Annotated in this window: 54 protein-coding genes and 1 pseudogene (1 of these 55 cut by a window edge); 31 read left to right on the top strand and 24 right to left on the bottom strand. The window is 72.0% G+C overall.

The genetic code is table 11. The features are described from left to right. Positions 1 to 93: 93 nt before the first annotated feature. The gene (rpsT, locus tag FL583_RS32850) at positions 94 to 354 is read right to left on the bottom strand and encodes a 30S ribosomal protein S20 (protein WP_142708778.1); all 261 of its coding nucleotides are present in this window, start codon (positions 352 to 354) and stop codon (positions 94 to 96) included. Between the two features lie 298 nt (positions 355 to 652). Between rpsT and lepA the strand changes: the two genes are divergently transcribed. Further along, the gene (lepA, locus tag FL583_RS32855; RefSeq protein ID WP_142708779.1) at positions 653 to 2,497 is read left to right on the top strand and encodes a translation elongation factor 4; all 1,845 of its coding nucleotides are present in this window, start codon (positions 653 to 655) and stop codon (positions 2,495 to 2,497) included. Positions 2,498 to 2,557: 60 nt separating this feature from the next. On the opposite strand, the gene FL583_RS32860 is transcribed toward lepA, so the two are convergent. Then, positions 2,558 to 4,924 (bottom strand): ABC transporter permease, encoded by a 2,367-nt coding sequence (locus FL583_RS32860; protein ID WP_142708780.1) that lies wholly within the window; start codon positions 4,922 to 4,924, stop codon positions 2,558 to 2,560. After that, positions 4,924 to 5,643: an ABC transporter ATP-binding protein gene (locus tag FL583_RS32865; protein ID WP_142708781.1), complete on the bottom strand. Its 720-nt coding sequence runs from the start codon at positions 5,641 to 5,643 to the stop codon at positions 4,924 to 4,926. The genes FL583_RS32860 and FL583_RS32865 overlap by 1 nt, the downstream gene beginning before the upstream one ends. Before the next feature lie 110 nt (positions 5,644 to 5,753). On the opposite strand from FL583_RS32865, the gene ung reads away from it, so the two are divergent. The 4 genes from ung to FL583_RS32885 are packed head-to-tail and all read left to right on the top strand — an operon-like array spanning position 5,754 to position 9,014. Beyond that, on the top strand, positions 5,754 to 6,425 hold the full coding sequence (gene ung / locus FL583_RS32870) for a uracil-DNA glycosylase (protein ID WP_142708782.1): 672 nt from the start codon (positions 5,754 to 5,756) through the stop codon (positions 6,423 to 6,425). 47 nt (positions 6,426 to 6,472) lie between these two features. Next, on the top strand, positions 6,473 to 7,729 hold the full coding sequence (locus tag FL583_RS32875) for a sensor histidine kinase (protein ID WP_205752682.1): 1,257 nt from the start codon (positions 6,473 to 6,475) through the stop codon (positions 7,727 to 7,729). Further along, positions 7,726 to 8,376 (top strand): response regulator transcription factor, encoded by a 651-nt coding sequence (locus FL583_RS32880; RefSeq protein ID WP_142708783.1) that lies wholly within the window; start codon positions 7,726 to 7,728, stop codon positions 8,374 to 8,376. The genes FL583_RS32875 and FL583_RS32880 overlap by 4 nt, the downstream gene beginning before the upstream one ends. After that, a complete protein-coding gene (locus tag FL583_RS32885; RefSeq protein ID WP_142708784.1) occupies positions 8,373 to 9,014 on the top strand; it encodes an MOSC domain-containing protein in 642 nt (213 codons plus the stop codon). Before FL583_RS32880 ends, FL583_RS32885 begins: the two co-directional genes overlap by 4 nt. On the opposite strand, the gene FL583_RS32890 is transcribed toward FL583_RS32885, so the two are convergent. After that, entirely contained in the window at positions 9,003 to 9,242 is a 240-nt protein-coding gene (locus FL583_RS32890; RefSeq protein WP_170323990.1) for a transposase, read from the bottom strand. The genes FL583_RS32885 and FL583_RS32890 overlap by 12 nt on opposite strands. Positions 9,243 to 9,820: 578 nt before the next feature. Then, positions 9,821 to 10,681, bottom strand: a complete 861-nt coding sequence (locus tag FL583_RS32895) for a hypothetical protein (protein WP_142708786.1) — start codon at positions 10,679 to 10,681, stop codon at positions 9,821 to 9,823. Positions 10,682 to 10,823: 142 nt separating this feature from the next. On the opposite strand from FL583_RS32895, the gene hemW reads away from it, so the two are divergent. Further along, positions 10,824 to 12,050: a radical SAM family heme chaperone HemW gene (hemW, locus tag FL583_RS32900; RefSeq protein WP_142708787.1), complete on the top strand. Its 1,227-nt coding sequence runs from the start codon at positions 10,824 to 10,826 to the stop codon at positions 12,048 to 12,050. Here hemW and FL583_RS32905 read toward each other — a convergent pair. Beyond that, a complete protein-coding gene (locus FL583_RS32905) occupies positions 12,043 to 12,558 on the bottom strand; it encodes a DUF4870 domain-containing protein (protein WP_205752683.1) in 516 nt (171 codons plus the stop codon). The two genes, hemW and FL583_RS32905, sit on opposite strands and share 8 nt — an antisense overlap. A 114-nt stretch (positions 12,559 to 12,672) precedes the next feature. Here FL583_RS32905 and FL583_RS32910 point away from each other — a divergent pair, with 114 nt between their 5' ends. From FL583_RS32910 to FL583_RS32950, 9 genes are all read left to right on the top strand, one after another. Then, a complete protein-coding gene (locus FL583_RS32910) occupies positions 12,673 to 13,182 on the top strand; it encodes a MarR family winged helix-turn-helix transcriptional regulator (RefSeq protein ID WP_142708788.1) in 510 nt (169 codons plus the stop codon). Between the two features lie 100 nt (positions 13,183 to 13,282). Continuing rightward, complete coding sequence (hrcA, locus tag FL583_RS32915; protein WP_142708789.1) at positions 13,283 to 14,305, top strand: heat-inducible transcriptional repressor HrcA; 1,023 nt, start codon at positions 13,283 to 13,285, stop codon at positions 14,303 to 14,305. Positions 14,306 to 14,350: 45 nt separating this feature from the next. After that, entirely contained in the window at positions 14,351 to 15,487 is a 1,137-nt protein-coding gene (gene dnaJ / locus FL583_RS32920; protein ID WP_142708790.1) for a molecular chaperone DnaJ, read from the top strand. A 79-nt stretch (positions 15,488 to 15,566) separates the two neighbouring features. Next, positions 15,567 to 16,301 carry a 16S rRNA (uracil(1498)-N(3))-methyltransferase gene (locus FL583_RS32925; RefSeq protein WP_142708791.1) on the top strand — a complete coding sequence of 245 codons (735 nt, stop codon included), beginning with the start codon at positions 15,567 to 15,569 and terminating at the stop codon, positions 16,299 to 16,301. A gap of 61 nt (positions 16,302 to 16,362) precedes the next feature. Further along, the gene (locus FL583_RS32930) at positions 16,363 to 17,697 is read left to right on the top strand and encodes a serine hydrolase domain-containing protein (protein WP_142708792.1); all 1,335 of its coding nucleotides are present in this window, start codon (positions 16,363 to 16,365) and stop codon (positions 17,695 to 17,697) included. Between the two features lie 222 nt (positions 17,698 to 17,919). Continuing rightward, the gene (locus FL583_RS32935; RefSeq protein WP_142708793.1) at positions 17,920 to 18,945 is read left to right on the top strand and encodes a PhoH family protein; all 1,026 of its coding nucleotides are present in this window, start codon (positions 17,920 to 17,922) and stop codon (positions 18,943 to 18,945) included. Between the two features lie 20 nt (positions 18,946 to 18,965). Continuing rightward, the gene (ybeY, locus tag FL583_RS32940; protein ID WP_142708794.1) at positions 18,966 to 19,475 is read left to right on the top strand and encodes an rRNA maturation RNase YbeY; all 510 of its coding nucleotides are present in this window, start codon (positions 18,966 to 18,968) and stop codon (positions 19,473 to 19,475) included. Continuing rightward, positions 19,475 to 20,791 carry a hemolysin family protein gene (locus FL583_RS32945; protein ID WP_142708795.1) on the top strand — a complete coding sequence of 439 codons (1,317 nt, stop codon included), beginning with the start codon at positions 19,475 to 19,477 and terminating at the stop codon, positions 20,789 to 20,791. The genes ybeY and FL583_RS32945 overlap by 1 nt, the downstream gene beginning before the upstream one ends. Further along, positions 20,784 to 21,119 carry a cytidine deaminase gene (locus tag FL583_RS32950; RefSeq protein ID WP_142708796.1) on the top strand — a complete coding sequence of 112 codons (336 nt, stop codon included), beginning with the start codon at positions 20,784 to 20,786 and terminating at the stop codon, positions 21,117 to 21,119. Before FL583_RS32945 ends, FL583_RS32950 begins: the two co-directional genes overlap by 8 nt. Positions 21,120 to 21,127: 8 nt before the next feature. On the opposite strand, the gene FL583_RS32955 is transcribed toward FL583_RS32950, so the two are convergent. Next, on the bottom strand, positions 21,128 to 21,892 hold the full coding sequence (locus FL583_RS32955; RefSeq protein ID WP_205752685.1) for an SDR family oxidoreductase: 765 nt from the start codon (positions 21,890 to 21,892) through the stop codon (positions 21,128 to 21,130). A gap of 103 nt (positions 21,893 to 21,995) precedes the next feature. Between FL583_RS32955 and FL583_RS32960 the strand changes: the two genes are divergently transcribed. From FL583_RS32960 to FL583_RS32975, 4 genes are read left to right on the top strand one after another with little or no spacing between them, the layout of a single operon-like run. Next, positions 21,996 to 22,868 carry a helix-turn-helix transcriptional regulator gene (locus tag FL583_RS32960; RefSeq protein WP_142708797.1) on the top strand — a complete coding sequence of 291 codons (873 nt, stop codon included), beginning with the start codon at positions 21,996 to 21,998 and terminating at the stop codon, positions 22,866 to 22,868. Positions 22,869 to 22,872: 4 nt separating this feature from the next. Further along, positions 22,873 to 23,766 carry a GTPase Era gene (era, locus tag FL583_RS32965; RefSeq protein ID WP_142708798.1) on the top strand — a complete coding sequence of 298 codons (894 nt, stop codon included), beginning with the start codon at positions 22,873 to 22,875 and terminating at the stop codon, positions 23,764 to 23,766. A gap of 3 nt (positions 23,767 to 23,769) precedes the next feature. Next, positions 23,770 to 24,513 carry a DNA repair protein RecO gene (gene recO / locus FL583_RS32970; RefSeq protein ID WP_142708799.1) on the top strand — a complete coding sequence of 248 codons (744 nt, stop codon included), beginning with the start codon at positions 23,770 to 23,772 and terminating at the stop codon, positions 24,511 to 24,513. After that, entirely contained in the window at positions 24,510 to 25,304 is a 795-nt protein-coding gene (locus tag FL583_RS32975) for an isoprenyl transferase (protein WP_142708800.1), read from the top strand. The genes recO and FL583_RS32975 overlap by 4 nt, the downstream gene beginning before the upstream one ends. Before the next feature lie 723 nt (positions 25,305 to 26,027). On the opposite strand, the gene FL583_RS32980 is transcribed toward FL583_RS32975, so the two are convergent. Next, on the bottom strand, positions 26,028 to 26,681 hold the full coding sequence (locus FL583_RS32980; RefSeq protein ID WP_142708801.1) for a TetR/AcrR family transcriptional regulator: 654 nt from the start codon (positions 26,679 to 26,681) through the stop codon (positions 26,028 to 26,030). A 79-nt stretch (positions 26,682 to 26,760) separates the two neighbouring features. Between FL583_RS32980 and FL583_RS32985 the strand changes: the two genes are divergently transcribed. Then, a complete protein-coding gene (locus FL583_RS32985) occupies positions 26,761 to 27,795 on the top strand; it encodes a zinc-binding dehydrogenase (RefSeq protein WP_142708802.1) in 1,035 nt (344 codons plus the stop codon). Here FL583_RS32985 and FL583_RS32990 read toward each other — a convergent pair. The 6 genes from FL583_RS32990 to FL583_RS43190 form a co-directional block, all read right to left on the bottom strand. Next, positions 27,742 to 28,140 carry a Fur family transcriptional regulator gene (locus FL583_RS32990; protein WP_170323991.1) on the bottom strand — a complete coding sequence of 133 codons (399 nt, stop codon included), beginning with the start codon at positions 28,138 to 28,140 and terminating at the stop codon, positions 27,742 to 27,744. The two genes, FL583_RS32985 and FL583_RS32990, sit on opposite strands and share 54 nt — an antisense overlap. 31 nt (positions 28,141 to 28,171) lie before the next feature. Continuing rightward, positions 28,172 to 28,507, bottom strand: a complete 336-nt coding sequence (locus tag FL583_RS32995) for an ArsR/SmtB family transcription factor (protein ID WP_142708804.1) — start codon at positions 28,505 to 28,507, stop codon at positions 28,172 to 28,174. Then, the gene (locus FL583_RS33000) at positions 28,504 to 29,364 is read right to left on the bottom strand and encodes a metal ABC transporter permease (RefSeq protein WP_142708805.1); all 861 of its coding nucleotides are present in this window, start codon (positions 29,362 to 29,364) and stop codon (positions 28,504 to 28,506) included. Before FL583_RS33000 ends, FL583_RS32995 begins: the two co-directional genes overlap by 4 nt. Continuing rightward, positions 29,361 to 30,146, bottom strand: coding sequence for a metal ABC transporter ATP-binding protein (locus FL583_RS33005; RefSeq protein WP_205752686.1), 786 nt, complete (start codon positions 30,144 to 30,146; stop codon positions 29,361 to 29,363). The genes FL583_RS33000 and FL583_RS33005 overlap by 4 nt, the downstream gene beginning before the upstream one ends. Next, positions 30,143 to 31,060, bottom strand: a complete 918-nt coding sequence (locus FL583_RS33010; RefSeq protein ID WP_170323992.1) for a metal ABC transporter substrate-binding protein — start codon at positions 31,058 to 31,060, stop codon at positions 30,143 to 30,145. Before FL583_RS33010 ends, FL583_RS33005 begins: the two co-directional genes overlap by 4 nt. A 1,459-nt stretch (positions 31,061 to 32,519) precedes the next feature. After that, a complete protein-coding gene (locus FL583_RS43190) occupies positions 32,520 to 32,831 on the bottom strand; it encodes a DUF6703 family protein (RefSeq protein WP_420843227.1) in 312 nt (103 codons plus the stop codon). A gap of 18 nt (positions 32,832 to 32,849) precedes the next feature. On the opposite strand from FL583_RS43190, the gene FL583_RS33020 reads away from it, so the two are divergent. The 3 genes from FL583_RS33020 (at position 32,850) to FL583_RS33030 (ending at position 35,343) form a co-directional block, all read left to right on the top strand. Next, positions 32,850 to 33,212 carry an antibiotic biosynthesis monooxygenase family protein gene (locus FL583_RS33020; RefSeq protein WP_142708807.1) on the top strand — a complete coding sequence of 121 codons (363 nt, stop codon included), beginning with the start codon at positions 32,850 to 32,852 and terminating at the stop codon, positions 33,210 to 33,212. A 49-nt stretch (positions 33,213 to 33,261) separates the two neighbouring features. Then, on the top strand, positions 33,262 to 33,870 hold the full coding sequence (locus FL583_RS33025; protein ID WP_142708808.1) for a hypothetical protein: 609 nt from the start codon (positions 33,262 to 33,264) through the stop codon (positions 33,868 to 33,870). A 105-nt stretch (positions 33,871 to 33,975) separates the two neighbouring features. Then, positions 33,976 to 35,343: a glycine--tRNA ligase gene (locus FL583_RS33030; RefSeq protein ID WP_205752688.1), complete on the top strand. Its 1,368-nt coding sequence runs from the start codon at positions 33,976 to 33,978 to the stop codon at positions 35,341 to 35,343. Here the strand turns inward: FL583_RS33030 and FL583_RS33035 are convergent. After that, positions 35,322 to 36,371, bottom strand: a complete 1,050-nt coding sequence (locus FL583_RS33035) for a TolB family protein (RefSeq protein WP_170323993.1) — start codon at positions 36,369 to 36,371, stop codon at positions 35,322 to 35,324. The genes FL583_RS33030 and FL583_RS33035 overlap by 22 nt on opposite strands. A 55-nt stretch (positions 36,372 to 36,426) precedes the next feature. Here FL583_RS33035 and FL583_RS33040 point away from each other — a divergent pair, with 55 nt between their 5' ends. Both FL583_RS33040 and dusB read left to right on the top strand, forming a co-directional pair. Further along, positions 36,427 to 37,350, top strand: a complete 924-nt coding sequence (locus FL583_RS33040; RefSeq protein WP_142708811.1) for an XdhC family protein — start codon at positions 36,427 to 36,429, stop codon at positions 37,348 to 37,350. A gap of 17 nt (positions 37,351 to 37,367) precedes the next feature. Further along, a complete protein-coding gene (gene dusB / locus FL583_RS33045) occupies positions 37,368 to 38,510 on the top strand; it encodes a tRNA dihydrouridine synthase DusB (protein WP_240746890.1) in 1,143 nt (380 codons plus the stop codon). Positions 38,511 to 38,522: 12 nt separating this feature from the next. On the opposite strand, the gene FL583_RS33050 is transcribed toward dusB, so the two are convergent. Together FL583_RS33050 and FL583_RS33055 are read right to left on the bottom strand one after the other, a co-directional pair. After that, a complete protein-coding gene (locus tag FL583_RS33050; RefSeq protein WP_142708812.1) occupies positions 38,523 to 38,825 on the bottom strand; it encodes a DUF952 domain-containing protein in 303 nt (100 codons plus the stop codon). A gap of 12 nt (positions 38,826 to 38,837) precedes the next feature. After that, on the bottom strand, positions 38,838 to 41,555 hold the full coding sequence (locus FL583_RS33055) for an ABC transporter substrate-binding protein (protein WP_142708813.1): 2,718 nt from the start codon (positions 41,553 to 41,555) through the stop codon (positions 38,838 to 38,840). A 183-nt stretch (positions 41,556 to 41,738) separates the two neighbouring features. Between FL583_RS33055 and ppdK the strand changes: the two genes are divergently transcribed. Further along, positions 41,739 to 44,432, top strand: a complete 2,694-nt coding sequence (ppdK, locus tag FL583_RS33060; protein ID WP_142708814.1) for a pyruvate, phosphate dikinase — start codon at positions 41,739 to 41,741, stop codon at positions 44,430 to 44,432. A 10-nt stretch (positions 44,433 to 44,442) separates the two neighbouring features. Here ppdK and FL583_RS41235 read toward each other — a convergent pair whose 3' ends face one another. The 4 genes from FL583_RS41235 to FL583_RS33080 form a co-directional block, all read right to left on the bottom strand. After that, complete coding sequence (locus FL583_RS41235; protein ID WP_205752687.1) at positions 44,443 to 45,153, bottom strand: E3 binding domain-containing protein; 711 nt, start codon at positions 45,151 to 45,153, stop codon at positions 44,443 to 44,445. Beyond that, a complete protein-coding gene (locus FL583_RS33070; protein WP_142708815.1) occupies positions 45,153 to 46,154 on the bottom strand; it encodes a LacI family DNA-binding transcriptional regulator in 1,002 nt (333 codons plus the stop codon). Before FL583_RS33070 ends, FL583_RS41235 begins: the two co-directional genes overlap by 1 nt. Before the next feature lie 23 nt (positions 46,155 to 46,177). Then, on the bottom strand, positions 46,178 to 47,263 hold the full coding sequence (locus FL583_RS33075; protein WP_142708816.1) for a Gfo/Idh/MocA family protein: 1,086 nt from the start codon (positions 47,261 to 47,263) through the stop codon (positions 46,178 to 46,180). A 69-nt stretch (positions 47,264 to 47,332) separates the two neighbouring features. Beyond that, a complete protein-coding gene (locus tag FL583_RS33080) occupies positions 47,333 to 48,163 on the bottom strand; it encodes an amidohydrolase family protein (RefSeq protein ID WP_142708817.1) in 831 nt (276 codons plus the stop codon). A gap of 75 nt (positions 48,164 to 48,238) precedes the next feature. Between FL583_RS33080 and FL583_RS33085 the strand changes: the two genes are divergently transcribed. Next, positions 48,239 to 49,375, top strand: coding sequence for an ABC transporter substrate-binding protein (locus tag FL583_RS33085; RefSeq protein ID WP_170323994.1), 1,137 nt, complete (start codon positions 48,239 to 48,241; stop codon positions 49,373 to 49,375). On the opposite strand, the gene FL583_RS33090 is transcribed toward FL583_RS33085, so the two are convergent. Genes FL583_RS33090 through FL583_RS33100 form a run of 3 tightly spaced genes read right to left on the bottom strand, consistent with a single transcriptional unit; the run spans position 49,376 to position 52,460 of the window. Then, positions 49,376 to 50,347 carry an aldo/keto reductase gene (locus FL583_RS33090; RefSeq protein ID WP_142708819.1) on the bottom strand — a complete coding sequence of 324 codons (972 nt, stop codon included), beginning with the start codon at positions 50,345 to 50,347 and terminating at the stop codon, positions 49,376 to 49,378. Further along, complete coding sequence (locus tag FL583_RS33095) at positions 50,344 to 51,552, bottom strand: deoxyguanosinetriphosphate triphosphohydrolase (protein WP_142708820.1); 1,209 nt, start codon at positions 51,550 to 51,552, stop codon at positions 50,344 to 50,346. Before FL583_RS33095 ends, FL583_RS33090 begins: the two co-directional genes overlap by 4 nt. Further along, positions 51,549 to 52,460, bottom strand: coding sequence for a diacylglycerol/lipid kinase family protein (locus FL583_RS33100; RefSeq protein WP_142708821.1), 912 nt, complete (start codon positions 52,458 to 52,460; stop codon positions 51,549 to 51,551). The genes FL583_RS33095 and FL583_RS33100 overlap by 4 nt, the downstream gene beginning before the upstream one ends. A gap of 83 nt (positions 52,461 to 52,543) precedes the next feature. Here FL583_RS33100 and FL583_RS33105 point away from each other — a divergent pair, with 83 nt between their 5' ends. The 4 genes and pseudogenes from FL583_RS33105 to FL583_RS33125 form a co-directional block, all read left to right on the top strand. Next, positions 52,544 to 53,275 (top strand): DUF2786 domain-containing protein, encoded by a 732-nt coding sequence (locus tag FL583_RS33105; RefSeq protein WP_142708822.1) that lies wholly within the window; start codon positions 52,544 to 52,546, stop codon positions 53,273 to 53,275. Positions 53,276 to 54,940: 1,665 nt separating this feature from the next. Further along, a pseudogene (locus tag FL583_RS43195) lies at positions 54,941 to 55,096 on the top strand (SDR family NAD(P)-dependent oxidoreductase); the annotation flags it as partial. Positions 55,097 to 55,372: 276 nt separating this feature from the next. Continuing rightward, on the top strand, positions 55,373 to 55,975 hold the full coding sequence (locus FL583_RS42040; RefSeq protein WP_240746891.1) for an SDR family NAD(P)-dependent oxidoreductase: 603 nt from the start codon (positions 55,373 to 55,375) through the stop codon (positions 55,973 to 55,975). Then, positions 55,975 to 56,668 carry the 5' portion of a class-II fumarase/aspartase family protein gene (locus FL583_RS33125; protein WP_142708826.1) on the top strand. It continues 842 nt past the right edge of the window, so only the first 694 of its 1,536 coding nucleotides appear in the window; it begins with the start codon at positions 55,975 to 55,977; the stop codon falls past the right edge of the window. The genes FL583_RS42040 and FL583_RS33125 overlap by 1 nt, the downstream gene beginning before the upstream one ends.

The raw sequence follows: 56,668 nt of genomic DNA on the forward strand, positions 1-56,668 counted from the left end.
AGCCGCGCCGCCCGGCGGCCCGGGCCGGCCCGGGCCGAAACGACGAAGGCGCCGCTCCCCGACAGGGGCGGCGCCTTTCGTGTGAGCGACGGCTCAGAGAGCGGCAGCGCGCTTCGCCATGGCCGACTTCTTGTTCGCGGCCTGGTTCTTGTGGATGACGCCCTTGCTCTGCGCCTTGTCGAGCGCGCGAGAAGCGTTGCGCAGCTCGGTGAGAGCCACGTCGCGGTCGCCGGCGTCGGCCGCCGTGCGGAACTTCCGGATCGCCGTCTTGAGCGACGACTTGACGGCCTTGTTGCGCAGGCGCGCCTTCTCGTTCGTCTTGATGCGCTTGATCTGGGACTTGATGTTCGCCACGCGTAAGCCTCGGGTCTGGTCGTGTGTGTGCTGGCAAGTTACCGGCGATGGCGGGGTGCTCTCTGCAGAGCAGCGCACATCGCACCCACCGCGCGAAGAACCAGGCTACCAGGGTCCGCGTCCCGCCGACAAAACGCTGCCGCCCGCGCCCGGCGCTCTCCGGTCGTCGGCGCGCGTGGGAGAATGGAAGGGCCGCAATCTCTGCGGTGCCGCCGGAAGACGCGCGCGGCGCGATGGCGGGGCCGCCGGAGCGCGCCCGTCACCAGCCAACTTCGCCAGGAGAGAGAGGGACACCCGCGTGCCCCCGACGCCGAGGCCGGGCTCCACCGACCCGAGCCTGATCCGCAACTTCTGCATCATCGCGCACATCGACCACGGCAAGTCGACGTTGGCCGACCGCATGCTGCAGAAGACCGGCGTGGTCAACGAGCGGCAGATGCGCGCCCAGTACCTCGACCGGATGGACATCGAGCGCGAGCGCGGCATCACGATCAAGTCCCAGGCCGTGCGCCTGCCGTGGGAAGTGGACAACACCACCCACATCCTCAACATGATCGACACCCCCGGGCACGTCGACTTCACCTACGAGGTGTCGCGGAGCCTGGCGGCCTGCGAGGGTGCCGTCCTCCTCGTCGACGCCGCCCAGGGCATCGAGGCGCAGACGCTCGCCAACCTCTACCTGGCGCTCGAGAACGACCTGCACATCATCCCGGTGCTCAACAAGATCGACCTGCCGGCCGCGCAGCCGGAGAAGTACGCCGAGGAGCTGGCGAAGCTCATCGGCTGCGAGCCCGAAGACTGCCTGAAGGTCTCCGGCAAGACCGGCGAGGGCGTCGAACACCTGCTCGACGAGATCGTCCGCCAGTTCCCGGCCCCCCAGGGTGACGCGAACGCGCCGGCCCGGGCGATGATCTTCGACTCGGTCTACGACACCTACCGCGGCGTCGTCACCTACGTCCGGGTCGTCGACGGGCAGCTCAGCAGCCGTGAGCGCATCAAGATGATGTCGACCGCGGCCACCCACGAGCTGCTCGAGCTCGGCGTCATCTCGCCCGAGCCGGTGCCGTCGGACGCGCTCGGCGTCGGCGAGGTCGGCTACCTGATCACCGGCGTGAAGGACGTCCGCCAGTCGAAGGTCGGTGACACGGTCACCAACAACGCGAAGCCGGCGAGCGAGGCCCTGACCGGCTACGCGGAAGCCAAGCCGATGGTGTTCTCCGGCCTCTACCCGATCGACGGCTCGGACTACCCGCTCCTCCGCGAAGCCCTCGACAAGCTGCAGCTCAACGACGCCGCGCTGGCCTACGAGCCGGAGACCTCGGCCGCGCTGGGCTTCGGCTTCCGGGTCGGGTTCCTCGGCCTGCTGCACCTGGAGATCGTCCGCGAGCGGCTCGAGCGGGAGTTCGGCCTCGACCTGATCGCGACCGCCCCGAACGTCGTCTACCGCGTGATCATGGACGACAAGTCCGAGCACATCGTCACGAACCCGTCGGAGTTCCCGCACGGCAAGATCGACGAGGTGTACGAGCCGGTCGTCCGGGCCACCGTCCTCGCTCCCAGCGACTACATCGGCGCGATCATGGAGCTCTGCCAGTCCCGCCGCGGCACGCTCCAGGGCATGGACTACCTGTCCGAGGACCGCGTCGAGCTGCGCTACTCGCTGCCGCTGGCCGAGATCATCTTCGACTTCTTCGACCAGCTGAAGTCGCGCACCAAGGGCTACGCCAGCCTCGACTACGAGCCCACCGGCGAGCAGGCGGCCGACCTGGTCAAGGTCGACATCCTGCTCCAGGGCGAACAGGTCGACGCGTTCAGCGCGATCGTGCACAAGGACAAGGCCTACAACTACGGCACGACGATGGCCCAGAAGCTGCGCGAGCTGATCCCGCGGCAGCAGTTCGAGGTGCCGATCCAGGCCGCGATCGGGGCCCGGATCATCGCCCGCGAGAACATCCGGGCGATCCGCAAGGACGTGCTCGCGAAGTGCTACGGCGGTGACATCAGCCGGAAGCGCAAGCTGCTGGAGAAGCAGAAGGAGGGCAAGAAGCGGATGAAGATGGTCGGCCGCGTCGAGGTCCCCCAGGAGGCGTTCATCGCCGCCCTCTCCACCGGCGACGCCAAGGAATCCGCCAAGAAGAGCTGACCCCCGAGGCGCTGTGCGTTTCGGCGACCCAGAGGCCGCCGAAACGCACAACGCCTCGGTTCACTCGGCGCCCACGGCCGGGCGGGCCAGCAGGGCCCGGGCCGGCAGCGCGGTCGCCACCACGGCCAGCACCAGACACACCGCCGCCGCCACCCCGATCGGCAGCCACGGGATCGACGGCCCCGCCGACGCGACCATCCGCCCCAGCGCCTGGGCCAGCCCGATCAGGCTCAGCACGGTCGCCGCGACCGCCAGACCGGTCCCGACCAGCACCACCAGCGCCGCCTCGCCGACCACCACCCGCAGCCCCTGCCGGGGCGTCGCGCCGGAGAGCCGCAGCAGCGCCAGCTCCCTCCGCCGGTCGAACGTCGCCATCAGCAGCGTGTTGACGATCGCCAGCCCGGTGTAGAGCAGCGCGACCCCGAGCAGCGCCACCAGCGCGAGCTGGTTCCCCTCGTCGGTCTGCGCGCGGACCGAGTCCGCATACGTCCGCCGGTCGACCGCCCGCGCGCCCAGTGGCGCCACCGCCGCCCGCACGGCCACGGCCGGAGCACCGTGCACGTACACCGAGGGTGCGGTGGCCGTCGGATCGTGGGCGCGGACCGTCGCGATCGGCAGCAGCACGCTCGTGGACTGCAGCGAGGCCACGACCGCCACCACCCGCAACCGCTGGGTCGTCCCGTCCGCGAACAGCACCGGGGTGGTGTCTCCGACGTGCAGGTCGGAGATGTCGGAGACCGTCATCGTGCCCGGCCGCAGGTCGTCGAGCGACCCGGAGACCACCGCCACGTCGAGCGTCCGGCGCAGCGTCGCCGGGTCGACGCCCAGGGCGTCCCCGGTGATCTCGTGCGTCGAGTCCTCGGACGGCGAGGCCTCCCAGATCGTCGTCGCCAGCGGCGCCGACACGACCGCCCCGGGGACGGCGGCCGCGATCGCCTCCGGCGCCCCGTCGGTGGTGCCGCTGCCGGGCAGTACGATCACGTCCGCGATCAGGCGGTCCCGCAGGTCCGCGTCGGTCGTGTCCGCGACCGTCGCTATCGCTCCGATCATCGATCCCGCGACGCCGACGGTCACCAGCACCGGAGCCGCGGTGGACGCTACGCGGCGAACCGCGGTCAGCGCCCCTTGACGCACGAGCATCGGCTCGGCCCCGCGCAGCCGGGCCAGCGGCCACGACACGAGCCGGATCACCGGCGGGATCAACGCCGGCGCCAGCAGCGCGAACGCGACCACGAACAACTCACCGACGAACACGGTCATCGCGACCGCGCCCTCGGAGCCGACCTGCGACGACGCCACGATCAGCGCCACCGCGCCGGCCAGGAACAGCAGCCCGAAGAACCAGCGCCCGACCGTCATCGGACGCCGTTCCACGGCCGCGTCACGCAGGGCCTCCACCGCGGGCACCCGGCCGGCCCGGCGGGCCGCCGTCCACGACCCCAGCAGCGCGACCACCAGCCCGACGCCGAACCCGATCGTCAGCGGCCAGAACCGCGCCACCGGCGAGAACGACGACGGCACCAGCCCGGCCCGATCCAGCAGCACGGCGTACAGCCAGGACAGCGGGATCCCCAGCACCGACCCCAGCGCGGCCGAGAACCCGCCGACGACGAACGCCTCCGCGTACACCATCCGGCGCACCTGCCGGGGCTGCGCCCCGACCAGCCGCATCAGCGCAAACTCCCGACGGCGCTGGGACACCGCGAACGCGAACGTCGACGCGACGACGAAGATCGCGACGAACCCGGCCAGCCCGGCCGAGATCCCGAGCAGTGCGGTGGCGTCCTCCAACTGCTGGCCCTCGGGGCTCGGCTCGGCCAGCCGGCGGGACTCCCCGGTACGGACCACCACGCCCGGTAGCGCGCGCGAAATCGCGGCGGACACCGCGTCCACCGAAGTGTTCGGCGCGACGAGGACCCCGACGGCGCGAACCGTCCCCCAGGAGGCCGCGTCGCGGTCGGAGACGTAGAGCCCGGGCCGGTCGAGCAGGCCGGACACGCGGAGGGGCCGCCCACGGACCGGCACGGTCCCGTCGACCGCGACCCCACGCTCGCGCCCGACGACGACCTCACCGGAGGCCGGGGTCCGCCCGGACACCAGCCGGGCCCCGGCCAGCCGCGCGCTGGCCCAGCCCCGCCCGTCGGGGAACACCACGTCCGGGATCGCGGCCGCCACCCCGGGCACCCGGGCCAGCCGGGCCGCTGCCCCGGCGGGCGGCGGCGCCGAGACCGACGAGTCCGGCGACCGCGCGCCCTGGACCACGATCGGCGCGGCCGGGTAGTGGATCAGCGGCTGGGCGATGCCGTCGCGCGCGCCCACTCCGGCCAGCAGTTCGGCCGCGCCGCTGATCAGCGCCGCGCCCAGCGCGACCGCCACGACGGTCCCGAGCAGCGACGTCCAGCGCGTCCGCAGGGTGCTGAGGATCATCACGCCTCCAGGTGCGCGAGGCGGGCGGCCACGGTGTCGACGTCGGGGGAGTGGAGTTCGCCCACGACCCGTCCGTCGGCCAGGAACACGACGCGGTCCGCGGACGCGGCCGCGACCGGATCGTGGGTCACCATGATGATCGTCTGGCGGATCCCGCGGAGGAGGGCCAGCACCTCCCGGGAGGTCGTGCTGTCGAGCGCGCCGGTCGGTTCGTCGGCGAACAGCACCGCGGGCCGGGTGATGAGCGCCCGGGCGATCGCGACCCGCTGCTGCTGACCGCCGGACAGCTCGGTCGGCCGGTGCCGGGCCCGGTCGGCCAGGCCGACCGCGGCCAGGGCTTCCTTCACCTGGCCGGACGACGGCCGACGTCCGGCCAGCCGCAGCGGCAGCTCGACGTTCTGCGCCGCGGTGAGCGACGGCAGCAGGTTGAACGACTGGAAGACGAACCCGATCCGGTCGCGCCGGAGTAGCGTCCGCTGGGTCTCGTTCAGCCGGTCGACGCGGACGCCGGCGACCTCGATGGAGCCCGAGTCGATCCGGTCGAGCCCGGCCGCGCACTGCAGCAGCGTCGACTTCCCGGACCCGGACGGACCCATCACCGCGGTGAAGGTTCCGGCCGCGAACGTCAGCGTGACGCCGTCGAGCGCGCGTACCTGTTTGCGATAGACCTTGTGGACGTCGTGGAGAGCCGCGGCGACGGCGGTATCGGTGGCGAGCATGGATCCAGCCAACCGTCCGAAGAGGCCGGTGACACCAGAGCAGCCCGGAGCATCGCTGGTAGAGGTAGGTAGACCGGGAATTGTCGGGGTGACGCCCTAGGGTTCACCCCATGCCACTCGACCTGATCGCGCTGTTGCCCGAGCCGTGGCGCGAGGTCCTCGACCTCGGCGATCTCACGGAACTCGAGACGTTCGTCGAGCGCGAGTACGCCGAGCAGACCGTGTATCCGCCGCTCGAAGACCTGTTCGCGGCCTTTCGGCTGTGCCCGCCCGAGCAGGTCCGGGTGCTGCTGCTCGGGCAGGATCCGTACCACGGCCCCGGCCAGGCCCACGGCCTCTGTTTCAGCGTCCGGGCCGGCACGCGGGTGCCGCCGTCGCTGCGCAACGTGTTCAAGGAGATGGCGGCCGACGTCGGCTCCCCGATGCCGGGCAGCGGCGCGCTCACGGCCTGGGCCGAGCAGGGCGTGCTGCTGCTCAACTCGGTGCTCACCGTGCGGAAGGGCCAGGCCGGCTCGCACGCCAACCGGGGCTGGGAAGAGTTCACCGACGCGACGATCCGGGCCGTCAACAGGCTCGATCACCGGGTCGTGTACCTGCTCTGGGGCAGCTACGCCCGGAAGAAGGCGGCGCTGGTCACCAACCCGGCGCACGTGGTGCTGGAGGCCGGTCACCCGAGCCCGATGAACCCGCGTGGCTTCCTCGGCAGCCGTCCGTTCAGCGCGACGAACAAGGCCCTGGCCGACGCCGGCCTGCCCGAGATCACCTGGGACCTCAAGGAGTAGACCCAGCCGTACCGACAACGCCTCCCGATCTCCCTAGCGTCGACACCGTGACGATCTGGCAAGCCCTGCGACGGCCGCGGTTCCTGCTGTCCTCCTGGCCCTGGCGGGCGTTCGCCTACCTGGCCAGCGGCAGCGTGCTGGGGATGGCGGTCGGCATCGTGCTGGTGGTCGTCGCGATGACCGGTGCGGTGCTGACGATCGCGCTGGTCGGGTTCGTCGTGCTGGCCCTGCTGCCGCTGTGCGGGCTGATCGTGGGGCCGATCGAACGCTGGCGGCTCCGCCTGGTCGATCCGGAGAAGATCCCGACCCCGCACCGGCCACCGACGAAGCCCGGCGCCTGGGCCTGGTTCGTCCACCGCTACCGGGAGTCGGCGACCTGGCGCGAGCTCGCGGCCACGCTGCTGCTCGCGGTGCTCGGCCTGGCCGACCTGATCGGGTTGTCGGTCGCCTGCACGTCGGTCGGGCTGTTGCTCTCGGCGCCGCTGATCATCGCGTTCAGCGACCGGTCCGAAGAGGTGATCAGCATCGGGCCGGGCTGGCAGATCAACACGGTCGGCGAGGCGCTCACGCTGGTGCCGATCGGCGTCCTGCTCGCGGTCGTGCTCGCGTACCTGATCACGGCCTGGGCCGGTGGCCGGGCGAACCTCACCCGGACGCTGCTCGCGCCCCGCGACACCCAGCAGGTCGTGGCCCTGACCCGGTCGCGGGCCCGGCTGGTCGACGCGTTCCAGGCCGAGCGCCGCCGGATCGAGCGTGACCTGCACGACGGCGCCCAGCAGCGGCTCGTCGCCCTGACCGTCGAGCTCGGCCTGGCCCGGCTGGACGCACCACCCGGGTCCGACGTGGCCCGCCGGGTGGCGTCGGCCCACGAGCAGGCCAAGCTCGCGCTGGCCGAGCTGCGTGAGCTGATCCGGGGCGTCCACCCGCAGGTGCTCACCGACCGCGGGCTGGCCCCGGCGGTCACCGAGGTCGCGGGCCGGGCCGTCGTCCCGACCACGATCGAGGTCGACGTGGGCCGGCGCCTGGCCCCGGAGATCGAGGCCGCGGCCTACTTCGTCGTCACCGAGGCGCTCACCAACGTCGACCGGCACAGCAAGGCCACCAGCGCCACGGTTCGCGGCCGCATCGACGACCGGCTGCTCGTCGTCGAGGTGATCGACGACGGCGTCGGGGGAGCGGACCCGGCGCTGGGCAGCGGGCTGGTCGGCCTGGCCGACCGCGTCGCGGTCGTCGACGGCGCCCTCACTGTCGTCAGCCCCGTCGGGGGCCCTACTCTGCTGCGTGTGGAGATCCCCGTCCGGTGAGGATCGTGCTCGCCGAAGACAGCGTGTTGCTTCGTGAGGGCCTGGTCGCGTTGCTCACCCGGTACGGCCACGAGGTCGTCGCCGCGGTCGGTGACGCGCCGTCGTTGATCGACGCGGTCGAGCGCGCCGGCCCGGACCTGGTGATCACCGACGTCCGCATGCCTCCGACGCACAGCGACGACGGGCTGCGCGCCGCGGTGAGCCTGCGCACCAAGAATTCCGCGCTCCCGGTGCTCGTGCTCAGCCAGTACGTCGAGCAGACGTACGCGGCCGAGCTGCTCGACACGGGCGACACCGGCGGCGTCGGTTACCTGCTGAAGGACCGGGTCGGCGACGTCGACGACTTCGCCGACGCGGTGGGGCGGGTGGCCGGCGGCGGCACGGTCGTCGACCCGGAGGTCGTGCGCCAGCTGCTGCGTCGCCGCTCGGACCCGCTCGACCGGCTGACCGCGCGCGAGGTCGAGGTGCTGGCGCTGATGGCTGAGGGCCGCTCCAACGCGGCGATCGCCCGGACGCTCGTCGTCACCGAGGCCGCGGTCACCAAGCACATCGGCAACATCCTGGCCAAGCTCGACCTGCCCATCGACGCCGACGATCATCGCCGGGTCCTGGCCGTTCTCGCGTACCTCCGTAGGCTCGGGGGATGAGCAGCGTTCTTTCCGTGAACATCGGCGTGCTGCGGGTCGTGCCCTGGACGCAGAGCATGGGCAGCACCGGTATCGACAAGCGTCCGGTGGCGGGCCGGGTGCGGGCGGTCGGTGACGGGCTGGAGAGCGACGTCATCGTCGACACGAAGAACCACGGCGGCTACGACCAGGCCGTGTACGCGTACGCGCGCGAGGACGCGGAGTGGTGGGAAGCCGAGATCGGGCGCGAGCTGAGCAACGGTGCGTTCGGTGAGAACCTGACCGTCCAGGGCGTGAGCTGCACCGACGCGGTGATCGGCGAACGCTGGCGGGTCGGGTCGACGTTGCTGGAGGTGAGCCGGCCGCGGATCCCGTGCCGGACGTTCGCCGGGTTCTGGGACGTGCCGAACCTGGTCAAGCGGTTCACTCAGCACGGGGCGCCGGGGGCGTATCTGCGGATCATCGAGGAGGGCGACGTCGGGGCCGGCGATGCGATCGAGGTGGTCGGGAAGCCTGCTCATGGCGTCACGATCGGCGAGGTGTTCCGAGCCCTGACCGGCGACCGCTCCCTCGCGCCCAGGCTCCTCGAGGCCCCGGAACTACCGGCCGCCCTTCATGAACGAGCCCACAAGATGCTGACCCCCGCCTCACGCCGCTAGGGCGCGTTCGGCGTACCGGTTGGCGATCGCGCGGAACTGTTCGAGCCGGTTGAAGCAGCGTTCGACGAGGTTGCGCTGCCGGTTGATGACCGGGTCGAAGACGGGGGGCCGGCTTCCGGCCGAGCCTTTCGCGGCGCGCCGGGCGACCTGGTCCGAGCGCTCGGGGGATCGTCGCGGCGATCTTGCGGCGCCGCAGCGCGGGTCGAGGGATGGGCGATCAGCCACCACTCGGTCCGGTCGCTTGCGCGGCCGGCCGGGGCACCGACACCTCATCCAGCAACGGCAGGAGCTGCGGATTGTCACCGGCCTGACCAGCGGTCGGCCGGACGGCCATCGGCCGTCCCCGCCGATCGACCGCGAGCCGGATCGTGCTGCTCAGCCCGCCCCGGGACCGCCCGATCGCCTCCCCCCTCGACCGCAGCAACCACGATGCCCATACGCGCAGCGCCGCGCTGATAGGCGGAGCCCCTTTTTCGCCGCCCGAGGCCGGGCCCCGGCGGGGATCGCGGCGCAGCCGCTCACGGGTGGTCTTAGCGGAGTCGTATCGCTCCGGGACATCGCGCTATGGCGCGCCCGTGCGCAGCTTCCACGCGATCGCGTTCAGCGCGTGGGAGCAGGGTGCAACGGCCACAGCTTGGGTCGGTCACGTGGCGGTAGTAGCGCCGGAGGTTCCTGACGGCACAGGGAAGGCAGCGCCAACTCGCGTTCGGCTCTCCGCCGGCGCCGGGCCGGCGCCGAGCTCAGGACGCCGACCGGGCGCTCGTCGGCGACGGCGCGGGGGGCCGGCAGGGCGGCGGTCGGCGCGCCTACGACGCGGCGGCCATTCGGACTTCTACGTAATCCTTGCCGGGCGCCGAAGAATCCCGCACCCACTTGCCGCTGTCAGCCGTCCACACATCACCCGCGAACGCCACCCTCCGCACGCCGTATTCGTGCGCCTTGGCCACGAACCAGTGCGCGGACTGCCAGCCGAGCCGCGACTTGCCCCCGCCCCCGACCGCGACCTTCAGGATCGGCACATCGCCCTCGACGCTCGGGTTGACCGTGAGCTTCCCCAGGTCGGCGGCGAGCTCGGCCACCAGCGCGGTGCTGGCCTGCGACCCGACCCGGTCGGGCGGACGGCGCAACTGACACGTCACCGCGCCGGCCTCGTCACCCAGCAGCGCGGCGGCCAGCGTCTCGGCGTCGCTCTCCCACTTCTGGTACAGCTCCGGGTGGGCGCTGCGCTGCACGGCCTGGGCGGCGTCGGTCAGGCGCATCTTCTGCCAGCCCGGCACCCGCACCAGGTGCTCGTAGAACTCTCCGGCGGCGAAGCGCGGGTCACGCAGCTCGTCGGGCGTCCCCCAGCCCTGGGACGGCCGCTGCTGGAACAGGCCGATCGAGTCGCGGTCGCCGGTGTCGAGGTTGCGCAGTTTCGACTCCTGCAGCGCGGTGGCCAGCGCGATCGCCGCGGCCCGCTCGGGCAGGTCCCGACGCACCGCCGCGGCCACGATCGTCGCCGCGTGGGTCAGCTGGTCGGGAGCCAGCCGGACGACCTTGTCGGCGGCGTAGCTGCGGCAGGTGTCGGAGAGAAACGGCACATGCAGCTTGGTGAGCCTGGACACGCCGATCACGGTCACGACCGCCAGGGTCACGACAACGACCGCCAGAACGGCCGCTTTGCGCATGTTCGTGCCCCTCCTAACCCGTGAACGCCGTTTGTTTCGGGGCACCACTGGTGGGGTACCGGAGACGCCCGCTGATCGAGCCTACGACCTTCGCGTAAGCGCGGGGTGAGGGGAACCGCGAACGAGCTGACACACTGGAGGAATGGCTGGACTACCGCCCGAAGGGCAGCCCGCCCCGGACGACGGTCGGCTCCCCGACGGCGCGCTCGACCGGCTCGGCGAGCGCGGTTTCGGAATCTACGTGCACGTGCCGTTCTGTGCGTCCCGGTGCGGCTACTGCGACTTCAACACCTACGCGCCGGGCGAGCTCGGCAGCGCCGGCCGCACCGACGCCGCCAGCTGGCTCGAGGCCGCGCTCGCCGAGATCGACCTGGCCGGCACCGTGCTCGGCGCCGCGCCCGGCGGGCTGCCCCGCGTCGATACGGTCTTCGTCGGTGGCGGCACCCCGACGCTGGTGCCGATCGACTACCTGTCCCAGGTCAAGAGCCGGATCGAGGAGACGTTCGGCTTCACCAACGACGTCGAGATCACGACCGAGGCCAACCCCGACTCGGTCGACCCGGCGTCGCTGGAGGCCCTGCGGACGGCCGGTTTCACCCGGATCTCGCTGGGCATGCAGTCGGCCCGCTCGCACGTGCTCGCGGTCCTCGACCGCAGGCACACGCCGGGCCGGGCCGTCCAGGCCGCCCAGGAGGCGCGCAAGGCCGGCTTCGAGCACGTCAATCTCGACCTGATCTACGGCACGCCCGGCGAGACCGACGCAGACTGGTCCGCGTCGCTGAGCGCGGCCGTCGCCGCCGGGGTCGACCACGTCAGCGCCTACGCGCTGATCGTCGAGGACGGCACCCGGCTGGCCCGCCAGATCAGCAAGGGCGTCCTCCCGATGCCCGACGACGACGTGCTGGCCGACCGGTACGTCATGGCCGACGACGCGCTCGGCCGGGCCGGCCTGACCTGGTACGAGGTCTCGAACTGGGCCGCCGACGAGAGCGCCCGCTGCCGCCACAACGAGCTCTACTGGCGCAGCGGCGACTGGTGGGGCGTCGGCCCGGGCGCGCACAGCCACGTCGGTGGCGTCCGCTGGTGGAACCTGCGCCACCCGGGGCGGTACGCCGACCGCCTGGCGGCGAAGGCCTCCCCGGCTCAGGCCCGCGAGATCCTGGCGGTCGAAGACCGCCGGGTCGAGGACGTGATGCTCCGCCTCCGCCTGGCCGAGGGCCTGCCGTTGACGGTTCTGGACGCCGACGGGCGCGCCGCCGCGGCCCGGGCTCACGCCGACGGGCTGCTCGACGTCCGCGACGATCGCGCGGTGCTGACCCGGCGGGGCCGGTTGCTGGCCGACGCCGTGGTCAGGGACCTGCTCACTTGATCAGCTTCACCGACATCGGGTACCGGTAGAACTCGTCGCCGGCGGCCCGGACACCGGCGATGATGCCGAAGATCAGCGGCACGAGGAACGTCACCAGTGGCAGCACCCAGAGGAAGAGCGCGCCGAAGCCCAGCGTGATCGCGCTGCCGCAGGCGAAGACCGTCCAGGCGACGACGTTCGCGATCGCCCACGTAATGTGGAAGTTCAGCGCCTCGACCGCGTGCGCGCGCACGTTCGCGTTCGTGGTGCCCCGGACCAGGAACGCGATCAGGGGCGCCACCCAGCCGAAGACCGTGCCGCCGAAGACGACGCCCGCGACGCCGCCGAAGTGCGACACCATGTTCCAGGTCTTCGTGTCGTCCACCGGCCTGGGCGGCGGGTAGCCGCCGTAGCCGGGCGGTTGATGTCCGTACCCCGGCGGGCCGTAGGCGCCACCGGACGACGGAGGGGTACTGAACGGGTCAGGTCTGGACGAGTCGGGCGGCCACGGCGAGGCAGGATCGGTCACGCTCGCAGGGTACGACCGCCGTGACCTGGTAGGGATGGCATTCCGTGTCGGACCCACGACAGGAGCGGGATACGCTTCGGACTTGAAATCGCGGGGGCGAGCAGAGGGGGTGCAGTGACCGATACCCAGGAGACCGCAGCGACCCGGGAGGCCGCAGCGACCCGGGAGACGCACTGGCTCAGCCCGGACGAGCAGCGCACCTGGCGCGCGTACATCGAAGCCAACCGGCTGTTGAACGAGGCGCTCGACCGGCAGTTGCAGCGCGACGCGGGAATGCCGCACACGTACTACGAGATCCTCGTCCGCCTGGCCGACGTACCCGGCCACAGCCTGCGGATGAGCGAACTGGCCCATTCGTCCCTCTCGTCCCGAAGCCGCCTGTCGCACGCCGTATCGCGGCTCGAGGAGCGCGGCTGGGTCCGGCGGGAGAGTTGCCCGACCGACGGCCGCGGTGCGCTGGCCGTCCTGACCGACGAGGGCTACCGCGTACTCCGCGAAGCCGCACCCGCGCACGTCGCCGAGGTGCGTAAACGCCTGATGGACCGGCTCACCCCGGAACAGGTCGCCCAGCTCGGGGAGATCGCCAGGGCGATCTGCGGCGAGTCGGCCGAGGCTGCGCGTTAGTAACAAGACCCACACAGAGGAAGCGGACCGCCACGTCCGCCCCGTATGCTTGGCACTCTCGGCAGCGGAGTGCCAAGATCGTGCTCGGGGAGGTGACAGCGTGACGCTTGACGAGCGGAAGCTGGCGGTCCTCCGGGCCATCGTGCAGGACTACGTCAACACCGAAGAGCCGGTCGGCAGCAAGGCGCTGGCCGAGCGTCACCAGCTCGGCGTCTCTCCGGCGACGATCCGCAACGACATGGCCGTGTTGGAAGAAGAGGGCTACATCGCCCAGCCGCACACCAGCGCCGGGCGCATCCCCACCGACAAGGGCTACCGCCTGTTCGTCGACCGGCTGGCCGGCGTCAAGCCGCTCTCGGTCGCCGAGCGGCGGGCCATCCAGACGCTGCTCAACGGAGCGATCGACCTCGACGACGTGGTGACGCGCACGGTCCGGCTGCTGGCTCAGCTGACCCGGCAGGTCGCGGTCGTCCAGTACCCGAGCCTCACCCGCAGCTCGGTCCGGCACGTCGAGCTCGTCCAGCTGAGCGCCAACCGCCTGCTGCTGGTGCTGATCACCGACACCGGCCGGGTCGACCAGCGCACGGTCGAGTTCCCGGCCGGCATCAGCGACGACGACGTCAACGTGCTGCGGGCGACGGTCAACAGCGCGCTCGCCGGCCAGCGGCTGTCGGACGCGCCGACCCGGGTCGAGGAGCTGCTCGACTCGATCTCGCCCGCGCTGCGTCCGGCGCTGACCACCGTGGCCAGCGTGCTGCTCGAGACGCTCGTCGAACGGCGGGAAGAACGGGTCGTCCTGGCGGGCGCCGCGAACCTGACTCGCAGTACGGTTGACTTCCGGGGTTCGGTCTTCCCGATCCTGGAAGCACTGGAGGAGCAGGTGGTGCTCCTGAAGCTCGTCGGTGAGGTCGATTCGCCGACGGTGCTGCGGGTCCGGATCGGCGACGAGAACCAGGTTGAGGAGTTGCGGGGCATTTCAGTGGTGACTACGGCCTACGGTGCAGGTGACACCGCATTGGCCGGCCTCGGGGTGGTGGGTCCGACTCGGATGGACTACCCCGGCACGATCAGCGCGGTCCGTGCCGTAGCGCGGTACGTCGGCGAAATTCTCGCAGGGAACTGAGCGGGGCTGGGCAGGGACATGCCTTCCGGAGTTGGGGACACACACGTGGCGAAGGACTACTACGGCATCCTCGGCGTGGCGCGGGACGCGACGCCCGAGGAGATCAAACGGGCCTACCGCCGGCTCGCGCGCGAGCTGCACCCGGACGTGAACCCTGATGCCGAGGCACAGGAGAAGTTCAAGGACGTCTCGGTCGCGTACGAGGTGCTGTCCGATCCGGCCAAGCGCGAGCTGGTCGACCTCGGCGGCGACCCGATGGCGCCCGGCGGTGGCGGCGGCCCGGCCGGCGGCCCCGGCGGTCCGTTCACGATGGGCTTCCAGGACATCATGGACGCGTTCTTCGGCGGCGCCACCACGCGCGGCCCGCGTCCGCGGACCCGGCCCGGTTCCGACGCGCTGATCCGGCTCGACCTCGACCTGGTCGACATGGCGTTCGGCGTCAACCAGGAACTCACCGTCGACACCGCGGTGCGCTGCACCACGTGTTCCGGCGCCGGCACCGCTCCCGGCACCCACCCGGCCACCTGCGAGGTCTGCGGTGGACGCGGTGAGGTCCAGACGGTCCAGCGCTCGTTCCTCGGCCAGGTCATGACGTCCCGGCCCTGTGCGGCCTGTCAGGGCTTCGGCACGGTCATCCCGCACCCCTGCCCCGGCTGCGCCGGCGACGGCCGGGTGCGCAGCCGCCGGACGCTGACCGTCAAGGTCCCGGCCGGGGTGGAAGACGGCATGCGGATCCGGCTGGCCGGCGAGGGCGAGGTCGGCCCGGGCGGTGGTCCTCCCGGCGACCTCTACGTCGAGGTGCACGAGCGCCCGCACGACGTCTTCACCCGTCAGGGCGACGACCTGCACTGCCGGGTCTCGCTGCCGATGACCGCGGCGTCGCTGGGCACGAACATCAACCTCAAGACGCTCGACGGCGAGGAGCAGATCGAGGTCAAGGCGGGCACCCAGCCCGGCACCGTGGTCCGGGTCCGCGCGCGGGGTGTGCCGCACCTGCGGGGCAGCGGCCGGGGCGACCTGCACGTCCACCTCGAGGTCCGGACGCCGACGCGTCTCGACGCGGAGCAGGAGCGGCTGATGCGCGAGCTGGCGAAGCTGCGGGGTGAGGAGCGCCCCGAGCCGATGCGCGCGCAGGGCGGTTTTTTCTCCAAGGTCCGTGACGCGTTCAACGGACACGCCTAGACCGAGCGCTTGCGCGAGGTCCGGCTAGCAGAGTGGATCTATCGGTCATGACGGCTCCGACCGCTAGGGAGGAGTCGTCATGACGGATCCGGTCTTCCTGATTGACGAGCTGCCGCCGGTCGGCCCGGCGGTGCTCGACGGGCCCGAGGGCCGGCACGCCGCACTGGTGCGCCGGCTCGGGCCGGGGGAGACGTTGCTGCTCGCCGACGGCGCCGGCGGCCAGGCGTCCTGCGTCGTCGTGGCGGCCGAGCGCGATTCGCTGCGGCTCGACGTCCGGAGCGTGGAGCAGGTGCTCCGGCCGACGCCGACGGTCACCGTCGTGCAGGCGCTGCCGAAGGGTGATCGCGGCGAAGCCGCGGTCGAGATGATGACCGAGGCCGGGGTCGACGTCGTCGTTCCCTGGCAGGCCTCGCGGTCGGTCACCCGCTGGAAGGAAGCCCGCGGCGACAAGGCGCTGGCCCGGTGGCGCAGCACCGGCCGCGAAGCGGCCAAGCAGTCCCGGCGGCTCTGGCTGCCCGAGATCTCCGATCTCGCCTCCACTGCGGACGTGCTTCGGGTGCTCGGCGACGTCGATCTGGCGTTGATCCTGCACGAGGACGCCGACGAGCCGCTGGCCGTGACCCCGCTCGACCGGGCGACCGGATCGGTGGCGCTGGTCGTGGGGCCGGAAGGCGGGATAGCGCCGGACGAGCTGAACGGGTTCGTCGCGGCCGGGGCCCGGCCGGTGCGGCTCGGGCCGACCGTGCTGAGGACGTCCACGGCCGGTGTCGCCGCGCTTGCGATTCTCAACGCGCGAACCGCACGTTGGACTTGAGCGGCATAACAGTACGGACGGCTGGATAGGCTCTTCTTGCGGCGGTGAGAGGAGATCCGGGATGACACCGGCCGACGAGGCAGCTACTGCCTGCGAGCGAATCATCCGAACGCTGCAGGCCGACGAGCGGGTTCCCGCCATTTCGGCGGCGGTCACCCGCGCTGATCGTCCTGCGTGGACGTTCCACATCGGAGACGCGGGAGCGGGCAGACCGGTTCGGCCGGCCACTCAGTTCCGCATCGGATCGGTCACCAAGACGTTCACCGCGGTGCTCGTGCTCCAGCTGCGTGACGCCGGGATGCTCGACCTCGACGACCAGCTCGACGCCCACCTGGCGCTGCCCGCCCACGGCCAGCTGACGATCCGGAGCGTGCTCAACCACACGTCCGGGCTGCAGCGCGAGCCGTGGGGCAACCTGTGGGACACGATCGACGTCCCGGACGGGCCTCGGCTGCTGGAGGAGGTCGCGAAGGCGGAAGCGGTGCTGTCGCCGCGACGGCGCTGGCACTACTCGAACCTGGGATTCGCGCTGCTGGGGCATCTGGTGGCGGCGAAGACCGGGTCGTCGTGGCCGGACGTGCTGCAGGACCGGCTGCTGACGCCGCTGGGGCTGACCGACACCACCGTGCAGCCCCGGGACGACGCCGCGCAGGGATACCTGGTCGAGGCGTACAGCGATTTCGCCCGTCCGGAGCCGCACTTCGACCTGGCCGGAGCCGCGGCCGCGGCCCAGCTCTGGAGCACGGCCGACGACATGGCCCGCTGGGCGCTGTTCCTGGCCCAGCCCGACCCGGCGGTGATCGCCCGGTCGACGCTCGAGGAGATGTACGAGCCGGTCGTCGTCACCGACCCGGTGCACTGGCACACCGGGTGGGGGCTGGGGTTGCAGGTCGCGCCCCAGGGGATCGGGAGCGACCGGGCCATCGACATCGGGCACAACGGCGCGATGCCCGGGTTCCTGGCCGGGGTCTGGTGCCGCCGGGGCGTGACGATCGGGGCCGCGGTGCTCGGGTCGTCGGGCACTGCCGGGGGCATCGTGGCGGCGCCGCACCAGCTGATCGCGGCCTCGCTGCGGGAAGACCCGATGGACGTCGAGCCGTTCGTCATCGGAGACGCGGCCCCGCGGGAGTACGCCGGGATCCTCGGGCGGTGGTGGTCGGAGGGGTCCGAGTTCGTGTTCCGGTGGACGAAGGGGCATCTCGAGGCGCGGTCGGCGTCGGCGGTGGCGGCGGCCCCGCCCGCGGTGTTCGCGTTCGAGGCGCCCGACCTGCTGCGCACGGTCTCCGGCCGGGAGGCGGGGGAGCGGCTGGAGCTGTTCCGGGATCCCGACGGGACGGTTTCGTACATGCGGTGGGCGACGTACCGTTTCACCCGCGATCAGGAAACTTACGCATAACGGACGGGCCGCATTCCGGACGGCGACCGTCCAGCAAGAAATTGCTGTTTCGAGTGCCTTCGAACAGCAATTTCTTGCTGGACGCTCCGTGTCCGTAACGAGACGCGGGTACCTGGCTCGCCTCGATTCTCACGAGCCACACGGGGATCTCGGCCGGTAAGCTTGGGGTACTGGTAGATCCCGAGAACGAGAGCAGGCGGAAGCGGCCTCCCCGGCCGGCCCATGGCAGAAATCAAAGCGCCTACCACGGCGCAAACCCGCATCGTCGTCCCTGACGCCCACGCGATGGTCAGCCTGCTGGGCTCTGGTGACGCCATTCTTTCCCTCATCGAGCGATCCGTCGAAGCCGACGTCCACGTGCGCGGCAACGAGATCACGCTCACCGGCTCCCCCGCCGACAACGCGTTCGCCGAGCGGCTCTTCGCCGAGCTCCTGACGCTGGTCGAGCGCGGCGAGGTACTCACCCCCGACGCCGTCAACCGGACGATCGCGATGCTCAAGTCGGGCGGCGACGAACGTCCGGCCGAGGTGCTCACCCTCAACATCATCTCGAGGCGCGGGAAGACAATTCGTCCGAAAACCCTCAACCAGAAGCGGTACGTCGACGCGATCGACGACCACACGATCGTGTTCGGCATCGGCCCGGCCGGTACTGGCAAGACGTATCTGGCGATGGCCAAGGCCGTCCAGGCGCTGCAGGCCAAGCAGGTCAACCGCATCATCCTGACCCGGCCGGCGGTCGAGGCGGGCGAGCGGCTCGGCTTCCTGCCCGGCACGCTCTACGAGAAGATCGACCCGTACCTGCGGCCGCTCTACGACGCGCTGCACGACATGGTCGACCCCGACTCGATTCCGCGCCTCATGCAGGCCGGCACGATCGAGGTCGCCCCGCTGGCCTACATGCGCGGCCGCACGCTCAACGACGCGTTCATCATCCTCGACGAGGCCCAGAACACCACGGCCGAGCAGATGAAGATGTTCCTGACCCGGCTCGGGTTCGGCTCGAAGATCGTCGTCACCGGCGACGTGACCCAGGTCGACCTGCCCGGCGGCGCCACCAGCGGCCTGCGGGTCGTCCGGGAAATCCTGGACGGCGTCGACGACGTGCACTTCGCCGAGCTCTCCAGCACCGACGTCGTGCGGCACCGGCTGGTCGGCGACATCGTCGACGCGTACGCGCGCTACGACGCCGACCACGACGGTGGCGGCCGACGCGCCGCGGGTGGCCGCCCGGGCCGCCGCAACTGACGCGGGTGTTGGATAGAGCAATGTCGATCGAGATCTCGAACGAATCGGGGCACGAGGTAGACGAGGCCGCGCTGCTGGCCGTCGCCCGCAACACCCTGGACGAAATGGGTGTCAACCCGATGGCCGAGCTGTCGATCCTGCTGATCGACGTCGGGTACATGGCCGAGCTGAACCATCGCTGGATGGAGAAGACCGGCCCCACCGACGTCCTCGCGTTCCCGATGGACGAGCTGGACGCCGACCGCGGCCCCGGCGCCGACGAAGACGGCCCCGAGCCCACGCTGCTCGGGGACGTCGTCCTCTGCCCGGCGGTGGCCGAGCGGCAGGCCAAGGCGGCCGGGCACTCGACGCCGGACGAGCTGATGCTGCTCACCGTGCACGGCATCCTGCACCTGCTCGGCTACGACCACGCCGAGCCGGAGGAGGAGCGCGAGATGTTCGGTCTGCAGAACCGGCTGGTCAGCGCGTACCGGCGGAGCATCGGCATGCCGGCGACCGCCGACCTCAAGCCGACGATCTCCGACCACTGATGAGTACCCCGGGTCTGTTGCTGGCCGCGGCCGGGCTGGTCGTGGTGGCCGGGGCGGTCGCGGCCGCCGACACCGCGTTCAACCAGCTCTCCCGGGCCCGCGCCGAGGAGATGCAGCGCGCGGGCACCCGGGGGGCCGGGAACCTGGTCGCGCTGCTGGGCAACCTGCCGGTGCACGTCAGCCTGTTGCTGCTGATCCGGCTGGCCTGCGAGACGACGTCGATCGTCCTGGTGGCGCTGGTCGCGATCGACCGCTGGGGCCCCGGGTGGCTGGCCGCGCTGGTCACGGCGGCGAGCATGACCGTGATCAGCTTCGTGCTGATCGGCGTCGGGCCGCGGACGATCGGCCGGCTGCACCCGTACCCGGTCGCGCTGGCGAGCGCCGGGATCACCCGGTGGCTGGGCCGCGTGCTCAACCCGCTGGCCCGCCTGCTGATCCTCGTCGGCAACATGGTGACGCCCGGCCGCGGGTTCCGGGAGGGCCCGTTCGCGACCGAGACCGAGCTGCGCGAGCTGGTCGACCTGGCCGAGCAGCGCGGGGTCGTGGAGAGCGACGAGCGCGAGATGATTCACTCGGTGTTCGAGCTCGGCGACACGATCGTCCGCGAGGTGATGGTGCCCCGGCCGGAGATCGTCTGGATCGAGCGCACGAAGACCGTCCGCCAGGCGACGTCGCTGGCGTTGCGCAGCGGGTTCTCGCGGATCCCGGTACTGGGCGAGAGCATCGACGACATCGTCGGCGTCGCCTATCTGAAGGACATGGTCCGGCGGGTGCAGGGTCAGCCGGAGGCCGACCGCCAGTTGCGGGTCGAGCAGGTCATGCGCGACGCGGAGTTCGTGCCGGAGTCCAAGCCGGTGGCCGACCTGCTGCGCGAGATGCAGCAGCGGCGGATCCACATGGCGATCGTGATCGACGAGTACGGCGGCACCGCCGGGCTGGTGACGATCGAAGACATTCTCGAGGAGATCGTCGGCGAGATCGCCGACGAGTACGACAACGAGCGGCCGCCGGTCGAGAACCTCGACGACGGCTCGGTGCGGGTCACCGCCCGGCTGCCGGTCGAGGACCTCGGCGAGCTGCTCGACGTCGAGCTGCCGGACTATTCGGACGACATCGAGACGGTCGGTGGGCTGCTCGCGCACGAGCTCGGGAAGGTGCCGATCCCCGGGGCGTCGGTGCGCATCCAGGGCCTGGAGCTGACCGCGGAGAGCGCGGGCGGCCGGCGGAACCGGATCGACACGGTTCTGGTCCGGCGGCTCGAACCTTCGTCCGACGACGACGTACCGGCTGAGGAGACGCACACCGCCGATGTCTGACGCTCTCGATCCCGAAGACGCCAAGATCGTCACGCTGGCCCGCTCGACCCGGGCGCGCAACGGCGCTCCCGAGGGGGCGGCCGTGCGAGACACGGATGGCCGGACGTATGCGGCCTCCACGGTGGCGCTGCCGTCGCTGTCGTTGTCGGCTCTGCAGGTGGCGGTGGCGATGGCGGTGTCCAGCGGTGCGCCGGGCCTGGAGGCGGCCGCGGTGGTGACGGCATCCGGTGTGGCGGAGGCGGCGGGGACGGCCGCGGTCCGAGACCTGACGCCCGGTGCGCCGATTTTGATCGCCGACCCGTCCGGCGCGGTGGTGGCGCGCGCCTGACGGCGCGGTCAGCTCTGGGACGTCGGCAGGACGATCACCTGGCGCAGGTTGACGTGCCGGGGGCGGGACGTGACGTACGCGATGAGGTCCGCGATGTCGCCGCTGGTGAGCGCTTGCATCGTCGCGAACATGCCGTCCAGCTGGGCGGAGAGCCGCGGGTTGTCGATGTGCTCGCCGAGCTCGCTGTCGGTGAGGCCGGGTTCGATGTTGGTCACCCGGATGGCGTCCGGACCCAGTTCGGTCCGGAGGGACGCGGAGAGCTGGGTCAGGGCCGCCTTCGTCGCCGAGTAGACGGCGTACTCCGGAAACACGACGTGCGCGCCGATCGACGAGATGTTCACCAGGTCGGCTGGTCGCCCGTCCGCCGCGGCCGCGCGCAGGCCGGGCAGGAAGGCCTGGATGACGTGCATCGCGCCGGTGAGGTTGGTGTCGATCATCCGGGACCATTCGTCGATCCGCCCGGCGCCGATCGGGTTCGGCAACATCACCCCGGCGGCGTTGACGACCAGGTCCGGAGCGCCGAACTCGGCGGTGACCCGCTCGGCGGCGGCCTGTACCGAAGCCGGGTCGGTGACGTCGGCGGGCACCGGAAGGGCGACTCCACCCGCTGTGGTGATCTCGGCGGCCAGGTCGTCGACGCGGGTCTGACGGCGGGACAGCAGGGCGACTCGCGCTCCGCCGGCGGCCAGCGCCGTGGCGGTCCGGGCACCCATGCCGCTGGCGGCCCCGGTGACGAGGGCGCTGCGGCCGGTCAGTTCATAGTGGTTGGACACGGGCACCAGCGTGGGCGGGGCGGCCGGTCCTAGGCAGGGGCGCGTTCTCACCTGGTTCCAGCAGAACCAGGTTCGATCGGACGCCGGTCGGCACACTGGGCGTATGAGTTCTTCGGCCGGCAGGGCGTCAGAGATCGGGGCATTTCTCCGAGCACGGCGGGATGCGGTTCGGCCGGAGGAATTCGGATTGCCGGTGCTGGGGCGGCGACGGGTGCCGGGCCTGCGGCGGGAGGAGCTGGCCCAGCTGGCCGGGGTCAGCCCGGACTACTACGTGCGTCTCGAGCAGGGCCGGGGCCGCAACGTCTCCGACTCCGTACTGGACGCGGTGGCGCAGGTGCTGCGCCTGAGCGAAGTCGAGCGGGAGCACCTGCGCAACCTGGCCCGGCCCGGAGAAGCCGTTCCCAGCCGCCCGCTCCGGCCGGTGCGGTCCGGCCTCCAGGTGCTGCTGGACATGATGGCGACCGTCCCGGCGTTCGTGATGGGCCGGCGGATGGACGTCGTCGCGTGGAACGGGCTGGGCGACGCGGTCAACGGATTCACCGGCTGGTCGGCCGGGCCGCCGAACGTCGCCCGGTGGACGTTCCTGGATCCGCGGGCGCGCTCGTTCTACCTGGACTGGGAGACGGTGGCCGGGGAGACCGTGGCCTATCTGCGCCTGTACGCCGGACGGCATCCCTCCGATCCGGCGCTGGCCGCGCTGCTCGGCGACCTCTCGCTGCGCAGTCCCGAGTTCGTGCGGCTGTGGGCCGGTCAGCGGGTCAAGGAGAAGACGTTCGGGGCCAAGCTCCTTCGTCACCCGATCGCCGGGGAGTTGGAGCTGGCCTTCGAGACCTTGGCGCTGCCCGGTGAGCCCGATCTGCTGCTCGTCACGTACACGGCCGTCCCGGGGAGCGCGGACGCCGAGAAGCTGCAGCTGCTGGCCAGTTGGGTTCAGACGACGGGCGGACGCGGGGTGCTCGGGCTAGTGGGAGAATGAATACGTGAGCGACTTTCGTGCTGGCTTCGCGTGCTTCGTCGGCCGGCCCAACGCCGGCAAATCCACGCTGACGAACGCCCTGGTCGGTACCAAGATCGCGATCACCAGCAGCAAACCGCAGACGACGCGGCACACGGTGCGGGGCATCGTCCACCGGGCCGACGCCCAGCTGGTGCTCGTCGATACGCCGGGGCTGCACAAGCCGCGGACGCTGCTCGGGGAGCGTCTCAACGACCTCGTGCGCACGACCTGGGCCGAGGTCGACGTCGTCGCGCTGTGCGTGCCGGCGGACGAGCCGGTCGGGCGGGGCGACAGGTTCATCGCCGACGAGATCGTCGGGCTCAAGAAGAAGAACCTGGTCGCGGTCGTCACCAAGACCGACCTCGTCGACAAGAAGCGTCTGGCTCAACAGTTGCTGGCCGTGTCGGAGCTGGCCGACTTCGCCGAGGTCGTGCCGGTCTCGGCGCAGGCCGGCGACCAGGTCGACCTGCTCGCCGACCTGCTGATCAAGTATCTGCCGGAGTCGCCGCCGCTCTACCCCGACGGCGAGCTGACCGACGAGCCCGAGCAGGTCATGGTCGCCGAGCTGATCCGCGAGGCCGCGCTGGAGGGCGTCCGGGACGAGCTGCCGCACTCGCTGGCCGTCGTCGTCGAGGAGATGGAGCAGCGGGAGGGCCGCGACGACCTGCTCGACGTCCACGCGACCGTGTTCGTCGAGCGTCCGAGCCAGAAGGCGATCGTGGTCGGGGCGGGCGGCGAGCGGATCAAGTACGTCGGCAGCACCTCGCGACGGCAGATCGAGGCGCTGCTCGGCACGAAGGTCTTCCTCGACCTGCGGGTGAAGGTCGCCAAGGACTGGCAGCGTGATCCGCGACAGCTCCGACGGTTGGGTTTCTGAGACTTGCCGCTCTACCGGGACATCGGCGTCGTCCTCCGAGTGCAGCAACTCGGTGAGGCCGACCGCATCATCACGCTGCTCACCCGTCGGCACGGGCGGGTCCGCGCGGTGGCCAAGGGCGTCCGCAAGACCAAGAGCCGGATCGGTGGCCGGTTGGAGCCGTTCAGCCACGTCGATCTGCAGCTGTACGAGGGCCGGTCGCTGGACGTCGTCAGCCAGGTGGAGATGCTCGACCCGTTCGGGAAGCACATCATGGACGACTACGCGCGGTACACGGCGGCCAGCGCGATCGCGGAGACCGCAGAGCGGTTGACCGCGGAGGAGCGCGAGCCCGCGCTCCGCCTGCACCTGCTGACGGTCGGCGCGCTCCGCGCGCTCGCGGCCGGCGAGCACGAGTCGCCTCTGGTGTTGGACGCCTACCTGCTGCGGGCGATGAGCTACGCCGGGTGGGCGCCCGCGCTGATGGAGTGCGCGGTCTGCGGGCTGCGCGGCGCGCACCGGGCGTTCTCGGTCCAGGCCGGTGGCTGTGTGTGCGCGAACTGTCGTCCGCCGGGGTCGGCGTCGCCGTCGGTGGAGGCGTTGGAGCTGATGGTGGCGCTGCTCGACGGCGACTGGAACCACGCCGGGCAGAGCGAGTCGCCGACCCGGCGCGAGGCCAGCGGGCTGGTCGCGGCCCACCTGCAGTGGCACCTGGAACGGGGCCTACGCTCGTTGCCGCTGGTCGATCGAACGGAGTCTTCCCGATGAGCAAGGTACGGCCACCGACCCCTCATGTCAGTGGGGCGCGGCCGCCGGCGATCCCGGCCGACCTCGTGCCGAGGCACGTCGCGCTGATCATGGACGGCAACGGACGCTGGGCCAAGCAGCGCGGGCTGCCGCGCACGGAGGGTCACAAGCGAGGCGAGGACTCGCTCTTCGACGTGATCGAGGGCTGCGTCGAGATCGGCATCAAGTACCTCTCCGCCTACGCGTTCTCGACCGAGAACTGGAAGCGGTCGCCGGATGAGGTCCGTTTTCTCATGGGGTTCAACCGGGACGTGATCCGGCGGCGGCGGGACCAGCTCAACGCGATGGGCGTGCGGGTCCGGTGGGCCGGTCGGCGGCCGAAGTTGTGGCGCAGCGTGATCGCCGAGCTCGAGGCGGCCGAGGAGATGACCGTCGACAACGACGTCCTCACGTTGCAGTTCTGCGTGAACTACGGCGGGCGGGCCGAGATCGTCGACGCGGCCGCCGCGCTGGCCCGCGAGGTCGCGGCCGGGAAGCTCTCGCCCGACAAGATCACCGAGAAGGTGTTCGCGCGCTACCTGGACGAGCCGTCGATCCCGGACGTGGACCTGTTCGTGCGGTCGTCGGGGGAGCAGCGGATCTCGAACTTCCTGCTCTGGCAGTCGGCGTACGCGGAACTGGTCTTCGACGACACGCTGTTCCCGGACTTCGACCGGCGGAACATCTGGCGGGCGTGCGAGATCTACGCGTCGCGTGATCGGCGGTACGGCGGAGCGATTCCGAACCCGGTAGCCTCTGCTGACGCTATGTGAAAGTGAATGAACGCTGCGTCACTCTACCGTTCGGTGATGGCATAGGGCCCAATGGATCTCGGGCGGTCTCGCCCGACGGTCGCGGGGTTCGCCTCGCCGGGGAGCGTCGGGTGGAGAGCGGTCGGGTGCCAGTTCCCGGTCTGGTGCCCGGCCGCGCGTACAGCGGTCCGGCGGCGGTTACTCCGGACGCCGCTGGTCGCGGTCCGCTCTCCCCGGTGTTCGTTGCGGGCCCTTCGGACGCCGGGTGAAGATCCGGGTACGACAGCTACGGAAACCCCACCTGTGCTGTCGTGCCCGGGCGGACCCGCCGACCGCCATGAGCTGAGGGCGATGCAGCTCATGGCGGATCGGCGGTCCTATACAGATCGCGCTGAGGGCGATTCTGGAGGGTTATGGCGGATCGGCGGTCTTATTCAGATCGCGCTGAGGGCGATTCTGGAGGGTTATGGCGGATCGGCGGTCTTATTCAGATCGCGCTGAGGGCGATTCTGGAGGGTTATGGCGGATCGGCGGTCCTCAGTTCTGGGCACCGCCCCGGGAGGTGGCGACCCCTTACCGGGGCGGTACCGCTGACCGAAGTGTGCACCGGTTTCCGGCGTGCCGCAGGATGTTGCCGAGACCAAATGAATGTCTTATTCACGTTTGCGTCCCGAGCGACGGGCGGGCGGTCGGGAAGCGGTGTTGGCTTGGCCGCATCGAGCCGGCGGGCCCACCCCTCGAGTGCTAGATGCCCGCCAGGATGGCGTCTACTTCGGCTTCGTAGAGCAGGGAAACGTCGAATTCCATCGGGCCGAAGGCCTGCTGTAGCTCCAGGCTCAGCACGCCGTGCAGGCGGGACCAGGCGACGACGGTCGCGCGCACCAGGTGCGGAGGCGCCGCCGGGTCGGCGTACCAGGACCCGAGCTGCGCATCGAGCGGGGTCGGCGGCGGCGCGGGCGTCCCGCGTTCGGCCGCGACCGCGGCGATCGCGCCCAGCACGGCGGTGAACATGCGCGCGGCCGCGGCGATCGTGCCGGCCGGGGCGCGGTAGCCGGGAACCGGCGTGCCGAACAGCAGCTGGTACCAGTGGGGTTCGGCCAGCGCCCAGGTCCGGAACGCGTGCAGCACGGCCCGCAACCGCTGGTCCGGCCGGTCACCGCGGTCGGCCGCGCTCTCCAGGGCTTCCGCGATCGCCGTGAAACCGTCGCTGACCAGCGCCGTCAGCAGCTCGTCCCGGTTGGCGAAGTAGCGGTAGAGCGCCGGGCCGGACATCCCGATCTCGCGCGCGATCGCGTTGAGCGACAGGCCGCCGGTGCCCGACTCGGCCAGCTGACGCAGCGCGACCTGCTTGGCCTCGTCGCGGGTCTGCTCGCGGTACCGCTGGCGCCGGTCGGTCACCGAACCACCCCCTTGACAGCGCCACCGTAACAGCTTCACGCTTGAGTTAGAACTTCTAACAAGACGGAGGGGGTCTAGCGTGAAGACACGTGCGGCGGTACTCGACGGGCCGGGTCGATTGGTGGTTCGCGACCAGACGCTCCGGGCTCCTCGGCGCTCCGAGCTGCTGATCGCGGTCGAGGCCGCCGGCGTGATGTTCGCCGAGGTCCAGATGGCACTCGGGCGCTACCCGGGCCAGCCCCGGTTCCCGTTCGTGCCCGGCTACGACCTCGTCGGCACCGTCGTCGACGGACCGCGTGCCGGGCAGCGGGTCGCGGCCATGACCCGCCACGGCGCCTGGGCCGAGCTCGTCGTGCGGCCCGCGAGGCAGGTGGTCGAGGTCCCGGCCGGGCTCGCCCCGGCCGACGCGGTCGCGCTGGTCACGAACGGCGTCACCGCCTACCAACTGCTCCACCGGTCCGCGCGGGTGCGGCCCGGCGAGACCGTGCTCGTCCTCGGCGCCTCCGGCGGGGTGGGGACGCTACTGACGCAGCTGGCCGTGGCCGCGGGCGCCACCGTCATCGGCACCGCGTCCCCGGCCAAGCACCACGCGGTGCGCGGGTTCGGGGCGACGCCGGTCGACTACCACGGCCCCGGGCTGCCCGATCGCGTCCGCGCGCTGGCGCCGGACGGCGTCGACGTGGTGCTCGATCCGATCGGCGGTCCCGGCTTCGACGACTCCTGGCGGCTGCTGGCGCCCGGCGGGCGGTTGGTCTGGTACGGCAGTCAGTCGACGCTGCACGCCACCGGCGTCCGGTTCGCTCCGGCGATCGTCGCGCTGCGCAAGATCGCCGCCTGGAACGCCCGCAGCCGGTTGCGGCGCGACGGCCGCCGGGCGTCGCTCTACTACGTCCGCAATGGGACGCGCGCGTTCCGGACCGACCTGGCCACCGTGCTGGACGAGGCGGCGGCGGGCCGGCTCTCGTCGGCCGTATCGGCGCGGTACGCGCTCGACCAGGCGCGGGAGGCGCTGACCGCACTGAGCGACGGGCGGATCACCGGGAAGGCCGTGCTGGAGATCTCAGGCCGCGGCCGCGCACTCGGCGCAGGTGCCGAAGATCTCCAGGGTGTGTGAGACGTCGGCGAACCCGTGCTCGGCGGCGATCTTGTTCGCCCAGCTCTCGACGGTGGGCCCGGCGACCTCGACGGTGCGCCCGCAGACCCGGCAGACCAGGTGGTGGTGGTGGCCGCTGGAGCAGCGTCGGTAGAGGTGCTCGCCGCCGGGCGGGCGCATGACGTCGATCTCCTCGGCGTCCGCGAGCGCCTGCAGCGTGCGGTAGACGGTCGTCAGCCCGACGGACTCGCCGCGGTGGCGGAGCAGCTCGTGCAGCTCCTGCGCGCTACGGAACTCTTCGACCTCGGAGAGCAGCGCCATGACCGCCGTCCGCTGACGCGTGGTCCGGCCGACACTCGCCTGCATGTTCATTCCTCCCGGTGGCGCTCACCAGTGATCATCTCAGGTTTCCGGGAGCATGGGCGGCGTGCGCGACCGCGTCCCGCACGACGTGGGCGACGTGCGCGTCGGTGAGCGAGTACGCGACCTCGCGGCCGCGGCGGTGGGACTCGACGACGCCCGCTCCGCGGAGGACCCGCAGGTGCTGGGACACCAGCGGCTGCGGGACGCCGAGGGCGTCGACCAGCTCGTGGACGCAGAGCGCGCCGGTGTCGAGCCGCATGACGATCGCGATCCGGAGCGGCGAGGCCAGGGCCCGCAGCAGCTCGGCGGCCGGCGCGTAGTCGCCGACGGGCTCCAGCCGCCCGACCGCCTCGACCGGCGATTCGGTCATACCGGCGCCGGTTCGCGGTCGGGTTCACGGCTGACCGCGGACCGCCGGGCCAGCCGGCGCCCCAGCGCGGCCATCACCGTCACCACGACGAACACCAGCACGGCCAGCACGACGATCGACGCGCCGGACGGAACGTCCAGATAGAACGAACCGACCGCGCCGGTCAGCGCGATCGTCACGCTCAGCGCCATCGCGCCGGCCATCGTCGCGACGAACCCCCGCGCGACCTGCTGAGCGGTCGCGACCGGCACCACCATCAGCGCGCTGACCAGCAGTACGCCGACGACCCGCATCGCGACGGTCACGGTCACCGCGGCCGACACGGCCAGCGCGATGTTCAGCACGCGCACCGGCACCCCGGACACCCGGGCGAACTCCTCGTCGTGGCAGATCGCGAACAGCCACGGACGCAGCCCGATCGTGAACGCCAGCACGACCGCGCCCAGGATGCCCATCACCAGCAGGTCCGACGGTGCGGTCGTCAGCAGCGACCCGAACAGGTACCCGAGCAGGTTCACGTTGCTGCTGCCCGCGGCCAGGCTGATCAGCAGGACGCCACCGGCGATCCCGCCGTAGAACAGCATCGCCAGCGCGACGTCACCCGACGCGCCGCCGCGCGACCGGATCAGCTCGACCGCGACCGCACCGACGGCCGCGACCACCACCGCGGTGAGGACCGGCGACGTGCCGGTGAGGAACCCGAGCGCGACGCCGGTCAGCGCGATGTGCCCGATGCCGTCGCCGACCAGCGACATCCGCCGCTGCACGAGGTAGATGCCGACGGCCGGCGCGGTGAGCCCGACCAGCACCGCGGCGATCAGCGCGCGGACCATGAAGCCGTAGTGGAGGATGCTCATCGGATCGGCCCGGGCGCGTGCGTCAGGTCCGGCGTCGGCGGGTTGCCGTGGACGTGGTGCCGGTCGGTGTCGACGTAGCCGGGGGCCCACGGGGCGCCGTCGTGGACGATGTGGCCGTGGTCGAGCACCACCGTGCGGGTGAGCAGTTCGGCGAGCGGGCCGACCTCGTGCAGGACGATCAGCAGCGTCGTGCCCCGCGCCACCAGTCGGGCCACCGTGTCGGCGAACGCGCGCTGGTTGGCCGCGTCGACGCCGGCGTTCGGCTCGTCCAGGACGAGCAGGTCGGGCTCACCGGCCAGCGCGCGGGCGATCAGCACCCGCTGCTGCTGGCCGCCGGAGAGCGTCGAGACCCGCTCGCGGGCCCGGTCGGCCAGACCGACCGTCTCCAGGGCGTCGGTCACCGCGGCCTTGTCGGCCGCCGACGGCCGGCGGAGGAAGCCCCGCCGGGCCAGGCGCCCGCTGGTGACCACTTCGCGGACGGTTGCCGGCACGCCGGTCGCGGCCCCCGACCGTTGCGGTACGTATCCGACGCGACGCCAGTCGGCGAACCGGGCCAGCGGCGTGCCGAACAGCGTCACCTCACCGGCCGAAACCGGGACCAGGCCGAGCAGCGTGCGCACGAGCGTCGACTTGCCGGAGCCGTTCGAGCCGAGCAGGGCCACGACCTCGCCGGGGTTCACCGACAGTGACACGTCCCGCAGCACGGGGCGCTCCCCGAGCACGACGGTCACCGCGTCGACGCCCGCGACCGGCGCGGTCGTCACGACGTCCTGGGTCTTCACCGACACGACAACGCGCCTCGCAACGTCGTCAGGTTCGAGCGCATCACCGAGAAGTAGTCGTCCTTGCTGTCCTTGGCGATGCCCTCGATCGGGTCGAGGACCTCGGCTTTCGCACCTACCTCGCGCGCCAGCGCCTCGGCGATCTTCGGACTGACCAACGTCTCGAAGAAGATCACTGTGACCCCGTTCTTTTTCGCGTACGCCGCGGTCTCGGCCAGGCGGGCTGCGGACGGTTCCTCTTCCGGGGTGAGCCCGGTGATCGGCACCTGGGTGAGACCGTACCTCGCAGAGAGGTAACCGAACGCGTTGTGGCTCACGACTATCGTTTTCTGTTGGCAGTTCGCCAGGCCGGATTTGTACTCGCCGTCGAGCGTCGCCAGCTTGGAGTCCAAAGCCTTGGCGTTGGCCGTGTATTCCGCTGCGTTCGCGGGGTCGCGCCGGCCGAATTCTTTCGCCACCGCGTCGGCGATGCCGGCCAGCCGGGTCGGGTCGAGCCAGACGTGCGGGTCCTTGCCCTTCTCGTCGTGGTGCAGCTCGCCCTCTTCGAGCGGGACGTAGCCGTCCTTCAGGGGGGCGACGGTGGCTACGTCCAGGGACTTGTTCTTCGCGCCCTCGTCGACGGCGTCGTCCACCGCGGGCTGGAAGTTCCGGAGGTAGACGACCGCGTCGGCGTCGGTGACCTCGGCGACCTGCTTCGGGCTCAGCTCGAGGTCGTGCGGTTCGACGCCGGGCTGGACGAGGTTCGTTACCGAGACGTGGTCGCCGCCCACCTGCTCGGAGACGAACTGCAGGGGGTAGAAGGCCGCGACGACGTCGAGTTTGCCGTCGGGCTGGGCGTCGGTGAGGGCGGAGCATCCGGCGACGGCGGTGACGAGGAGCGCGACGACGGTCGTTCGGAGGGGGCGGTGGAACATGACAACGATTCTCATTAGCGGTGAGATTGATTGTCAACTTCGCATAAGCGCAGAGTGACGCTACTCGCAGTGACGGAGGTGTCCGCCGGGGCTGCTCCGGCTGGTTGCCGGCTGTGGCGCGTGCGCTCCCGCTTGACTTGAGGGCTCGGTGGCGCGCTGAGTGAGCGGTACTGCTAGCTGGGCGACGGAGTCTTCGTGCCTCTCTCGCGCGGGTAGGGCGCTGCGGACGGGTCGACAGATCCCGCCGTCGCCGCGGTGCGGTGGGGCGGAGTCCGGCATCGCGGTCCCGGCGACGCCACGGATCGCGGCCGGGCGATCGAGGCGCTGACCTCTGCGGCGGCGGCCAGGCCGAACGCTCCCGCGCCGCTGCGTGCCGCGCCCGCCCCGCCCGCCCCACCGGGGCCGGGACCCAGTGATCCGCACGTCGTGGCCACCGGCCGGCCGCCCCGGGCGCGATCTGCGCTCGGGCGGCGTGACAACGCTGACGCGCAGCCGGGCCCCTGCCGGGACGACGACATCCTCGCGGACACCGGCTAGCGGGCCTTTGCCGTCAAAAGCCCGCTATCCGGCCTACTTTGACGTTGACAAGCTCGCAATCTGAAGGACGGGGTCAGGCGCGCGCCGGCCCGGGACCTCGGTGGGCATCCGGCGATCCCGATCGCGCGGCGGGGGTCGCGGTCGGATGAGCGGAGTCCGTGGTCGGGCGCCCGAAGCGTGGCCTCCGTGGCCTTGCGCCGCCGCGGACGCAAACATCCCGGCTCCGCCGACCCGCGCGCTCGCTCCTGCGGCGGGAGATACGCCCAGCACCGCCGGCCCGGGCGCCGAGTTCTCGCGGCCAGAGGCGCACCCCAGCTACGCCGATCCGTGCGCGGTGCTTCCCCGTTGCCCCTCGCCGTGGAGGGGCGCCGCGCAGGCCTCCCGAACGCCGGGCGATGTGGGGCCGGGCGGCTACCCCGGCACGTTGGGCGATCCGGTTGCCCGAGAGCCGCACTGAGCAACCCGGCCGCGGGAGGACCACGCTCGGCGACCTGGCCGTACTCGGCGACCCGCCGTACTCGGCGACCCGGCGGTGCTGGGCGGCTCGGCGGTGCTGGGCGGCTCGGCGGTGCTGGGCGGCTCGGCGGTGCTGGGCGGCTCGGCGGTGCTGGGCGGCTCGGCGGTGCTGGGCGACGCTGCTGCGCTGGGCGGCGCTGCTGCGCTGGGCGGCGCTGCTGCGCTGGGCGGCGCTGCCGTACTCGGCGACCCTGCCGCACTCGGCGACTCGGCCGCGCGAGGGCCTCGTGCGGCAACTGGCCCCCGTGCGGCGGCCCGGGCGCGTTCGGCGGCCCGGCCGGCTAACGCCACCCCGCGCCACCCCGCGCCACCCCCCGCCGCCCCCGCGCGACCCCGCCCACCACCGCCCCCGCCGCGACCCCCCGATTCACCCCGCCCCTCGGCCGGCCCCGTCCACGTCCCCGACCTACCAGACCTTCGACACCGCGAAGGCCAGCAGAAGCACCACGACCACCACCCGCCCAGCCCTGGCCCCAGGGCTCGCAGAGCCCCACACGATCCACGCCAACCACCCCACCAACGCGGCAATCACCAGAACCAGAGCCGCCCCCACCACCCCCGGCAAGAACGCCCCAGCCCCGAAAACCACCACAACCGCCAACACCAACGCAAACCTCGGCGCCCGGAGCAAACGGGCCAGCAAGGCGGCCGACCTAGGTCCAACCGGACGCTGCGCTTCGGACACGGAGAAGCCTCCTGGGTAGCGTGGGGAACCCATCGTTCCAGAGGAGGCGCCGTGCTCGTCATCAGTCGGTTCGACGTGGCGGAGGGTGACGGAGACGGCTTCCTCGAACGGGCCAGGGCGGCGCTCGGAGCGTTCGCGGTCCGGCCGGGCTTCATCCGGGGCCGGGTCGGCCGCTCGGCCGACGCCCCGACCGCCTGGGCGCTCACCACCGAGTGGGACTCGGTCGGCAGCTTCCGCCGCGCACTCTCGGACTTCGACGTCAAGGTGCACGCGAGCACGCTGCTGGCCGAGTCCAGCGACGAGCCGAGCGCGTTCGAGGTGCTGGGCGCCTGGGACGGCGCGGTCGAGACGCAGGGCCGCACGGACCGTGCCCCGGATGCGGACACGACCCGCGTCGGTGACACTCCGCGATAGCCCTTCTGGCGCTGGTGAGGCAGGCTGAGAGCGTGCGGAGTAACCGGTCATGACCTGGGTGCCACCCTCTAGTGGCGGCTACAGCCAGCAGCCGTACGTACCGCCCGCGTATCAGCCACCGCCGCCGGTGCGCAGCGAGCGTGAGCAGAAGCGGGAGCGTGCGTTGCGGGCGCTCCCGCCGCCGCCGACCCCTCCGCCGGGGATGGGCGCGCGTCCGGCGTTCGCGCCGCCGGTTCCGCGGCCGACGCGGACGGTGCTGATCGTGTCGCTGGGGCTCGGCGCGACGCTGCTGATCTGCTGCGGCGGCAGCGTGTTCGGGGTCGGCGGCCTCTTCTACTACGGCTACAACACGCTCCAGAAGGACGCCGTGGCGACGGTCGACGGCTACCTCGGCGACCTGCGCGACGGGCGCTACCAGCAGGCGTACGCCCGGCTCTGCCTGTCCGAGCGGCAGCAACGCTCGCTCGACGACTTCACCCGGGACGAGCGGGCCACCGGGCAGGTCACCACCTACACGGTCGGTGACGACATCGAGGTCGACCAGAACAGCAACTGGGTCATCACCGCTCAGGTCGCCCGGGAGGGCAGCTCAGCCGGCCCGGAGAGGTTCCCGGTCAACTTCGACGACGCCAACGCGGCCCGCATCTGCCCGACCTGACGGGTTACGGGGTGGCGGGCGTCCGGACGCGCCGGGGTAGCCTAGCTCGGCATAACCCGCCGAACCGCCAGTCCGGATGGAGAGATCCCGGTGCCCGCCGACCGCATGGACGTCATCGTCAACCTGAGCAAGCGACGGGGCTTCGTGTTCCCGTCGAGCGAGATCTACGGAGGGCTCCGCGCCTCGTGGGACTACGGTCCGCTCGGCGTCGAACTGAAGACCAACGTCAAGCGCCAGTGGTGGAAGACGATGGTCACCGGCCGTGACGACATCGTCGGCCTGGATAGCAGCGTGATCCTCGCGCCCGAGGTCTGGAAGGCCTCCGGCCACGTCGAGACGTTCACCGACCCGCTGACCGAGTGTCAGAGCTGCCACAAGCGCTTCCGGGCCGACCACCTCGAAGAGGGCTACGAGGCCAAGCACGGCAAGCCGCCGATGAACGGCCTGGCCGATGTCAACTGCCCGAACTGCGGGACCAAGGGCGCGTTCACCGCGCCGCGTCAGTTCTCCGGCCTGCTGAAGACGTACCTGGGCCCGGTCGAGGACGAGACCGGCCTGGCCTACCTGCGTCCGGAGACCGCGCAGGGCATCTTCATCAACTTCCTGAACGTCCAGCAGACGTCCCGGAAGAAGCCGCCGTTCGGTATCGCCCAGCAGGGCAAGAGCTTCCGGAACGAGATCACGCCGGGGAACTTCATCTTCCGCACGCGTGAGTTCGAGCAGATGGAGATGGAGTTCTTCGTCGAGCCCGGCACCGACGAAGAGTGGCACCAGTACTGGATCGACGCCCGCATGCAGTGGTACCTCGACCTGGGGATCTCCAAGGAGCGGCTGCGCTTCTTCGAGCACCCCAAGGAGAAGCTCGCCCACTACGCCAAGCGGACCGTCGACATCGAGTACAAGTTCGACTTCGCCGGCACCGAGTGGGGCGAGCTCGAGGGCATCGCGAACCGCACCGACTTCGACCTCGGCGCGCATGCGAAGGCCTCCGGCGCCGACCTCTCCTACTTCGACCAGGAGAAGGGCGAGCGCTGGACGCCGTACGTCATCGAGCCGGCCGCCGGTGTCGACCGCGCGCTGCTGACGTTCATGCTCGACGCGTACACCGAAGACGAGGCGCCGAACGCCAAGGGCGTGATGGAGAAGCGCACCGTCCTGCGGTTCGACCCGCGCCTCGCGCCGGTGAAGGCCGCGGTGCTTCCGCTGTCGCGGAACACCGACCTGTCCCCGAAGGCCCGTGACCTGGCCGCCCTGCTCCGCCTCAACTGGAACGTCGATTTCGACGACGCCGGGGCGATCGGACGTCGGTACCGGCGTCAGGACGAGATCGGAACGCCGTACTGCATCACGGTCGACTTCGAGACGCTCGACGACCAGGCCGTCACGATCCGGGAGCGGGACTCGCGCTCGCAGGAGCGCGTCGGTCTCGACCAGGTCGAGAGCTACCTGGGTCAGCGCCTGCTCGGCTGCTGACGCACGCGGCGCACGCGGCGCACGACGAGTGCTGCCGTCGCGGCGAGAGCCGCGGCGGCAGCCAGTAGCGGCCACCGGAAACGCAGTTGCCACGGGCCGCGGTCGGGGCTCGCGGTCTCGGTGAACCGCAGCCCGGCGACCAGCGCACCGGCCGCGTCCTCGACCCCGGTGGATTGCGGCATGGTCATCACGACCGTCCGGGTTCCCCCGCTCACCGTGCTCACGGTGCCGCCGTAGTCGAACACCAGGATCGTGCGCGGGTCGCGCCAGCCGACGAACTGACCGGCGTCGGTGAGCGTCACGGGCTCCGTGCTGTCGTCGACCGGGGCCAGCGTGACCGTGAGCTCGCCGTTCTCCTGGTACGCGAGCGTCCGGCCGTCGGGCGACCAGGCGTCGTCGCCGGCCAGGCGGCGGCCGAGCGGGCCGGGCGTGCGTCCGCCGGTCGCCGGGTCGAGGATCACCGACTCGCCGTCGTTGCCGATCGCGACCTTCGTGCCGTCGGGCGAGAACGCGGCCGTCATCGCCTTGGTGTGCAGGTCGCGGGTCGCGCCGCTGCGCAGGTCGAGCAGGTGGAGGTGCTCGACCTGCGGATTGCCGGGGTCGGACGAGGCGCCGTAGAGCACCCGGGTGCCGTCCGGCGAGATCGCGACCGGGATCGTGTGCCCGGGTTCGCTCGGAGCGCGATACCGACGCTCGGTCCGGTCGGCGAGATTCAGCCGGGTGAGCGTGCCGTGGGCACCCGGCAGGACGACGTACCGCCCCCGCGGGTCGATCAGCGTGCCGATCGGCACCGTGCGGTAGCTGTTGCCCGGGCCGACCAGAACCTCCTGGGTGCCGAAGATGTCGCCGGCGACCGGCCGATCGGGGTAGGAGACGATCAGCGCGCCGCGTCCGGGGGAGTCCATCGTCGCCGCGACCGTCGTGAGCGCCGGGCCGGCCAGGGTGCGGGGGAGGACGGTCGGATCGTCCGCCGAGCCGCCGCAGCCGGAGACGAACGCGAGCGCCAACAGGGCGAATGCTCTGCGCATCGAGGTCCTCTCCGTAGCGCTGCAGCTCGGACCGTACACGGGGAAAGATGGGCCCATGCGCGAGATCGGGCGGACGGTAGCGGAATGGCTGGGCGCGGGACACCGCGTCGCGGTGGCGCGGGTGGTCGACGTGCACGGGTTCGGCGCGGTGCCCGGTGGTGAGGTGCTCGCGTTCCGCGACGACGGCTCGCGCGAGGGTTCGCTGCTCCGCGGGGTCGCCGACGCGGTGATCGCGTCCGCGGTCCCGGATGCGCTGTCCGGCTCGGCCGCCGTCGTGGAGGCGCCGGTGGGGGAGTCGGACGCCGTCGCGGCGGGCCTCGCGTGCGCCGGCTCGGCCCGGATCCTGGTCCACGCCGCCTCCGACCCGTCGGTCTGGGAGACGCTCGCGTCCGGCCGACCGGCCGCGTTGGCGACGTCGCTGACGTCGGGCGAGCCGGTGGCCGTCTCCGGACCGGTCGCCGACACGGCGTCGCGGTTGCTCGCCGCCGGGGTCTCCGGTCGCGAACTGGTCGACGACGTCCTGGTGGACGTCTGGGCGCCGGTGCCCACCGTGGTGACGATCGGGGGCGGGGTGCTGGCCGCCGCGCTGGCGGCGCAGGCCACGCTGCTGGGCTGGAGTGCCAAGGACGTGTCGTCGGTGCCGGACGGCGTGGCCGCGGTGGCGGAGTTCGGGCCGGCCGACGTGCTCGTGCTGCTGGACCACGATCCGGCCATGGACGATGTGCTGCGGGTGGGGCTCGCCGGCCCCGGGTTCATCGGGGCGCTCGGGTCGCGGCGGACCCAGGCGGCGCGGCGGGAGCGGCTGCTGGCGTCCGGGGTGTCGGCGGAGGACGTGACCCGGATCCACGGGCCGGTGGGGCTCGACATCGGGGCGCGGTCGCCGGCCGAGACCGCGGTGAGCGTCGTCGCCGAGGTGCTGGCCACCCGGACCGGCCGGGCGGGCGCCGCCCTCCGCTCCTCGGACGTCGCGATTCACTGAGGCTTACGCTGGAGGACGTGACTTCTGCCCTGACCACTGCTCGGCCGCTCACCGTCGGACCGCACACGGTCGATCCGCCGGTCGTGCTGGCGCCGATGGCGGGCATCACGAACGTGGCGTTCCGGCGGCTGTGCCGCGAGCACGGGGCCGGGCTGTTCGTGAGCGAGATGATCACGACGCGGGCGCTGGTCGAGCGCAACCAGAAGACGATGCAGCTGGTCACGTTCGCGCCGGACGAGCAGCCGCGGTCGATCCAGCTCTACGGCGTCGACCCGGAGATCGTCGGGCGGGCCGTCGAGATGGTCGTGCAGGAGGACCTGGCCGATCACATCGACCTGAACTTCGGGTGCCCGGTGCCGAAGGTGACCCGGCGCGGTGGCGGGTCGGCGCTGCCGTTCCGGCGGCGGCTGTTCGCCGCGATCGTCCAGCGGGCCGTGCGGGCGACCGCGGGCACGTCCGTCCCGATCACCGTCAAGATGCGCATCGGGATCGACGACGATCACGTCACGTTCCGCGACGCGGGCCGGGCGGCCGAGGACGCGGGCGTCGCCGCGGTGGCGCTGCACGGCCGGACGGCGGTGCAGTTCTACGGCGGGCGGGCGAACTGGGAGCCGATCGCCGAGCTCGCGGCCGCGCTGGAGATCCCGGTGCTGGGGAACGGCGACATCTGGGAGGCCGACGACGCGGTCCGGATGGTGCGCGAGACCGGGTGCGCCGGGGTCGTCGTGGGGCGCGGGTGCCTCGGGCGGCCGTGGCTCTTCGCCGACCTGGCCGCGGCGTTCGCCGGGCGCCCGGAGCGGGTGCGGCCGTCGCTGGGCGAGGTCGCGGTGACGATGCGGCGGCACGCCGAGCTGCTGGCGTCGTGGAAGGGCGAGGCCTGGGGGTTGCCGGACTTCCGGAAGCACGTGGCCTGGTATCTGAAGGGGTATCCGGTGGGATCGGCGCTGCGGCGCGAGCTCGGCATGGTGAGCACGCTGGCCGAGCTGGACGATCTACTGGCGCGCCTGGACGCGGACGCCCCGTACCCGGTCACCGAGATCGGCGAGCCCCGCGGCCGGACGACCGGCGCCCGCCGAGTGGTGCTGCCCGAGGGTTGGCTCGACGACCCCGACGCGCTCACCACCCCGGAAGATGCCGAACTGGACGTCTCCGGCGGCTGACCCGACGAGCACTCAGCGGACCGGGGTGACCTCGGTGATCGCGTTCATCGGGAGCGGGCCGTAGTAGTGCGGGAACGACTCGCCGTCCGCGTTCACTTCCCAGCGCAACTGCTCGCCGAGCGTCTCGGCGTCTACCGCCAGTAGCCACAGCCCCGTCTCGCCGCCGAAGAACCGGTCCAGCGTCCCGGGCAGCTGCGTCGCCGTCGACAGGTGGACGAAGCCGTCCCGGAGGTCGTCGGGCGAACCCTCGTACCGCTCGGTGGCCTGCGCAGCCGCCCACTCGTCGGCGCGGAGAACTTTGTACACGGTCGTCACCGACCAACCGTATTACGTCACCCAGACCTGCGCGAGGTCCGGCACCGCCCACAACGAGCTCACGAACAGCCCCTGCACCTTCGACCCGCGCAGCGCCAGCCGGCGCTGGTCGAAGAACGGGATGGCCGGCGCCAGCCGCCGGATCCGGAGCGCCAGCGCCGCGTACTCGGCCGCCGCCCGTTTCCGGTCGGGCATCAGCGCGATCCGCTTCAGCTCCGAGTTCGTGACCGGTTCGCGCAGATAACTGAAGTTCGTACTCCCGACCGCCCGGGCCCCGGTACTCGAGTACAGCAGCGGCAGCATCGCGTTGCCGTCCAGGTAATCCGGCGCCCATTCGCACAGGTACAGGTCGTACGGGTTGCTCCAGGCCCCGATCGCGGCCAGGTACTGGTCGGACGGCACCGCCACCGGCCGCACGGTCACGCCCGCCCGCAAGAAAGCGGAGCCCACAGCGTCCGCGAGCCGTTTGCCCTCACTATTAGCCCGATACGCGAACACGAGCGTCACCGCCTCGCCGTGCAGCGCGGCCCGGGCCGCCGCCGGGTCGCCCGACCGCCGGGCCCGCGACTGGTCTTCCGGATACCCCGGTAACCGCGGCGAGAGCAGGCTGGTCGTGAGCTCCCCGACGTACGGACCGCCCATCGCGTCCAGCGCCGACTCCGGGTTGAACGCCAGGCTCAGCGCCCGCCGCCGCTCGGCCGACGGCACCCGCTGCGTGTTGAAGCACAGGTCGCGGTGCCCGGCACCGGGTCCGTCGACGATCCGGTCGGTGCCGACGACCTGCCCCGCCAGCGCCGAGTCGACCGTGCTCAGCTGGATCCCGCGCGGATCCTCGTCGGCCATCATCAGCCGGGTCACGTCGGGCCGGGACCGGCCGAAGTGGACCACGTACCGGTCCGGATAGTCGGTGCGCACCGGATCCGACTTCGCCCTCCAGGCCGGATTCCGGACCAGCGTGAGGTCACCCCCGGCCCGGTACGACCCCGACACCCGGTACGGCCCGGTCACCGGCAGAGGGTTCCGCACGGTCGGCTTCCACCCGAGCGGGACCGCCGCGGTGACCGGCAACGCGGCCACCGACGGCAGGTCCGGGTGCGCCGCCGGGAAGCGCAGCCGCAGGGTCCGGGCGTCGAGCGGTTCGACTCCCGGCGGGTACGGCCGGTCCGCCGTCGGACCGGCGTAGAACGTGCGGAAGTCCGGCGTGCCGGCCAGCCACTGCTGCAGGTACGAGGGCCCGGTCATACCCGGTCCGAACGACCGCGCGATGCCCCGCGCCACGTCGACCGCGGTCACCAGCGTGCCGTCGGCGAACGTCGCGTCTCCCCGGATCGTGAACTCCCAGGTCTGCCCGCCGTCGGTGCTGCGTCCGGTGTCGGTGGCCAGGTCGCCGACGAGCGTCGGCGAGGTCGTGGGGCTCTGCCGGTAGGCGGTGAGCGTCCGGGCTAGCAGCCGCGAGCTGGCCATCATCCCGTCGCCGAAATGGTTGAGCGCCGGGTCGAGCTCCCAGTAGCGCGCGGCCGCGTAGACCACCGCGGTCCCGCCCCGCCGGGCTCCCTCGACCGCGCGGGCCGGCCCGACCGCGGAGTCGTCGGCCGCGAACTGCCGGACGGCGGTCTCCACCGGCCCGGTCGGCGAGGCCCGGATCGCGTCCGGCGCGTCCGTCGACCGGCCGGCCCAGAGCACGACGGCCGCGGCCAGGACCGCGGCCACGACCGCCGCCGCGGCCGTCCCGAGCACGACCCGCCGTCGCGGTCTGCCGCTCTCCTCGACCCTCGTCGCCTTTTCTGACGCTATGCGGCGAACCACCGCCGGACGCTCGCCACCGCCCGGGGCCGGTGGCGGCAACTCCGGAACGGCGACCTCCACGGTGGGGTCGGTGGCCGCGACTGCGCCGGGCAGCGACGACAGCGGCGGCGAGTCGGGACGGCGGAGCGTCAGACCGCTGAGGATCTCGGCGGTGCGGGGCCGGCGGGCCGGGTCTTTCCGCAGCGCGGCCGCGACCAGATTGCGCAGCGCCGGGTCGAGGCCCTCCAGGTTCGGCTCGGACTCCAACGTCTTGAACAGCATCACCTCCGGCGGCCCGACGCCGAACGGCGGCCGTCCGGTGCCGGCGAAACACACGGCCGCGCCCCAGGCGTACACGTCGGTGGCCGCGGTCACCGGCTCGCCCCGGAACTGCTCCGGCGCCATGTACGGCGGCGACCCGATCGCACCGGTGGTCAGCCCGCTCACCACGTCGGCGGCCCGGGCGATGCCGAAGTCGATCACCCGCGGCCCGAACCGCGACAGGATCACGTTGCTGGGCTTGAGGTCGCGGTGGATGATGCCGGCCTCGTGGATGGCGGTCAGCGCGGTGACGATCCCGATCGCCAGCTGGTCGAGTGCCCCGCCGTCCAGCGGACCCTGCTCGTCGACGACTTCCTGCAGCGTCGGTCCGTCGACGAATTCCGTGACCAGGAACGGCTGCTCTCCGTCCACGTCGACATGAAGGACCGCGGCCGTGCTGAAGCGGGCCACCCGGGCCGCGAGGGTCGCTTCCGACCGGAAGCGGGTCCGGAACTCGGCCGCCTCGGCCAGATGCGGGTGGATCACCTTGACCGCGACCGGACGCCCGTCGCCGGAGACGCCGGCGTAGACGATTCCCATCCCACCGGAGCCGAGCCGGCCGGTGAGGCGGTACTGACCGAGTTGTCGCGGGTCGTTCGAGCGGAGGGGTTGCTCTTTACCCACCCGTGCCCCTTCTCCCGGATTCAGGCCGCAGCGTAGCGGCGGTGCGCCAGATCACCGCACCGGGTCGGGCTGAATCGGAACAGTCTTCCTGAATCGAGTGCGTTCACTCACAGGCGGGCACGGGAAACGGTATGGCCTCATAGCCTCTCCGCATTCGACCGCCGGTGAAGAGGGGGACGACTCGTGCCTGATACCAAGTACGTCTACGACTTCGCCGAGGGGAACAAGGACCTCAAGGATCTCCTCGGCGGCAAGGGCGCCAACCTCGCCGAGATGACCAACCTCGGCCTGCCGGTTCCGCCCGGTTTCACGATCACGACCGAGGCCTGCACGGTCTTCCTGGAGACCGGCTCCACCCCGGACGGCCTCGACGACGAGGTCTCGACCCACCTGGCCGCGCTGGAGGAGGCCCGCGGCAAGCGGCTCGGCGACCCGGACGACCCGCTGCTGGTCAGCGTCCGCTCGGGCGCGAAGTTCTCGATGCCCGGGATGATGGAGACCGTCCTCAACGTCGGCTTGAACGACCGGTCGGTCGAGGGCCTGGCCCGCCAGGCCGACAACCCCCGCTTCGCGTGGGACTCCTACCGGCGGCTGATCCAGATGTTCGGCAAGACCGTCCAGCACATCGAGGGCGAGGCGTTCGAGGACGCTCTGGACGAGGTGAAGCGGGCCAAGGGCACCGAGAACGACCTCGATCTGGACTCCGACGACCTCAGGCAGCTCGTCGACGTCTACAAGGGCATCGTGCGGGAGCACACCGGCGAGGACTTCCCGCAGGACCCGCGGGAGCAGATGTCGCAGGCGGTCAACGCGGTGTTCGCATCCTGGAACTCCGACCGGGCCGTGCTCTACCGGCGGCAGGAGCGGATCCCCGGCGACCTCGGCACCGCGGTGAGCGTCGTCGCGATGGTCTTCGGGAACCTGGGCCTGGACTCGGGTACCGGGGTCGCGTTCACCCGCGACCCGGGGACCGGCGAGCAGGGCGTCTACGGCGACTACCTGCAGAATGCCCAGGGCGAGGACGTCGTGGCCGGCATCCGGAACACGGTGCCGCTGCAGGACCTCGAGAAAATCGACAAGACCTCGTACGACCGCCTGATGGAGATCATGGCGACGCTCGAGGGTCACTACCAGGATCTCTGCGACATCGAGTTCACGATCGAGTCCGGCCAGCTCTGGATGCTCCAGACCCGGGTCGGCAAGCGCACCGCGGCGGCGGCCTTCCGGATCGCGTCGCAGCTGGTCGACGAAGGCGTCATCGATCTGGATGAAGCGGTTCAGCGGGTCACCGGGGAGCAGCTCGTCCAGCTGATGTTCCCGCAGTTCGACACGTCGGCGAAGGTGCACCAGCTGGGCCGAGGCATGTCGGCGTCGCCGGGCGCGGCGGTCGGCAAGGCCGTGTTCGACTCGTACACCGCGGTGAAGTGGTCGCGGTCGGGCGAGGACGTGATCCTGGTCCGGCGGGAGACGAACCCGGACGACCTGAACGGGATGATCGCGGCTCGCGGGATCCTGACCAGCCGCGGCGGGAAGACGTCGCACGCGGCCGTGGTCGCGCGGGGCATGGGCAAGACGTGCGTCTGCGGCGCGGAGGAGCTGCAGGTCAACACCAAGCGGCGGTTCCTCACCGCGCCCGACGGCACCGAGGTGCACGAGGGCGACGTGATCTCGGTCGACGGTTCGACCGGGCGGGTCTACCTGGGCGAGGTACCGGTCGTGGACTCGCCGGTCGTCTCGTACTTCGAAGGGAACGCCGATTCCTCCGACGACCTGGTCGAGGCCGTGGACCGGATCATGACGCACGCCGACAGCACCCGCCGGATGGGCGTGCGGGCCAACGCCGACACGGCCGAGGACGCCGAGCGGGCCCGCCGGTTCGGCGCCGAGGGCATCGGGCTGTGCCGCACCGAGCACATGTTCCTGGGCGAGCGGCGTCAGCACGTCGAGCGGCTGATCCTGGCCTCGGACGAGGAGGAGCGGGACGCGGCGCTGGAGGCGTTGCTCCCGCTGCAGCGCTGGGACTTCCTGCAGCTGCTGACCGCGATGGACGGGCTGCCGACGACGATCCGGCTGCTCGACCCGCCGCTGCACGAGTTCCTGCCGAACATCACCGAGCTGTCGGTCCGGGTCGCGCTGGCCGAGTCGCGCGGCGAGAAGAACGAGAACGACCTGCGGCTGATGCAGGCCGTGCACCGGCTGCACGAGGCCAACCCGATGCTGGGGCTGCGCGGTGTGCGGCTCGGGCTGGTCGTGCCGGGGCTGTTCAACCTGCAGACCAGGGCGATCGCCGAGGCCGCGGCCCAGCTGGTGAAGCTGGGCAAGGACCCCAAGCCGGAGATCATGATCCCGCTGGTCGGTTCGGTGCAGGAGCTGGAGATCATCCGGGCCGAGACCTCGCAGGTGCTGCGTGAGGTCGCCGAAGAGACCGGCATCGACCTCGACATTCTGATCGGGACGATGATCGAGCTGCCCCGGGCCGCGCTCACCGCCGACCAGATCGCCGAGGCGGCCCAGTTCTTCTCGTTCGGCACCAACGACCTGACCCAGACGACCTGGGGCTTCTCTCGCGACGACGTCGAGGCGGCGTTCTTCTCGACGTACCTCGAGGTCGGCATCTTCGGCGTCTCGCCGTTCGAGACGATCGACACCGAGGGCGTCGGCGAACTCGTCCGGATCGGCACCGACAAGGGCCGGGCGACCCGTCCGGACCTGAAGGTCGGGGTGTGCGGCGAGCACGGGGGAGACCCCGACTCGGTGCACTTCTTCAATGAGGTCGGCCTCGACTACGTGTCGTGCTCCCCGTTCCGCGTCCCGGTGGCCCGCCTGGAGGCCGCCCGCGCCACCGTGGCCCAGGGAGGCGGTTCGGACTCGCGCTGATCGACGAGCCCTACGTCAGGCCCCGCGCGACCGCGGCGAGGAACCCGGTGGCGGTGCGGTCGTCCACGGTCAGCGGGTCGGCGGAGAGGGTGAGGTGGGCGATCGTGCGGATGGCCAGGACCTCGCCGTCCGGGGTGGGCACCGCCGTCGGGCGGCGGGCCGGGGCGGCCAGGGTGAGGATCGGGCCGGTCCAGCCCGGGATCGCCGGGGCGGCCAGCACGGCGTGCGGCTCCTCGATCACGAGCAGCGTGCGGGCCGGGTCGAGCTTGGCCTTGGCCGGGTCGGCCAGCAGCTTCCCGATGCCGTCGACGTTCAGGTCACGGACGCCCGGCAGGTAGGCCAGGTGCCCGTCGATCCGGGTCGCGATCGGGTATTCGCCCAGCTCACCGGCGTCCACAACCGACTTGAGCAGGACCGCGAGACCGGCACCGGAGTCGGTGACGTCGGCCTCGACGGCGAAGAACGAGCGCGCCGCGCTCGCCACCGCGGGTTCCTCGACCACGGCGGGCTCCTCGACCACGGCCGGGTCCTCCGCGGCCGCGGAGGACGACCGCGACGCGGCCGCTTCGACGTCGGAGACGCGGATGCGCCCACCGATCCCGGTGCCGACGACGGTCGTCAGGTCGACGCCGGCCTCGGCGGCGAACGCGCGGACGCCGGGGGTCACCCACGACAGCGGCGGCGCATCGAACTCGGTGCTGAACAGGACGCCGTGCGGCATCAGAGAACTCCAGGGGGTGCGGTGGACTCGCGGAGCACCAGCTCCATCGGGCCGTCGACGGTCTCGGCGACCGCGTCGTCGGGGTCGGTACTGGCCAGCCGCTCGACGCCTCGGCGGCCGAGCTCCTCCAGCGGCATCCGCACGGTCGTCAGCGCGGGTACCAGGTACTCGGCCAGCGGCAGGTCGTGCACCGCGACGATCGAGAGCTCGTCCGGGACGCGCACGCCGGCGCGGTAAGCGGCCCGCAACGCACCGATCGCCGACGCCACGTTGGCGACGAACACCGCGGTGGGCCGGGGCGTGCGCCCGAGCAGCTCGGTCATCGCCTGGAAGCCGCCCTCGGCGGTGTAGTCGGCCCGGACCTCCAGCGCCGGGTCGGGCGCGCGGCCGTGCAGGCGCATCGCGGCCCGGTAGCCGCCGGCCCGCCGGGACGCGGTGTCGGAGCCGTCCGGGCCGGCCAGGTGCGCGATCCGCGTGTGACCGAGGCTGACGAGGTGCTCGACTGCCATCGTCGCCGCGCCCTCGTCGTCCAGAATGATGTGCCGGGTCGCGTCGGTCATGCTCCAGTTGAGCAGCAGCCAGGGCATCCGCGACGCCCGTAGGGCGTCGAGGGTGGCGGACGCGCGAACCCCGCCGGCCAGCAGCAGACCGTCGACGCGGCCGTCGGCCAGCAGGTCCAGATAGGGCTTGGCCGAGCCGGCGACCCGGCCCGAGCCGGTGACCAGCACGCACTCCCGATCGGCGGCAGCGGCCTCGGCACCCTTGATGATCTCGGCGTACACCGGGTTCGCGTAGTCGGGGATGAACAGGCCGAACGTCCGGCTCAACCGGGTCCGCAGCGTGCGCGCGGCCGCGTTCGGCCGGTAGCCGAGCGTCTTCACCGAGGCCAGCACGCGCTCGCGGGTCTCCGGGCGGATGTTCAGGCCCGGGTCGTCGTTCATCACCCGCGAGATCACCGAGCGGTCGACGCCCGCGTGCGCGGCGACGTCGGCGAGGGTCACGCGTTTGGAAGGTAGCCGGTCGATCACCGTGGGGATTCTTCCGGAGTCTGGGCCTCGCCCGTGGCCATCGAGCGATACAGAGCCTCGACGAGCGCGAGCGTGCCCAGATTGTCGCGCCCGGACGTCTCGGGCTCGGTGTCGGTGGCGATCGCCCGGAGCAGGGAGCCCATCGGGCCGGCGAACGCGTCGGGGATCCAGCGGCGGGTGACCGGGTAGTCGAGCCAGCCGTCGGTGTGTTTCTCCGAGTTGACCCTCAGGGTGTCCGGACGCCCGTGCGGGTAGTCGTAGAGCAGCCCGATCGTGCCCTTGATCGACCCCTCCGACCCGTCGATGCGGTATTCGGCCCGCGCGTCCCCGGTGCGGTTCTCGTGGTTGACGTGCAGGATCGCATGTTCACCGCCGGGAAAGCTCAGCGTGGTGGCCGTGCGCGTCTCGCCGACGACCTTCTGACCCGGCGTCCGAGAGCCGATCGCGTAGGCGCGGTTCGGATTGCCGAGCAGGGCCCGCACCGAGTCCAGGTAGTGGATCGAGTGGTACCAGATCTCGAGGTTCTCGAGTTCGGCCAGCCAGGCCCAGGTCGAGAAGTCCGTGACGATGGTGACGTTGAACTCGAACGCGGTGACCTCGCCGACCCAGCCGGCCCTGGCCATCGCGATCGCCGCGGCGATGCCTTCCTCGAAGCGCATCTGCTGGTTGACCGCGATCTTCCGGTTCGCCTGCTCGGCCGCGGCCACCATTCGGCGGGCGGTGGCGAGGTCCTCCGCGAAGGGCTTCTGGCACAGCAGATGCTTCCCGGCGTCCACGGCCCGGTGGACGATCGCCGGCTGGGCGCGGGCGGGCACCGCGATGTCGACGACGTCGACCGGGCTGCTCAGCAATTCGTCGAGGCTCTGGTACACCGCCGGGATGCCATGGCGGGCGGCGACCTCGTGGGCGCGGTCCTGGTCGAGGTCGAAGATGCCGGCGACGTCGAGGCCGGCCCGCCGGTACGCGGGCAGGTGGGCGACGTCGACGATCGCACCGGCTCCGACGATCGCGATCGGCCGCTTGTGCTCCTCGGCGACGCGCAGATCCGTGGCCGCCGCGATGGCGGTGACTTCGTCGAGCATGCGGGCTCCTTACGGGAAGCGGTAGAAGGTGCTCGCTCCTTACGGGAAGCGGTAGAAGGCGCTCGCTCCTTACGGGAAGCGGTAGAAGGCGCTCGCGGTGCCGCCGAGGATCGCGGCGCGGTCTTCCGGGGCGATCAGCTGCCGGATCGCGTCCCACGTCCGTCGGTAGCCGCCGCCGAGCACCGAGACCGGCCAGTCGCTGCCCCACATCAGCCGGCCGGGCCCGAAGACCGCCAGCCCGTGGTCGACGTAACGGCGCAGATCGTCGGCGGTCCAGTCCGGCGCGGCGGCCGTGTCGAGGCCGGAGAGCTTCGCGTACACGTTCGGGTACTCGCCGGCCCGCGCGAGCAGGGTGGCCCAGGGCTGCCAGCCGTTCCCGGCGATCGGCGGCTTGGCCAGGTGGTCGATCACGATGCGCAGCTCCGGGAACGCCTCGGCCAGCGTGGGCACGTGCTCGAGGTGGCGGGGGATCGTCGCGATCTGGTCCCAGGTGAGGCCGTCCGCGGCGACGAGGCCGAGTGACTCCTGCACGGCCGGCCGGAGGATCCAGTCCGGGTCGGGCTCGTCGTGCACCTGGTGCCGCACGCCGACGTAGCGGGGGTCCTTGCCGTAGCTCGCGAGGGCCCGGGCGGTGGCTTCCGGGTCCAGCAGCGGCACCCAGCCCACGACCGCGGCGATCCGCGGGTGCGCGTCGGCCTGCGCGAGCATCGAGTCGGTGTCGGCCAGGCTCGGCTCGGCCTGGACCAGGACGGTGCGGTCGACGCCGCACTCGTCGAGCTGCGGCTCGAGCTCATCGAAGCCGAACGTGCGGTGGATCGGGCCGGCGTCCGGCGTCAGCCAGGCGTACTCGAGCGCGTCGATGTCCCAGAGATGTTGATGGGCGTCGACGATGAGGGGCATGCGTGACTCCCTGGTCGTGGGGCATGATGGGCTGAACTGTAAGTCAAACGATTGACCCGTCGCAAGGAGGCAGTGGTGCTCAGACTTCTCGGCCGTACCTTCGACGGCTTCGAGCGAGCGGTGGAGGCACAGGCGTCGGTGCCGGTGGCGGCGTCCTGGGTGGAGTTGCCGTCGCTGGAGCACGCGGTGCTGTCGTCGGACGCTCTGCTGGACGGCTCGGTGGACCTCGCGCTGGTCGTCAGCGACTGGCTGCCCGCGCTGATCGAGCAGGGCAAGGTCCTCGACCTCGCGCCCCGCCTGGCGGCGGCGCCGCCGCCGGACTGGCCGGACGGCTGGAGCCCGTCGATGCGTCTGCTCCAGACCCGTGGCGACCGGGTGTACGGCGTGCCGTACCACGACGGCCCGATGATGCTCCTGTACCGGCCAGACCTTTTTGCGGACGCCCGGGAGCAGGCCGGTTTCGCCGAGCGCGTCGGCTACCCGCTGGCGCCGCCGGCCTCGTGGGAGCAGTTCCTGGACGTGGCCCGGTGGTTCACCCGTCCGGGGCTGTACGGCACGGTGCTGGCCGGCCAGCCGGACGGGCACAACGACGTGTACGACTTCCTGCTGCAGCTGTGGAGCCGGGGCGGTGAGCTGTCGTCGCTGGCCGGCCCGGCCGCCGTGTCCGGCCTGGAGTTCCTGCGTCGGCTGCGCCGGGAGAGGCTCGTCGACCCGGCGTCGATGGAGTGGGACAGCGTCGCGTCCGGGGAGCACTTCGCGGCCGGCGAGGCGGCGCTGATGGTGAACTGGGCCGGGTACGCGGCGATGTGCGCGCCGGGCGCGGTCGCGTGCGCGCCGGTGCCGAACGGGGTGTCGCTGAACATCTACTGGGTGTGGGTGGTGGCCGCGGGGTCGGCCGCTCCGGGCCCGGCCTACGAGTTCCTGAAGCACCTCGCCTCGCCGGAGATGGACGTGATCACGTCGCTGTCCGGCGCGACCGGGGTACGGCTGTCCACCTGGCGGGACCCCCGGGTGCGGGCCCTCTCGCCGTACTACGAGGTGATCGAAGAGGTGCACCGCGGGGTGCTCAGCCCGCCGCCGGTCACCGACTGGCCGTCGGTGGCCGGTGTGCTGTCGTCGGCGATCCACGACGTCATGCGCGAGAGGGTGGACCCGGCGGCGGCCCTGGCGGCCGCGTCGGCCGAGATCGACGCGGTCGGGTGGCTCCGCTGATCAGAAGCCGGCGACCGCGTGCGGGGCGTAGGGCTCCTCTAGCGCGCTCAGTTCGTCGGCGCTGAGTTCGACGTCGACGGCGGCCACGGCGTCGTCCAGATGCGACAGCTTGCTGGCCCCGATGATCGGCGCGGACACCCCGGGCTTGGCCAACATCCAGGCCAGCGCGGCCTGCGCGCGGGGCACCCCGCGGGCGTCGGCGATCCGGGCCACCGCCTCGATCACCGCGCGGTCGGCGTCGAGATCGTAGAGCCGGTTGCCGAACGCGTCGTTCTCGCTGCGGTTGGTGGTGGTCTCCGGATCGCGGGTCAGCCGGCCGCGGGCCAGCGGCGACCACGGGATGAGGCCGACGCCCTCGTCGACGCAGAGCGGGATCATCTCCCGCTCCTCCTCGCGGTTGAGCAGGTTGTAGTGGTTCTGCATGCTGACGAACGGCGTCCAGCCGTTCCGCTCCTGCACCCGCAGGTACTTCCCGAACTGCCAGGCCCACATCGAGCTGGCCCCGATGTACCGCGCCTTCCCGGCCTTGACGACGTCGTGCAGCGCCTCGGCCGTCTCCTCGATCGGCGTCACCGGGTCGAACCGGTGGATCTGGTAGAGGTCGACGTAGTCGGTGCCGAGGCGTCGCAGGCTGTGGTCGATCTCGCTGAGGATCGCCTTGCGCGACAGCCCGCCGCCGTTCGGGCCCTCGTGCATCCGGCCGTGGACCTTGGTGGCGAGCACGATCTCGTCGCGGTTCGCGAAGTCGCCGAGCGCCTTGCCGACGATCTCCTCGCTGCTGCCGTCCGAGTACACGTTCGCGGTGTCGAAGAAGTTGATGCCGGACTCGATCGCCTGCTTGATGAACGGGCGGCTCTCGTCCTCGGGCAGCGTCCACTCGTGGTTGCCGCGCTTCGGGTCGCCGTACGTCATGCACCCCAGGCAGATCCGGGAGACCTCCAGGCCGGTGCGTCCCAGGCGGGTGTATTTCATCGGAGCTCCTTCACGAGGCGGGCGTGCCAGGCCACGGCGGCGGGGTCGGTCAGGCTGGCGACCTGGTCGACGACGACCCGCAGCCGGGCCGCGTCGTCGGACGCGGCCTTCCACAGGGGTGCGAACACCGGGTCGAGGGCGTCGGGGGCGCGGCGCAGCAGCGCGTCGACCAGCGTGGTCAGGACTTCCCGCTGCCACTCGTAGCGTTCCCGGGCCCCGGGGCGGTTCATCACGTACCGGAGCGCAAGCCCCTTGAGCAGCGCGCATTCGGCGCGGGCCCGGCGCGGTACGACGAGGTCGGCGGCGTAGCCCGCCAGCGGCTCGGGGCCGGCGACCTCGCGGGTGGCCCGCACCGCCACCGCCGACAAGCGGCCGACCAGCGCGCTCGTCACCTGTTTCAGCCGGGCCTGGGCCGGGTGGCTGCCGTCGTAGCCGATCAGCCCGTCGACGACCGGCTCGGCGAGCAGCTCGGTGAGCACCTCGAGCAGGTCGTCGGGCGATTCCGGCGAGTACCACCGGGCCACGTCGGCGCAGAGCGCCCGTCGCTCGTCGGGGTCTCGCAGTGCCTCCACCTTCACGTGGCCGGCGTGTACACCGTCTTCGAGGTCGTGCACCGAGTACGCGACGTCGTCGGCCCAGTCCATGACCTGGGCCTCCAGGCATTTCCGGCTGGCCGGGGCGCCCCGCCGGTACCACTGGAACACCGGGAGGTCATCGGTGTACACGCCGAACTTGCGCGTGCCGGGTGTGCGCTCCCACGGGTACTTCGTCACCGCGTCGAGCGTCGCCCGGGTGAGGTTCAGACCCGCGCCGGGGACCTTGGCCTCCAGCCGGCTGACGACCCGCAGGGTCTGGGCGTTGCCCTCGAAGCCGCCGGCGGCGTCGGCGACCTCGTTGAGCGCGTCCTCGCCGTTGTGTCCGAACGGCGGGTGCCCCAGGTCGTGGGCCAGACCCGCGGTGTCGACGACGTCCGGGTCGGCGCCGAGGGCGACGCCCATCTCGCGGGCGATCTGCGCGACCTCGAGCGAGTGGGTCAGCCGGGTGCGCAGGAAGTCGTCCTCGCCCGCGGTGATCACCTGGGTCTTCGCGGCCAGCCGGCGGAACCCGGCCGAGTGCAGCACCCGGGCCCGATCGCGCTGGAACGGCGTCCGTCCGGTGCCCGGGTCCTTGGTGGGTTCAGCGACGAACCTCTCGTCGCCCGTCACCAGACCGCGCGGGCCGAGCCCGCGGTCAGGACCGACCAGACGCCGGGCTTGACCTCCCACTCGCGGCGGTTGACCGGATCGCTGACCTCGCCGTCGGTGTTGACCCGGAACGGATCGTCCGCGGTGACGACCACCTTCCGACCGCGGTACACGGTGACGTCGTCCCGCCGGATGTGGACGCCGTCGCGCAGGGCCATCCCGTACGCGTACCGGTTGCGCGCGCCCTGCACCGCGGCCACGACGACGTCGAGCAGACCGTCGTCCGGCTCGGCGTTGGGGGCCAGCGGGGTGCCGCCGCCGATCGAGCGTCCGATGCCGATGCCGAGCATGAGGACCGGCGTGGTTTTGTCGTGCACTGTTTCGCCGTCGACCTCGATGCGCATTTCCCAGCCCTCGCTGGTGAAGCCGGCGACCATCGCGCCGAGAGGGTAGGCGGCGACGCCGAACGTCGGTTTCCAGTCCGAGGCGAGCCGCCCGGCCTCCGCGCCGACACCCGCATGCCCGGCGTTGACCATCACCTCGCCGCTGTCGTCGACCGCGATGTCGAGCGCGCGCGGGCGCCCGTCGAGCACGGTCTCGGCCGCGCCGACCGGGTCGAGCGGGATACCGAGCGTCCGGGCCAGGTCGTTGCCGGTGCCGAGCGGGATCAACCCGAACGGACGCCCGGCGTCGAGCAGGTGCGCGTCGTACAGCAGCTGGACGGCCGCGTGCAGCGACCCGTCGCCGCCGGCCAGCACCGTCGTCCGTTCCCGGTGGACGCGGAGGGCCGCGCCGAGCGCGTCGAGGTCGGCGGTGCGCGCGACGACCACGTCGGCGACCCGGCGCAGCACCTCGACCGCCTTGTCGACGGCAGCGAGCTCGGTGCTACCTGCACCCTCGTTGACGATCACCAGCAGCTCGCGCGGCATGGGATGAGCCTATGGTGCGGAGTTGTCCACAGCGACTCCGGTGGGTGTCGACGGGGGTGGAGGGGGTCTGTTTCAGTGCGGGTATGAGTTCTTCCGATGCCAAGCTGGCGACGATCCGCAAGCTGCTGGCCCAGGCCGAGGACATCGCGGCCAGCCCGGAGGAGGCCGAGACCTTCACCGCGAAGGCGGCCGAGCTGATGGCCCGCTACGGCGTCGACCGCGCGATGCTCGCCGACGGCGACTCGTCCGCCGACCAGATCGCCGACCGCGTCGTGCGGCTCGACCCGCCCTACGCGCTCGACAAGCTGGGGCTGCTGGTGAGCGTCGCGCTGACGCTGGGCCTACGGGTGGTGCAGCGGACGGGGTTCGGTCCCCGGGGCAAGGAGGTCTCGGCGCTGCTGTTCGGCTACGGCTCGGACATCGAACGCGTCGAGATCCTGTTCACGTCGCTGTTGCTGCAGGCCGTGCGGGGCTTGGCGGTGGCCAGGGTGCCGTCGGGCGAGCACAAGGCCGCGTACCGCCGGGCCTGGTTGGCCGGCTTCAGTGCGACCGTGTGTCGTCGCCTGGAGGAGGCGGAGTCCCGTGCGCGGGAGTCGGCGACGGAGCCCAGCGCGGCGGGACGGTCGGCCGAGTTGGTGCTGGCGGACCGGCGGACGGTGGTGGACGCGAGGTTCGCGGAGGCGTTCCCGAGTTTGGGGTCGGCGCCTCGGAGGATGTTGTCGGGGAGTGGAGCGGGGGACGGGGCGGCGGCCGGCGCGCGAGCTGACCTGGGCGGGCCGACGTTGGGCCGGCGAAGTCGCTCCCTGAACCGATAGCCGCGCCGCCCGCGCCCGCGACCCCAGGACCCCCCGCATCGTTGCGTCGCTGGGCCGCTGGGCCGCTGGGCCGCCGGGCCGCCGGACCGCCGGGCCGCCGGACCGCCGGGCCGCCGGACCGTCGGGCCGTCGGGCCGTCGGGCCGTCGGGCCGTCGCGGCGGCTGCCCGCAGCCTGCGCTCGCCGTCGGCCGCATTTGCCGCGTCGGCCGTACTCGCATACTCGCCGCCCTGCTGCGCCTGCCGCGCCCGCCGCAACTGCCGGATCCGCCGCCCTACCCCGCCTAGCGCCCTGTCGTCCTCTCGCGCGTGCCGTCCTCTCGCGCGTGCCGTCCTCTCGCGCGTGCCGTCCTCTCGCGCGTGCCGTTCTCTCGCGCGTGCTGCCCTGCCGGGCCTGCCGCGCGTGCCGCCCTGCCGGGCCTGCCGCAACTGCCGAATCCGCCGCCCTACCGCGCCTACCGCCGGTCGTCCTCTCGCGCGTGTCGTCCTGTCGCGCGTGTCGTCCTGTCGCGCGTGCCGGGCCTGCCGGGCGGCACGGCCTGCCGGGCCTGCCGGGCCTGCCGGGGCTGCCGGGGCTGCCGCACAGCTTTGCTCGCTGCGCTGTCGCACGGTTTACCCGCTGAGCTGCCGTACGCGCCGCGCGGCCGTACCCGTCGAACCTGCGGCGCTGCTGCCACATGTGCGGCGCTGATGCACCTGGGGGCCGATGTACCTGCCGCACTGCTTCGTCCTCCGCACGTGCGGCATGTCCCGCACCGGCGGCACCGCGGCACCGCCCGCGCTGCGCACGTGCCTCACCCGCCGCATGTCCGGCACCGGCCGCGCTGCGCACGTGCCTCACCTGCCGCGCTGCGCACGTGCCTCACCTGCCGCTCTGCTGCATCGGCCGCGCTGTTGCATCCTCCGCATGTGCCGCGCCGCCGTGAGTGCCGCACCGGCTGCGCTTCCTCGCATGAGGCACCGGCCGCACCTGCCGCTCTGCTGCATCGGCCGCGCCGCCGCACCCGGGCGCGTAACGGACCGACAACACTTGCCGCACCGGCCGCACCGGCCGCACCGGCCGCACCGGCCGCACCGGCCGCACCGGCCGCACCGGCCGCACCGGCCGCACCGGCCGCACCGCTACGGGCTGCACGGGCTGCACGGGCTGCACGGGCTGCACGGGCTGCACGGGCTGCACGGGCTGCACGGGCTGCATGGGCTGCATGGGCTGCACGGCTGCACCGCCTGCGCCGGCTGCACGGCTGCACGGCTGCACGGCTGCACGGCTGCACGGCTGCACGGCTGCACGGCTGCACGGCTGCACCGCCTGCGCCGCCTGCGCCGCCTGCGCCGCCTGCGCCGCCTGCGCCGGCTGCACGGCTGCACGGCTGCACCGGCTGCAGCGGCCGCACGGGCCGTATCGGCCGCGCTGCCGCACCCGCCGCGCTCCCGTGCGTTCCGTGCCTGCCGCATCGAGCGCGCTGCCGCACTTGCCGCCCCTGGCGCGCTGCAACTGTCGCGCTCCCGCGTTCGTCGAATGTCGCAGGTCGGGGGTTGGTCGGGCGGGGTTGGGCGGGGTTGGGCGGTCGGTTGGGAGTGACAGGCCGTGTCAGTCAAACGATTGCTCTTGTGGGGCGCGAAACGCGCTGCTAACGTCCCGGTCAACCGATTGACCTGGAGGTTACGTGGCCGTCGCCATCGATCTCAGCGGTCGTCGTGCGCTCGTCACCGGCGGCGCAGGCGGCCTCGGACTGGCGTGCGCCGAGGTGCTGCTCCAGGCCGGTGCGCGGGTCGTGCTCAGCGACCTTCCCGGGTCGAGGCTGACCGCCGCGGTCGAGGCCCTGTCAGCCAAACACGGCGCCACACCCGACTCCTCGCCCGGCGCAACGCCCCCCGCTTCGCCCCCCGCTTCGCCCCCCGCTTCGCCCCCCGCTTCGCCCCCCGCTTCGCCCGCCGGGCCCAGCACCCCTCCGAAGCCCAGCACCCCTCCGCTGCACAGCACCCCTTCGGGGCCCAGCACCCCTTCGGGGCCCGGCACCCCCTCGGGGGCCGGCACCCCCTCGGGGGCCAGCATCCCTTCGGGGCATGGCACCCCTTCGGGGACCGGCACTCCTCCGGTGTACGCCGCGCCCGCTGACCTGACTGCGGACGGCGCCCCGGCCGCGCTCGTCGAGACGGCCACCGACTACCTCGGCGGCCTCGACACGCTCGTCAACTGCGCCGGGATCATGGAGACGGTGCCGCTCCCGGACGTCACCGAGGACGCCTGGCGCCGGATCATCGACGTCAACCTCACCTCGACGTTCCTCCTGACACAAGCCGCCGCACGGGCCATGTCCCACGGCGCGATCGTCACCCTGGCCTCCGTGGCCGGGCGGTCCGGACGCCCGAACGCCGTGCACTACGCGGCCAGCAAGGCCGCCCTCCTGAGCCTGACCAAGTCGGCCGCGCTCGCGTACGGGCCGGCCATCCGCGTCAACGCGGTCTGCCCCGGCGTCTTCCTGACCCCGATGTGGGAGGAGATCATCGCCGACCGGGCCCGTCAGTTCGGCGACGGCGCCGGGGAGGAGTACCTGGCCCAGGTCAAGGCGGCGTGCGCGCTCGGGCGCGACGGCGACCCCGCCGAGCTGGCCTCCGTCGTGCTCTTCCTGGTGAGTGACCTTGCCTCGTTCGTTACCGGTCAAGCGGTCAACGTCGACGGCGGACTGGAGATGGACTGATGGTTGCTCCCACGCACGGACCGGCCTCCGTCACGGCGACGACGCCTACCGGCGCCGACCCCGCCGCGACGACGCCCACCGGCGCCGACCCCGCCGCGACGCCCGGCGCCCCCGCGGCAACGCCTACCGGCGCCGCCCCCGCGACGACGCCCGCCCCCGCGACGACGACGCCTACCGGCGCCCGGCCCGGGCCGTTCCGGCTGCTGACCGCGCTCTACGCCGACACCGCAATGGCCGAGATCTTCGGCGAAGCGGCCACCATCGACGGCTGGCTCCGGGCCGAACTCGCGCTCACCAGGGCCGAAGCACAGGTAGGCGTCGTGACCACCGAGGACGCCGAGGCGATCGGCGCGATCACCGACCCCGAGCGCATCGACCGGGCCGAGCTCTGGGAGCAGGCCCGCAACGTCGGCTATCCGGTCCTGCCGCTGGTCCGGCAGCTCTCCGGCCAGCTCCCGGCCGGCCCGGACGGCCACGTCCACTGGGGAGCCACCACCCAGGACATCATGGACACCGGCCTGGTGCTCCAGCTCGTCGCGGCCGGCGACCGGATGATCGCGCTGCTCACCGATTTCGGCGACGCCCTCGCGGTCCAGACCGAGAAGCATCAGAACACGGTCACCGCGGCCCGCACCCACGCCCAGCAGGCCGTCCCGACGACGTTCGGCACCAAGCTCGCCGTCTACCTGGCCC

It is taken from the genome of Cryptosporangium phraense (genome assembly GCF_006912135.1).
Lineage (GTDB): Bacteria > Actinomycetota > Actinomycetes > Mycobacteriales > Cryptosporangiaceae > Cryptosporangium > Cryptosporangium phraense.

Bases quoted from the DNA above. Each gene is read 5' to 3' on its own strand.
- FL583_RS33105 (WP_142708822.1), top strand. From the start codon at position 52,544: ATGAGTTCTTCCGATGCCAAGCTGGCGACGATCCGCAAGCTGCTGGCC.
- hemW (WP_142708787.1), top strand. From the start codon at position 10,824: ATGGCTGGACTACCGCCCGAAGGGCAGCCCGCCCCGGACGACGGTCGG.
- FL583_RS32895 (WP_142708786.1), bottom strand. From the start codon at position 10,681: ATGCGCAAAGCGGCCGTTCTGGCGGTCGTTGTCGTGACCCTGGCGGTC.
- FL583_RS32960 (WP_142708797.1), top strand. From the start codon at position 21,996: ATGAGTTCTTCGGCCGGCAGGGCGTCAGAGATCGGGGCATTTCTCCGA.
- FL583_RS33025 (WP_142708808.1), top strand. From the start codon at position 33,262: ATGACCTGGGTGCCACCCTCTAGTGGCGGCTACAGCCAGCAGCCGTAC.
- FL583_RS32975 (WP_142708800.1), top strand. From the start codon at position 24,510: ATGAGCAAGGTACGGCCACCGACCCCTCATGTCAGTGGGGCGCGGCCG.
- FL583_RS41235 (WP_205752687.1), bottom strand. From the start codon at position 45,153: ATGCCGCACGGCGTCCTGTTCAGCACCGAGTTCGATGCGCCGCCGCTG.
- FL583_RS32945 (WP_142708795.1), top strand. From the start codon at position 19,475: ATGAGTACCCCGGGTCTGTTGCTGGCCGCGGCCGGGCTGGTCGTGGTG.
- ung (WP_142708782.1), top strand. From the start codon at position 5,754: ATGCCACTCGACCTGATCGCGCTGTTGCCCGAGCCGTGGCGCGAGGTC.
- FL583_RS33035 (WP_170323993.1), bottom strand. From the start codon at position 36,371: ATGCGCAGAGCATTCGCCCTGTTGGCGCTCGCGTTCGTCTCCGGCTGC.
- FL583_RS33075 (WP_142708816.1), bottom strand. From the start codon at position 47,263: ATGCTCGACGAAGTCACCGCCATCGCGGCGGCCACGGATCTGCGCGTC.
- FL583_RS33090 (WP_142708819.1), bottom strand. From the start codon at position 50,347: ATGAAATACACCCGCCTGGGACGCACCGGCCTGGAGGTCTCCCGGATC.
- FL583_RS32930 (WP_142708792.1), top strand. From the start codon at position 16,363: ATGACACCGGCCGACGAGGCAGCTACTGCCTGCGAGCGAATCATCCGA.
- FL583_RS32995 (WP_142708804.1), bottom strand. From the start codon at position 28,507: ATGACCGAATCGCCGGTCGAGGCGGTCGGGCGGCTGGAGCCCGTCGGC.
- FL583_RS33100 (WP_142708821.1), bottom strand. From the start codon at position 52,460: ATGCCGCGCGAGCTGCTGGTGATCGTCAACGAGGGTGCAGGTAGCACC.
- FL583_RS32865 (WP_142708781.1), bottom strand. From the start codon at position 5,643: ATGCTCGCCACCGATACCGCCGTCGCCGCGGCTCTCCACGACGTCCAC.
- FL583_RS33040 (WP_142708811.1), top strand. From the start codon at position 36,427: ATGCGCGAGATCGGGCGGACGGTAGCGGAATGGCTGGGCGCGGGACAC.
- FL583_RS32935 (WP_142708793.1), top strand. From the start codon at position 17,920: ATGGCAGAAATCAAAGCGCCTACCACGGCGCAAACCCGCATCGTCGTC.
- FL583_RS32885 (WP_142708784.1), top strand. From the start codon at position 8,373: ATGAGCAGCGTTCTTTCCGTGAACATCGGCGTGCTGCGGGTCGTGCCC.
- FL583_RS32860 (WP_142708780.1), bottom strand. From the start codon at position 4,924: ATGATCCTCAGCACCCTGCGGACGCGCTGGACGTCGCTGCTCGGGACC.
- FL583_RS33030 (WP_205752688.1), top strand. From the start codon at position 33,976: ATGGACGTCATCGTCAACCTGAGCAAGCGACGGGGCTTCGTGTTCCCG.
- FL583_RS32950 (WP_142708796.1), top strand. From the start codon at position 20,784: ATGTCTGACGCTCTCGATCCCGAAGACGCCAAGATCGTCACGCTGGCC.
- FL583_RS33000 (WP_142708805.1), bottom strand. From the start codon at position 29,364: ATGAGCATCCTCCACTACGGCTTCATGGTCCGCGCGCTGATCGCCGCG.
- FL583_RS43190 (WP_420843227.1), bottom strand. From the start codon at position 32,831: ATGGGTTCCCCACGCTACCCAGGAGGCTTCTCCGTGTCCGAAGCGCAG.
- FL583_RS33010 (WP_170323992.1), bottom strand. From the start codon at position 31,060: ATGTTCCACCGCCCCCTCCGAACGACCGTCGTCGCGCTCCTCGTCACC.
- FL583_RS32925 (WP_142708791.1), top strand. From the start codon at position 15,567: ATGACGGATCCGGTCTTCCTGATTGACGAGCTGCCGCCGGTCGGCCCG.
- ybeY (WP_142708794.1), top strand. From the start codon at position 18,966: ATGTCGATCGAGATCTCGAACGAATCGGGGCACGAGGTAGACGAGGCC.
- FL583_RS32990 (WP_170323991.1), bottom strand. From the start codon at position 28,140: ATGCAGGCGAGTGTCGGCCGGACCACGCGTCAGCGGACGGCGGTCATG.
- FL583_RS33080 (WP_142708817.1), bottom strand. From the start codon at position 48,163: ATGCCCCTCATCGTCGACGCCCATCAACATCTCTGGGACATCGACGCG.